The sequence below is a fragment of the Streptomyces sp. PA03-1a genome, assembly GCF_033792805.1.
Lineage (GTDB): Bacteria > Actinomycetota > Actinomycetes > Streptomycetales > Streptomycetaceae > Actinacidiphila.
On record NZ_JARAVO010000001.1, the window covers coordinates 54,696 to 110,080 of the forward strand.

General features: G+C 70.9%; 60 protein-coding genes (1 of these 60 only partly in view). 31 read left to right on the forward strand and 29 right to left on the reverse strand.

Features of this window, described 5'->3' with window-relative positions:
* The first annotated feature begins 5 nt into the window (after positions 1-5).
* The 4 genes from PV341_RS00305 to PV341_RS00320 all read left to right on the forward strand — a co-directional run bounded on the left by PV341_RS00305 (position 6) and on the right by PV341_RS00320 (position 2,686).
* Positions 6-323: a hypothetical protein gene (locus PV341_RS00305; protein ID WP_500329148.1), complete on the forward strand. Its 318-nt coding sequence runs from the start codon at positions 6-8 to the stop codon at positions 321-323.
* Positions 320-553 (forward strand): hypothetical protein, encoded by a 234-nt coding sequence (locus PV341_RS00310; RefSeq protein ID WP_500329149.1) that lies wholly within the window; start codon positions 320-322, stop codon positions 551-553. Before PV341_RS00305 ends, PV341_RS00310 begins: the two co-directional genes overlap by 4 nt.
* A gap of 131 nt (positions 554-684) precedes the next feature.
* The gene (locus tag PV341_RS00315; protein ID WP_500356284.1) at positions 685-1,902 is read left to right on the forward strand and encodes an ABC transporter permease; all 1,218 of its coding nucleotides are present in this window, start codon (positions 685-687) and stop codon (positions 1,900-1,902) included.
* Between the two features lie 76 nt (positions 1,903-1,978).
* Complete coding sequence (locus PV341_RS00320; RefSeq protein ID WP_500329151.1) at positions 1,979-2,686, forward strand: sigma-70 family RNA polymerase sigma factor; 708 nt, start codon at positions 1,979-1,981, stop codon at positions 2,684-2,686.
* A 242-nt stretch (positions 2,687-2,928) separates the two neighbouring features.
* Here the strand turns inward: PV341_RS00320 and PV341_RS00325 are convergent, their stop codons facing one another.
* A complete protein-coding gene (locus PV341_RS00325; protein WP_500329152.1) occupies positions 2,929-3,528 on the reverse strand; it encodes a TetR/AcrR family transcriptional regulator in 600 nt (199 codons plus the stop codon).
* A 188-nt stretch (positions 3,529-3,716) separates the two neighbouring features.
* Here PV341_RS00325 and PV341_RS00330 point away from each other — a divergent pair, with 188 nt between their 5' ends.
* Positions 3,717-4,382: a nitroreductase gene (locus PV341_RS00330; RefSeq protein WP_500329153.1), complete on the forward strand. Its 666-nt coding sequence runs from the start codon at positions 3,717-3,719 to the stop codon at positions 4,380-4,382.
* Between the two features lie 342 nt (positions 4,383-4,724).
* A complete protein-coding gene (locus PV341_RS00335) occupies positions 4,725-5,759 on the forward strand; it encodes a magnesium and cobalt transport protein CorA (RefSeq protein WP_500356286.1) in 1,035 nt (344 codons plus the stop codon).
* Between the two features lie 26 nt (positions 5,760-5,785).
* On the opposite strand, the gene PV341_RS00340 is transcribed toward PV341_RS00335, so the two are convergent.
* Positions 5,786-6,223 (reverse strand): glutaredoxin domain-containing protein, encoded by a 438-nt coding sequence (locus PV341_RS00340; protein ID WP_500329155.1) that lies wholly within the window; start codon positions 6,221-6,223, stop codon positions 5,786-5,788.
* A gap of 198 nt (positions 6,224-6,421) precedes the next feature.
* The gene (locus tag PV341_RS00345; RefSeq protein WP_500329156.1) at positions 6,422-6,631 is read right to left on the reverse strand and encodes a hypothetical protein; all 210 of its coding nucleotides are present in this window, start codon (positions 6,629-6,631) and stop codon (positions 6,422-6,424) included.
* A gap of 451 nt (positions 6,632-7,082) precedes the next feature.
* Here PV341_RS00345 and PV341_RS00350 point away from each other — a divergent pair, with 451 nt between their 5' ends.
* A complete protein-coding gene (locus PV341_RS00350) occupies positions 7,083-10,460 on the forward strand; it encodes a S8 family peptidase (protein ID WP_500356288.1) in 3,378 nt (1,125 codons plus the stop codon).
* A 66-nt stretch (positions 10,461-10,526) separates the two neighbouring features.
* Here PV341_RS00350 and PV341_RS00355 read toward each other — a convergent pair whose 3' ends face one another.
* The 5 genes from PV341_RS00355 to PV341_RS00375 form a co-directional block, all read right to left on the reverse strand.
* Positions 10,527-10,826, reverse strand: a complete 300-nt coding sequence (locus PV341_RS00355) for a Rossmann-fold NAD(P)-binding domain-containing protein (RefSeq protein WP_500329158.1) — start codon at positions 10,824-10,826, stop codon at positions 10,527-10,529.
* A gap of 123 nt (positions 10,827-10,949) precedes the next feature.
* A complete protein-coding gene (locus tag PV341_RS00360) occupies positions 10,950-13,262 on the reverse strand; it encodes an FdhF/YdeP family oxidoreductase (RefSeq protein ID WP_500329159.1) in 2,313 nt (770 codons plus the stop codon).
* A gap of 35 nt (positions 13,263-13,297) precedes the next feature.
* Positions 13,298-13,816 (reverse strand): SRPBCC family protein, encoded by a 519-nt coding sequence (locus PV341_RS00365; RefSeq protein ID WP_500329160.1) that lies wholly within the window; start codon positions 13,814-13,816, stop codon positions 13,298-13,300.
* 213 nt (positions 13,817-14,029) lie between these two features.
* Positions 14,030-15,523 (reverse strand): PepSY-associated TM helix domain-containing protein, encoded by a 1,494-nt coding sequence (locus PV341_RS00370; protein ID WP_500356290.1) that lies wholly within the window; start codon positions 15,521-15,523, stop codon positions 14,030-14,032.
* 193 nt (positions 15,524-15,716) lie between these two features.
* The gene (locus PV341_RS00375; protein ID WP_500329162.1) at positions 15,717-16,334 is read right to left on the reverse strand and encodes a hypothetical protein; all 618 of its coding nucleotides are present in this window, start codon (positions 16,332-16,334) and stop codon (positions 15,717-15,719) included.
* A 674-nt stretch (positions 16,335-17,008) separates the two neighbouring features.
* On the opposite strand from PV341_RS00375, the gene PV341_RS00380 reads away from it, so the two are divergent.
* The gene (locus PV341_RS00380; protein ID WP_500329163.1) at positions 17,009-17,986 is read left to right on the forward strand and encodes a helix-turn-helix domain-containing protein; all 978 of its coding nucleotides are present in this window, start codon (positions 17,009-17,011) and stop codon (positions 17,984-17,986) included.
* A gap of 30 nt (positions 17,987-18,016) precedes the next feature.
* Here the strand turns inward: PV341_RS00380 and PV341_RS00385 are convergent, their stop codons facing one another.
* The gene (locus PV341_RS00385; protein ID WP_500356292.1) at positions 18,017-19,024 is read right to left on the reverse strand and encodes a PP2C family protein-serine/threonine phosphatase; all 1,008 of its coding nucleotides are present in this window, start codon (positions 19,022-19,024) and stop codon (positions 18,017-18,019) included.
* A 106-nt stretch (positions 19,025-19,130) separates the two neighbouring features.
* Here PV341_RS00385 and PV341_RS00390 point away from each other — a divergent pair, with 106 nt between their 5' ends.
* From PV341_RS00390 to PV341_RS00400, 3 genes are read left to right on the forward strand one after another with little or no spacing between them, the layout of a single operon-like run.
* Positions 19,131-19,265, forward strand: coding sequence for a hypothetical protein (locus PV341_RS00390; RefSeq protein ID WP_500329165.1), 135 nt, complete (start codon positions 19,131-19,133; stop codon positions 19,263-19,265).
* A gap of 35 nt (positions 19,266-19,300) precedes the next feature.
* On the forward strand, positions 19,301-19,594 hold the full coding sequence (locus PV341_RS00395) for an SDR family oxidoreductase (RefSeq protein ID WP_500356293.1): 294 nt from the start codon (positions 19,301-19,303) through the stop codon (positions 19,592-19,594).
* A gap of 48 nt (positions 19,595-19,642) precedes the next feature.
* The gene (locus PV341_RS00400; RefSeq protein ID WP_500329167.1) at positions 19,643-20,116 is read left to right on the forward strand and encodes a cupin domain-containing protein; all 474 of its coding nucleotides are present in this window, start codon (positions 19,643-19,645) and stop codon (positions 20,114-20,116) included.
* 291 nt (positions 20,117-20,407) lie between these two features.
* Here the strand turns inward: PV341_RS00400 and PV341_RS00405 are convergent, their stop codons facing one another.
* Entirely contained in the window at positions 20,408-20,929 is a 522-nt protein-coding gene (locus tag PV341_RS00405; protein ID WP_500356295.1) for a cupin domain-containing protein, read from the reverse strand.
* Between the two features lie 271 nt (positions 20,930-21,200).
* Here PV341_RS00405 and PV341_RS00410 point away from each other — a divergent pair, with 271 nt between their 5' ends.
* Complete coding sequence (locus PV341_RS00410) at positions 21,201-21,923, forward strand: TetR/AcrR family transcriptional regulator (protein WP_500329169.1); 723 nt, start codon at positions 21,201-21,203, stop codon at positions 21,921-21,923.
* Positions 21,924-22,104: 181 nt separating this feature from the next.
* On the forward strand, positions 22,105-22,992 hold the full coding sequence (locus tag PV341_RS00415) for a SigB/SigF/SigG family RNA polymerase sigma factor (protein WP_500329170.1): 888 nt from the start codon (positions 22,105-22,107) through the stop codon (positions 22,990-22,992).
* Positions 22,993-23,018: 26 nt separating this feature from the next.
* Here PV341_RS00415 and PV341_RS00420 read toward each other — a convergent pair whose 3' ends face one another.
* A complete protein-coding gene (locus PV341_RS00420; protein ID WP_500356296.1) occupies positions 23,019-24,188 on the reverse strand; it encodes an SRPBCC family protein in 1,170 nt (389 codons plus the stop codon).
* A 4-nt stretch (positions 24,189-24,192) separates the two neighbouring features.
* Complete coding sequence (locus tag PV341_RS00425) at positions 24,193-24,927, reverse strand: histone protein (protein ID WP_500356297.1); 735 nt, start codon at positions 24,925-24,927, stop codon at positions 24,193-24,195.
* 476 nt (positions 24,928-25,403) lie between these two features.
* Between PV341_RS00425 and trhA the strand changes: the two genes are divergently transcribed.
* Both trhA and PV341_RS00435 read left to right on the forward strand, forming a co-directional pair.
* Positions 25,404-26,036: a PAQR family membrane homeostasis protein TrhA gene (gene trhA, locus PV341_RS00430; RefSeq protein WP_500329220.1), complete on the forward strand. Its 633-nt coding sequence runs from the start codon at positions 25,404-25,406 to the stop codon at positions 26,034-26,036.
* Between the two features lie 795 nt (positions 26,037-26,831).
* Positions 26,832-28,103 (forward strand): PP2C family protein-serine/threonine phosphatase, encoded by a 1,272-nt coding sequence (locus PV341_RS00435; RefSeq protein WP_500329173.1) that lies wholly within the window; start codon positions 26,832-26,834, stop codon positions 28,101-28,103.
* 59 nt (positions 28,104-28,162) lie between these two features.
* Here PV341_RS00435 and PV341_RS00440 read toward each other — a convergent pair whose 3' ends face one another.
* The 5 genes from PV341_RS00440 to PV341_RS00460 form a co-directional block, all read right to left on the reverse strand.
* Positions 28,163-28,771 carry an alkaline shock response membrane anchor protein AmaP gene (locus PV341_RS00440; protein ID WP_500329174.1) on the reverse strand — a complete coding sequence of 203 codons (609 nt, stop codon included), beginning with the start codon at positions 28,769-28,771 and terminating at the stop codon, positions 28,163-28,165.
* A gap of 19 nt (positions 28,772-28,790) precedes the next feature.
* Positions 28,791-29,279, reverse strand: coding sequence for a DUF6286 domain-containing protein (locus PV341_RS00445; RefSeq protein ID WP_500329175.1), 489 nt, complete (start codon positions 29,277-29,279; stop codon positions 28,791-28,793).
* 253 nt (positions 29,280-29,532) lie between these two features.
* Positions 29,533-29,946: an Asp23/Gls24 family envelope stress response protein gene (locus PV341_RS00450; RefSeq protein ID WP_500329176.1), complete on the reverse strand. Its 414-nt coding sequence runs from the start codon at positions 29,944-29,946 to the stop codon at positions 29,533-29,535.
* Complete coding sequence (locus tag PV341_RS00455; protein ID WP_500329177.1) at positions 29,943-30,134, reverse strand: hypothetical protein; 192 nt, start codon at positions 30,132-30,134, stop codon at positions 29,943-29,945. Before PV341_RS00455 ends, PV341_RS00450 begins: the two co-directional genes overlap by 4 nt.
* A 92-nt stretch (positions 30,135-30,226) precedes the next feature.
* Positions 30,227-30,721 carry an Asp23/Gls24 family envelope stress response protein gene (locus PV341_RS00460; protein WP_500329178.1) on the reverse strand — a complete coding sequence of 165 codons (495 nt, stop codon included), beginning with the start codon at positions 30,719-30,721 and terminating at the stop codon, positions 30,227-30,229.
* A 152-nt stretch (positions 30,722-30,873) separates the two neighbouring features.
* Here PV341_RS00460 and PV341_RS00465 point away from each other — a divergent pair, with 152 nt between their 5' ends.
* From PV341_RS00465 to PV341_RS00475, 3 genes are all read left to right on the forward strand, one after another.
* Positions 30,874-31,506 (forward strand): RNA polymerase sigma factor, encoded by a 633-nt coding sequence (locus tag PV341_RS00465; protein ID WP_500329179.1) that lies wholly within the window; start codon positions 30,874-30,876, stop codon positions 31,504-31,506.
* Positions 31,497-32,156: an Asp23/Gls24 family envelope stress response protein gene (locus PV341_RS00470; RefSeq protein WP_500329180.1), complete on the forward strand. Its 660-nt coding sequence runs from the start codon at positions 31,497-31,499 to the stop codon at positions 32,154-32,156. The genes PV341_RS00465 and PV341_RS00470 overlap by 10 nt, the downstream gene beginning before the upstream one ends.
* A 170-nt stretch (positions 32,157-32,326) precedes the next feature.
* Positions 32,327-32,527, forward strand: a complete 201-nt coding sequence (locus PV341_RS00475) for a hypothetical protein (RefSeq protein ID WP_500329181.1) — start codon at positions 32,327-32,329, stop codon at positions 32,525-32,527.
* A 56-nt stretch (positions 32,528-32,583) separates the two neighbouring features.
* Here the strand turns inward: PV341_RS00475 and PV341_RS00480 are convergent, their stop codons facing one another.
* Positions 32,584-32,985 (reverse strand): hypothetical protein, encoded by a 402-nt coding sequence (locus tag PV341_RS00480; protein WP_500356298.1) that lies wholly within the window; start codon positions 32,983-32,985, stop codon positions 32,584-32,586.
* A 215-nt stretch (positions 32,986-33,200) separates the two neighbouring features.
* Positions 33,201-33,407 carry a cold-shock protein gene (locus PV341_RS00485; RefSeq protein WP_499509778.1) on the reverse strand — a complete coding sequence of 69 codons (207 nt, stop codon included), beginning with the start codon at positions 33,405-33,407 and terminating at the stop codon, positions 33,201-33,203.
* Between the two features lie 286 nt (positions 33,408-33,693).
* Here PV341_RS00485 and PV341_RS00490 point away from each other — a divergent pair, with 286 nt between their 5' ends.
* The gene (locus PV341_RS00490; RefSeq protein WP_500329183.1) at positions 33,694-33,945 is read left to right on the forward strand and encodes an SCO5918 family protein; all 252 of its coding nucleotides are present in this window, start codon (positions 33,694-33,696) and stop codon (positions 33,943-33,945) included.
* A 13-nt stretch (positions 33,946-33,958) separates the two neighbouring features.
* Here PV341_RS00490 and PV341_RS00495 read toward each other — a convergent pair whose 3' ends face one another.
* On the reverse strand, positions 33,959-34,390 hold the full coding sequence (locus tag PV341_RS00495; RefSeq protein ID WP_500329184.1) for a DUF5994 family protein: 432 nt from the start codon (positions 34,388-34,390) through the stop codon (positions 33,959-33,961).
* A gap of 299 nt (positions 34,391-34,689) precedes the next feature.
* Entirely contained in the window at positions 34,690-35,256 is a 567-nt protein-coding gene (locus PV341_RS00500; RefSeq protein WP_500329185.1) for a hypothetical protein, read from the reverse strand.
* Positions 35,257-35,552: 296 nt separating this feature from the next.
* Between PV341_RS00500 and PV341_RS00505 the strand changes: the two genes are divergently transcribed.
* Both PV341_RS00505 and PV341_RS00510 read left to right on the forward strand, forming a co-directional pair.
* Positions 35,553-36,842 (forward strand): tachylectin-related carbohydrate-binding protein, encoded by a 1,290-nt coding sequence (locus PV341_RS00505; RefSeq protein ID WP_500329186.1) that lies wholly within the window; start codon positions 35,553-35,555, stop codon positions 36,840-36,842.
* Positions 36,843-36,965: 123 nt separating this feature from the next.
* Entirely contained in the window at positions 36,966-37,319 is a 354-nt protein-coding gene (locus tag PV341_RS00510; protein ID WP_500329187.1) for a VOC family protein, read from the forward strand.
* Positions 37,320-37,497: 178 nt separating this feature from the next.
* Here PV341_RS00510 and PV341_RS00515 read toward each other — a convergent pair whose 3' ends face one another.
* On the reverse strand, positions 37,498-37,671 hold the full coding sequence (locus tag PV341_RS00515; RefSeq protein WP_500356299.1) for a hypothetical protein: 174 nt from the start codon (positions 37,669-37,671) through the stop codon (positions 37,498-37,500).
* Positions 37,672-37,842: 171 nt separating this feature from the next.
* Positions 37,843-38,151: a hypothetical protein gene (locus tag PV341_RS00520; RefSeq protein WP_500329189.1), complete on the reverse strand. Its 309-nt coding sequence runs from the start codon at positions 38,149-38,151 to the stop codon at positions 37,843-37,845.
* Between the two features lie 162 nt (positions 38,152-38,313).
* On the opposite strand from PV341_RS00520, the gene PV341_RS00525 reads away from it, so the two are divergent.
* The 6 genes from PV341_RS00525 to PV341_RS00550 all read left to right on the forward strand — a co-directional run bounded on the left by PV341_RS00525 (position 38,314) and on the right by PV341_RS00550 (position 44,776).
* Positions 38,314-39,309 (forward strand): helix-turn-helix domain-containing protein, encoded by a 996-nt coding sequence (locus tag PV341_RS00525; protein ID WP_500356301.1) that lies wholly within the window; start codon positions 38,314-38,316, stop codon positions 39,307-39,309.
* A gap of 1,148 nt (positions 39,310-40,457) precedes the next feature.
* Positions 40,458-41,639, forward strand: coding sequence for an alanine racemase (alr, locus tag PV341_RS00530; RefSeq protein WP_500329191.1), 1,182 nt, complete (start codon positions 40,458-40,460; stop codon positions 41,637-41,639).
* A complete protein-coding gene (locus tag PV341_RS00535) occupies positions 41,636-42,655 on the forward strand; it encodes a D-alanine--D-alanine ligase family protein (protein ID WP_500329192.1) in 1,020 nt (339 codons plus the stop codon). Before alr ends, PV341_RS00535 begins: the two co-directional genes overlap by 4 nt.
* Positions 42,652-42,921 (forward strand): hypothetical protein, encoded by a 270-nt coding sequence (locus tag PV341_RS00540; RefSeq protein WP_500356302.1) that lies wholly within the window; start codon positions 42,652-42,654, stop codon positions 42,919-42,921. The genes PV341_RS00535 and PV341_RS00540 overlap by 4 nt, the downstream gene beginning before the upstream one ends.
* A gap of 65 nt (positions 42,922-42,986) precedes the next feature.
* A complete protein-coding gene (locus PV341_RS00545; RefSeq protein WP_500329194.1) occupies positions 42,987-44,132 on the forward strand; it encodes a sensor histidine kinase in 1,146 nt (381 codons plus the stop codon).
* Positions 44,129-44,776, forward strand: a complete 648-nt coding sequence (locus PV341_RS00550) for a response regulator (RefSeq protein WP_500329195.1) — start codon at positions 44,129-44,131, stop codon at positions 44,774-44,776. The genes PV341_RS00545 and PV341_RS00550 overlap by 4 nt, the downstream gene beginning before the upstream one ends.
* Before the next feature lie 18 nt (positions 44,777-44,794).
* Here the strand turns inward: PV341_RS00550 and PV341_RS00555 are convergent, their stop codons facing one another.
* From PV341_RS00555 to PV341_RS00575, 5 genes are all read right to left on the reverse strand, one after another.
* Positions 44,795-44,929 carry a hypothetical protein gene (locus PV341_RS00555; RefSeq protein ID WP_500329196.1) on the reverse strand — a complete coding sequence of 45 codons (135 nt, stop codon included), beginning with the start codon at positions 44,927-44,929 and terminating at the stop codon, positions 44,795-44,797.
* A gap of 387 nt (positions 44,930-45,316) precedes the next feature.
* Complete coding sequence (locus tag PV341_RS00560) at positions 45,317-46,510, reverse strand: ABC transporter permease (RefSeq protein ID WP_500329197.1); 1,194 nt, start codon at positions 46,508-46,510, stop codon at positions 45,317-45,319.
* On the reverse strand, positions 46,507-47,220 hold the full coding sequence (locus PV341_RS00565; RefSeq protein WP_500329198.1) for an ABC transporter ATP-binding protein: 714 nt from the start codon (positions 47,218-47,220) through the stop codon (positions 46,507-46,509). The genes PV341_RS00560 and PV341_RS00565 overlap by 4 nt, the downstream gene beginning before the upstream one ends.
* Positions 47,217-48,341: an efflux RND transporter periplasmic adaptor subunit gene (locus PV341_RS00570; RefSeq protein WP_500329199.1), complete on the reverse strand. Its 1,125-nt coding sequence runs from the start codon at positions 48,339-48,341 to the stop codon at positions 47,217-47,219. The genes PV341_RS00565 and PV341_RS00570 overlap by 4 nt, the downstream gene beginning before the upstream one ends.
* Positions 48,325-48,921: a hypothetical protein gene (locus tag PV341_RS00575; RefSeq protein WP_500329200.1), complete on the reverse strand. Its 597-nt coding sequence runs from the start codon at positions 48,919-48,921 to the stop codon at positions 48,325-48,327. Before PV341_RS00575 ends, PV341_RS00570 begins: the two co-directional genes overlap by 17 nt.
* A 124-nt stretch (positions 48,922-49,045) precedes the next feature.
* Here PV341_RS00575 and PV341_RS00580 point away from each other — a divergent pair, with 124 nt between their 5' ends.
* Complete coding sequence (locus PV341_RS00580) at positions 49,046-49,762, forward strand: response regulator transcription factor (protein ID WP_500329201.1); 717 nt, start codon at positions 49,046-49,048, stop codon at positions 49,760-49,762.
* Positions 49,759-51,549, forward strand: a complete 1,791-nt coding sequence (locus PV341_RS00585) for a sensor histidine kinase (protein WP_500356305.1) — start codon at positions 49,759-49,761, stop codon at positions 51,547-51,549. The genes PV341_RS00580 and PV341_RS00585 overlap by 4 nt, the downstream gene beginning before the upstream one ends.
* A 52-nt stretch (positions 51,550-51,601) precedes the next feature.
* On the opposite strand, the gene PV341_RS00590 is transcribed toward PV341_RS00585, so the two are convergent.
* On the reverse strand, positions 51,602-51,946 hold the full coding sequence (locus tag PV341_RS00590) for a hypothetical protein (RefSeq protein ID WP_500356307.1): 345 nt from the start codon (positions 51,944-51,946) through the stop codon (positions 51,602-51,604).
* Between PV341_RS00590 and PV341_RS00595 the strand changes: the two genes are divergently transcribed.
* Positions 51,924-52,505, forward strand: a complete 582-nt coding sequence (locus PV341_RS00595; protein WP_500356308.1) for an SDR family NAD(P)-dependent oxidoreductase — start codon at positions 51,924-51,926, stop codon at positions 52,503-52,505. The genes PV341_RS00590 and PV341_RS00595 overlap by 23 nt on opposite strands.
* Before the next feature lie 953 nt (positions 52,506-53,458).
* On the forward strand, positions 53,459-55,385 hold the 5' portion of the coding sequence (locus tag PV341_RS00600; RefSeq protein WP_500329205.1) for an N-acetylmuramoyl-L-alanine amidase. It continues 23 nt past the right edge of the window; only the first 1,927 of its 1,950 coding nucleotides appear in the window; the start codon lies at positions 53,459-53,461; its stop codon lies beyond the right edge, outside the window.

The window sequence follows — 55,385 nt, forward strand, 5'->3', positions numbered from 1 at the left end:
CGGACGTGGGGCGCCACCTCGCCGGGTCCACGGGGGAGCTCCGGCTGGTCCGGAACCACGGCCACGACGGGACCACCGCCCCGCAGGCACTCATAGCCGTACTCACGCTCAACGGCATCACCGACGTCGTCCCCCTCGTACGGTTCGACATCGCGCACACGCTCCCGCACGTCGCCGACGCGGACTCGGGCCGTGCCGCGGCCGTCGGCGTCGACGTGCACTTCTTCGCGGGTCTGTGGGATCTGCCGATCCCGGCCCGCACGAAGTGCCGCGTGCACCTGGAGGGCTCGGCCCGGCTGCTGCCCGACTGGCCGGGGCGATGAGCGAGGAGGACGGGACCGAGGCCGACGACCCGGCGACGGGGCCGGGCGACCGGGCGGGCCACGCCCACCACCTGTGCGGCACGCTCACCGCGCTACCGCGCCTGCGGCGACGTGCCGCGCTGATCGTGGGCGCCATCGCGGTGTTGCTGGGCGCGGACGGGGACCTGGTCCTCACCCTCCACGACGGCGGGATACCCGCCGGAGACACCACGACGGTCCGGAAGACGTAGCCGAGCAGGTCCCGCCCGGTGCGGCACCTTTGCGACAAAAAGAAAACGAATGTTCGGCTTGACGTTTTCCCGCGACAACCCCACACTGGAGCAGTAAATAAAATGATCATTCGTCTTTGTGGAGGCATGGCGTGAAAAAGCCATCGACGGGGCTGCAGTCATGGCACCGGACCGTCATCGCGACCTTGGCGTTGCCCTTGGTGATCTCTCTGGCCGTGATGGCGTTCGCGTGGCCCGCGTCGCGGATCGCGCCCCGCGATCTACCCGTAGGGGTCGTCGGCACCAGCGCGGCCAGCCAGAAGGCGGTCGAGGGACTGACGCACGGCAAGCCGGGCGGATTCGACTTCCACCTCTACGCGGACCAGGCATCGGCGCGCTCAGCGATCAAGCACCGGGAGATCTACGGCGCCTTCGTCGTCACTCCGGGCCACGTCACCGTGCTGGAGGCCACCGCCGCGAGCATGCCCGTCGCCCAGCTGCTGACCACGTCCGGTCAGCATCTGGCGGACGAGGCGGCGAAGGCGGCGGCGAAGGACCCGACGCCACCGGGCGGCGCGTCCGTCCGGTCCACCGCCCCGAAGAAGGCCGCCGCGAAGAAGGCCGCCGCGAAGAAGATCACCAAGGTGAAGGTGAAGACGGTCGACATCGTCCCGATCTCCGCGAGCGACCCGCGCGGCGTCGTCTTCGTTTCGGCCCTTCTCCCGCTCACCGTGTGCAGCATCATGATCGCGGCGCTCGTCGCGCTGACACCCGGTCACGTCTCGGTACGCCGCAGGCTGGTCGACCTGGTCGCCGCGTGCGCCGTGACGGGACTCGCCGCCTACCTCATCGCCCAAGGCCTTCTCGGTGCCCTGCCGCACCAGCACGTGGCCACCTGGGCGGCCCTGTCCCTCACCCTGCTCGCCATCAGCGCGACCAGCTTCGGCCTGGTCACCCTCATCGGTCCCCCCGGGCTCGGACTCAGCGTCGCACTCATGGTCTTCGTGGGGAACCCCTTCTCCGGCAGCACGTCCGCACCGGAACTGCTGCCCAAGGCCGTGGACGAAATCGGCCAGTGGCTCCCGCCGGGTGCCGGCGCGGGCCTTCTGCGCAGCACGGCGTACTTCGACGGGAACGCATCCGCGGGACACATCGTCGTCCTCGCCCTGTGGAGCACCCTGGGCCTGGCCGCAGCCCTCCTCGGGGGCCGACGACGCTCCGCGGTCGCGAACGGCACCTTGGGGGACGACCGGCTCGGCGCCGACGACACGAGTGCGGTCGCCCCGGACACGGCCGGAACCACGACGACCGTGACGCCCGCACCGGTGTTCCGCACGCACTCGCACGCCCGGCACGCCGCCCACGGATGAGGAAGGCGGCTCGTCCTCGCCTCCGCGCGGGAGACGGCGACAGCCGGCCAACGCACCGAACGCAAGGAAAAGAACCATGTCGTCGAAGTCCGCGGAGCGCGCCGAGGACCTGATGGACGCACAAACGGCGTTCCACGACGTCCGCAACATCACGTTCGGGATCGCCTACCGGATGCTCGGCAACATCGGCGACGCCGAAGACGTCCTCCAGGAAGCCTGGATCCGCTGGCAGACCTACGACCGCTCCAAGGTGCAGAACCCCGATGCCTTCCTCACCACGATGGTGACCAGGCTGACGATCAACGTGCTGCAATCCGCGAGGGTCCGCCGGGAGAACTACGTCGGCCACCGGCCGCCGGAGTCGATCGACCCCATGAGCGATCCCGCACTGGGCACCGAGAAGGCGGAAGCGCTGAAGGTCGCGGTGCTGATGCTCATGGAGAGGCTCACGCCCGCGGAACGGGCGGCGTACGTGCTCCGCGAGGCGTTCGAGTACCCCTACGGGCAGATCGCAGAGGTCATCGGGCAGTCCCAGGTCAACGTGCGCCAACTGGTGAGCCGCGCCCGCAAGCGACTGGCCGCGCAGAAACGGGCCAGCGTCTCGGCCGCCGACCACCAACGGTTCCTCGTCACCTTCCTGGTGGCGGCCCGGGCGGGGAACGTCGCCCCACTCGAAAGGCTGTTCGCGGAGGACGTCGCCTGCCCAGGCGGAGGGGTGGTGCGGGCGGAGGGGCAACCACGCCTGCGAATGGGTCTTTTGACGAGGCGTCCCGCATCCGCGTGACCATACGGGGTGGGCAGTCCCCTGGCTCCGATGACCGGCCGGTCATCGGAGCCAGGGGACTGCCCGCTCGCCGCCGGGGCGTGCCGGCACAGCCGGATGCGGGACGGGGGGCGTGGCCCCGTCGGGCCACCGATGCCGGGCAGCAGATGACACGGGGCCATGGGCGAGGGGGATGTGCGGTGGCGCGTCCGGATCGTGATCCGGACGCGGAGCGGCCACGAGGCCTGCGGCGGGCCCGTGCGTCAGGACGTCGCCGGAGCCGGCCAGAGCGCTCGCAGGGCGCCCGGCACTCCGTCCAGCGCGGAGTCGTCCATCGCCAGCTGGAGGATGTAGCCGGGGAGCATGCACATGAACGCGGCGGCCATCGCCTCGGGAGCGACCTCGCGCGGGAGGGTGCCGCTCTGCTGGTGCTCACGGATGACGTCGGCCAGCGCCGTGCGCATCTGGGCCATCAGATCGTCGAGTTGCCTGGCCAGCGAAGGGTTCCGCAGCGCCTCGGACCAGGCCAGCACGGAGAGCCCGGCGATGCTCTGCTCGGCGGTCTTGACCTTCACGACTTCCAGGACGTCGGCCATGAGGTCCCCGAAGGAACCGCCGGGCCGATTCCTCGCGACGCTCTGGACCATGGCGAGGACATCGCGCACGCTCTCCTCGACGATCGCCGTGATCATCTCGTTCTTGCTGGCGAAGTGCCGGTACACGGCGCCGGCCGACAGGCCCGACTCGGCGAACAGGTCTTGCATGGACGTCGAATGGAACCCATCGCGCAGGAAGCAGCGGCGCGCCGCGTCCAGGATCTGCTGGCGGCGGGCTTCCATGTACTCCGGCGTGACCTTGGGCATGGATCCATCCTCCGAACAAAAACGAACCTTCGTATTAACTTATCACACCGGGCTTGACCCGGGCCGGTACCACGGAGGGCAGCCGCAGCGGTCTCGGGCTCCGCGCACGACGAGGCGCCACCCATGTGTCACATTTCGCCTGCTTTAACTGTCAATCATGCAATTAAAGCTCTTGGAGGTGGTTGGTCATGGATGTCTACGAGGCGGTCACGAGCCGACGGGCAGTCCGCGCGTTTACCGACCGGCAGGTCCCAGGCGAGGTGCTGGAGCGCGTGCTGGCTGCCGCCGCCTGGTCCCCCTCCGCGTCGAACCTGCAGCCGTGGCACGTCTACGTGGTGACCGGCGGGCCGCTGGCCGAGCTCAAGAAGCGCGCCGGCGAACGGGTGATCGCGGGCGACGCTTGGGACGATCCGGAGTACGAGCAGTACCCGCCGGCACTGCAGTCCCCGTACCGCGAGCGCCGGGCCGCCTTCGGGGAGCAGCGCTACAGCGCCCTCGGGATCCAGCGCCAGGACCTGGAGGCGCGCCAGAGGGCCGCCGCCGCCAATTGGGACTGCTTCGGCGCACCCGCCGCCCTGTTCTGCTACGTCGACCGCGACATGGGCAGACCCCAGTGGTCCGACGTCGGCATGTACCTGCAATCCGTCATGCTGCTGCTCCGCACCGAAGGACTGCACAGCTGCGCGCAGATGGCATGGGCGAAGTACCACAAGACCGTCGCAGAGGTCCTCGCTCCCCCGGGCGAGCTCATCCTCTTCTGCGGCATGTCCATAGGGTTCGAGGACGTCACCGCACGTCACCCCCGCCCGGCACGGGCGTCACTCACCGAGACGGTGGAGTTCGTCGGCGATTAGACCGCGGCGCACCCCACACGGCCTTCCGCCGGTCATGTCGAACCGCCGGCCGCGGGCGGTCCGTGTCACAAGACGACGCGCTATCCGGTCACTACGTGTGCAGGCCGGCCCGGGGGCAGGGAGTCCGTGGGGCCTTCAGGCCGGCCTGCACCTCGCGTCCGCGGGCACGCGGAAGGACGGGGAAGGCACGCGATCGAGGGTCGGCGCCATCCTGCTCGTGCGCTTCACGAGGTCCGGCCGTGCCGCGACGCCCGGGCGGCCACGAACCGGCCGGCCCTCCGGACGAACCGCACGACGGATCGCCGCCGTGCGGGAACTCGCACAAGGAGTCGGGAACAGCAGATGGCGCAGCAGGACGGGGCGGACGGCACTTGGCTGCCGCCGGCGGTCGAGGACTGCGCTCTGTACGAGGACGGCCGTCGCATACCCGGCCCGGTGGATCTGGACGCGCTCATGGAGCGGCGGGACGGACAAGCCGGGCGGTTCGCGTGGATCGGTCTGTACGAGCCCACCGCCGACCAGATCCGGCAGGTTGCCGACGCCTTCGACCTGCACCCCCTGGCCGTGGAAGATGCCGTCCACGCCCACCAGCGACCCAAGCTGGAACACTACGGCGACACACTGTTCCTGGTCCTGAAGACCATCGTCCACGTCAACCACGACAAGGTCACCGCGACCAGCAAGATCGTCGACACCGGCGAGATCATGGTCTTCGCCGGCCCCGGTTTCGCCATCACCGTCCGCCACGGCAGCGCTCCGCCCCTCGACCACGTGCGCCGCCAACTCCAGGCCGACCCGCAGCAGCTCGGCTACGGTCCGGCTGCCGTCATGCACGCGGTCGCCGACCTGGTCGTCGACCGCTACCTGGAGGTCGCCGACGCCTTCGACGACGACATCGACACCCTGGAGAGCGAGGTCTTCTCCCCCGATCTCCCCGTCGACCCCGCACGCATCTACCAGCTCAAACGGGAACTCCTGGCGTTCAAGCGCGCCGTGATGCCGCTCGCCCCCGCCCTGCAGCACCTCGGCGAGCAACCGATCCCGCACGTACCGGGCCAGGTGCCCGCCTACTTCCGCGACGTCGCCGACCACCACCAACGGGTCACCGAGCAGATCGTCACCTTCGAGGAACTCGTCAGCGGCATACTCGGCGCCAGCATCGCCCAGATCAACGTCCAGCAGAACGCCGACATGCGGCGCATCAGCGCCTGGGCGGCCCTCGTCGCCCTCCCCACCTTGGTCGTCGGCATCTACGGCATGAACTTCGACTACATGCCCGAGCTGAGATCCCCCTACGGCTATCCGGCAGTTCTCGCCGTCATCGCCCTCGTCTGCACCTTCATCTACCGGGCCCTGCGCCGCAACAGATGGCTCTGACCGTGCCGCGCAGCCGTCGCTGCTGATCAAGCGGGCGGGCCGAGCTGTTCGCGCACCCAATCAGGGTCAGGGTTCGTATGCGGCCGGCCGGCCACGACGACGGTCGGCACGGTCTCGTTGCCGTCGTTGGCCGCTCTGACCGCCGCGGCACCAGCCGGGTCGCGCCAGATGTCGACCCAGCGCAGCTCACGGGCCCTCCGCCCCAGGCGGACGCGCAAGCGCAGGCAGTACTTGCAGCCGGGCCGCCAGAAGACGACCGGGCGGCCGTCGAGCGCGCTCCGGCGTTGCGCCTCCGACGCACCGATCCCCTTGGGGAAGACCAGCGGCGAGTTCACGCCCGCGAGCAGTACGAACCCCACGAAGAATGCTCCGGCCTCACCGGGGCTGCCCCCGAGAACCAGCCCCGTCGCGACAACCGAGCCGCAGACCAGGAGCAGCATTGGCAAGAGCCACGCACGCGTCATGTTGACGCAGCCTATCCGTGAGCCGAAAGCGCGCCCGACCGGGCTGCCGCGACTGGCCCTTCGCCGTATCCACGGCAGCTCGCGGCCGCGCTGTCAGCCCGCGCTGCCGGCCTTCCAGGCGCTCCAGTTCATGTGCCGGCCGTTGGTTCGGAGGCCGGTGCCGCAGTGGTGTCGGCCGTCGCACCTCGGGGGACAGCATCATGTACGACTGCGGGACGGCGGCGACGCCAGGTCGCCGACGGCGGCCGCCCCGTCGATGCCGGGCACCGCCCCATCGGCGTTCTCCCGGTCGGCGGTGAAGTAGCGGGGCGCGCAGCCGGCGGAACCCGACTGGGCGGGGACGTAGAAGAGCCCAGCCGGGTCGGTTTCGGCGGGTTCGGGGTCTTCCCCGTACACGTACAGGCACATGGTGTTCCTCCGGGAGCGAGGGAGATGCGCGACTCGGGCACGGGCCCGCGTCCGGCAATGAGGCTATGCCCGCAGGTCAGGCCGCCATCGCGCTCAGCGGCAAACCCTGACGCCGCTCTGACGGTGGGGAGCCGCGCCCGGGCCTCCGGGGGACCCTGCCGAAGGCCAGGCACGGCGGAAGGGTCGGCGGCCTGCGGCAGGGTGCGCGGCAGATCGTGTGCACGGGGGACCGAGGGAGTGTGGAAACCGGTCCGGAGAAATCGGGAACCCGGCGGACGGGGCCGACAGGTAACAGGGGACCGCGACCAGGGCCCGGCCCGTATGGGGAGGAACCGATGAGAGCAGATCACCCCCGGCGGAGCCCGGCCGCATGGGCAGTCTGACTCCCGCGGTCTTCGCCCTTTTCACATGACACCGGCCGCTTCGCCGTGCCCGGTAAGAAAGGCATGCCTTGACACACAAGAGACGAGCACCGGTTACGGCGTTCGCCCCCTTCACCGCCATCACCATCGCCGCGGCCCTGCTGGGCGGAACGGTCGGAGTGGTCCAGGCCGCGCAGGCCGATGGCGCGTCCCGGACCGGATCGCGTCCCGGGGCCGCGTTCGGCACGGGTTCCGACGCCACACGACGGACGGTCACCCTCGTCACCGGCGACAAGGTGACGCTGGACGCCACCGGCAAGGTCGTCGGCGTCACGGCCGCCGAGGGCCGGGAAGGCATGGCGTTCCGCATATCGCGCGCGGCCGGCGGTGACACCTACGCCGTACCGCGCGACGCCGAACGGCTGATCGCGGACGGCACGGCCGACCGGCAACTGTTCGACGTGACGCGGCTGGTGGGTTTCGGGTACGACGACTCCTCACGGCCCGACCTGCCGCTCATCGTCACCTACACCAAGGGCGGTCCCATCGCGGCGCGTACGCTGTCGGACTCCGGCGCCCGCGTCACCCGCGACCTGCCCAGTATCAACGGCAACGCCCTGCGGGCCGGCAAGTCCGAGGCCGCGGCGCTCTGGCGGACCCTCACCGGCAGTGGCGCGAGCGCCCGTTCGTCGGCCACCGCCACCTCGGCCAAGGTCGAGAAGATCTGGCTCGACGGCAAGGTCACGGCGAGCCTGGACCGCAGCACGGCGCAGATCGGCGCCCCCGCTGCCTGGGCGGCCGGTTACGACGGCGCCGGTGTCACCGTCGCCGTGCTGGACACCGGTGTGGACGCGACGCACCCGGACCTGAGGGACCGCGTCGACGCGCAGGTGAACTTCTCCGAGTCCCCGGACACCGTCGACCGCGTGGGCCACGGCACGCATGTGGCCTCGACCGTCGCGGGCTCCGGGGCCCGGTCGGACGGGAAGTACAAGGGCGTCGCGCCCGGCGCCCGCATCATCAGCGGCAAGGTCCTCGGCGACGACGGATCGGGCAGCCCCTCCGGCATCATCGCCGGCATGCAGTGGGCCGTCGCCCAGGGCGCGAAGGTGGTCAACCTCAGCCTCGGCAGCGACGACACCCCGGAGACCGACCCGGTCGAGCAGGCGGTGAACGGGCTGTCGGCGGACTCCGGCACCCTCTTCGTCATCGCCGCGGGCAACGGCGGCCCCGCCGCGGGCACGATCGGTTCCCCGGGCAGCGCCGCCGCCGCGCTCACCGTGGGCGCAGTGGACCGGGCGGACGCCATCGCGGAATTCTCCAGCCGGGGCCCGACCGCCGACGGTTCCCTCAAGCCCGACCTCACCGCCCCCGGCGTGGACATCGTCGCCGCCAAGGCCGCGGAGGGCGTGGAGGGCGACCCGGCAGCCGACGCCTACGTGTCGATGAGCGGTACGTCGATGGCCACCCCGCATGTGGCGGGCGCCGCCGCGATCCTGGCCCAGCAGCACCCGGACTGGACCGGCGGGCGGATCAAGGCCGTCCTCACCGGTTCCGCCGCACCGGCCACTGACCTGGCCGCGTTCGCGCAGGGCACCGGCCGCACCGACATCGCGCGGGCGATACGTCAGCACGTGACCAGCAACCCCACCTCGCTGGACTTCGGCACCGCCCGGTGGCCGCACGCGGACGACGAGCCCGTCACCGAGAAGGTCACCTACCGCAACGACGGTGACCGCCCGGTCACCGTCGACCTGGCGACCGAGGCGTTCGGCGAGGACGGGAAGCCGGCCGCCGAGGGCATGTTCGACGTCTCGCCGAAGCGGCTCACGATCCCGGCGGCCGGCACCGCGACCGCCACGGTGACCGCCGACAGCCGCGCGGGCTCGGCCGACGGCACGTTCGGCGGCTCCGTGACCGCGACGGCCGGGGAGACCGCCGTGCGGACCGCCATCGGCGTGAACCGCGAGCAGGAGTCGTACAACCTGACGGTCAGGCACCTCGATCTGGGGGGCAAGCCCACCGGCGATTCCGAGACGGGCGTGTACGGCCTGGGCAACGACATCTGGCGGGACTGCTCCGACCCCACGGACGGAGAGTTCACGGTGCGGCTGCCCAAGGGCCGCTACGCCCTCGAGGGCCGCGTCTCCACCGGGGCGGACCCCGGCGACGGGAAGCTGGCGCTGCTGCTGCACCCGAAGTTCTCGCTGACCCGGGACACCACCCTGGTCATGGACGCCCGCAAGGCCAGGCCCGTCCGGATCACCGTGCCCGACCGCGCGGCCGAGAACACCGACGCCACACTCAACTTCGGCGTCAACGACAACGGATCCGGCTACACCTCCACCTACGACATGGGCAGCTTCGGCAACCTGCGCGTCGGGCAGCTCGGGGCACCGCTTCCCGCAGGCGAGGCGTTCGCGCAGTACAACGGGACGTGGACCCACGGCACGGTGAACTACCGACCGGCCTCGAACCGCACCGGCGACCTCTCCGGATTCACCGCGAAGCTGCGCCGCCGGGACTTCGCCAAGCTCGTGCTCACCCTCGGCGCGCCCGCCGCGGGCAAGACCGGCAGCCTCGTCGCCGCACCCCTGACGCCCAACGGCAGCTGGTTCGACTTCCACCCGGAGGAGGGCGCCCTGCCGCGCACCGTCACCGACTACGTCCTGCCGGCCGTGAAGTGGCAGTACGCCACCGGCCAGTACGGCGCTCCTGGCGCGGACGGCGAACCCGTGTGGGACGGCGGCCAGACCGTCACCCGGGCCAGGGCCTACGCCGCGGGCAGGACGTACGCGCAGCGCTTCAACATCGGCGTCTTCGGCCCGCACCTGTACAGCGCGGGTGGGGAGGCGTCGGGCGCGGTCCGTCTCGGCGACGACTTCAGCGCCTACGTGCCGCTGTTCTCCGACGGCGCGGGCCATGTCGGCGTCTCCGACTACACCAGGGCCACGAGCGCGCTGTACGCGGACGGCACGCCGGTGTTCACCTCGGACACGCCCCTGGACGGCGACACGCACACCCTGCCCGCCGAGGCGCGGGCCTACCGGCTCACCACGGACGTATCCCGCGCCGCGTCGCTCTCCGCGGTCAGCACCCGGGTGACGGCCGAGTGGACCTTCCGCTCCGCCCACGTCTCGGGCGACACCATGACGTGGCTGCCCCTGTCGGCGGTGCGCTTCACGCCCAAGCTCCAGGCGGCCAGCACGGCCAGGGCGGGCAGGGCCTTCACCGTCCCGTTCACGGTCGAGGGCGCGGCCACCGCCCGCATCGCCCGCAAGCTGGCGTTCTCGGTGTCCTACGACGGCGGCAGGAGCTGGAAGCCGGCCAAGGTCACCGACCGTGAGCGGCTCGAACTGCGCCACCCCGCCCGCCCGGGCACCGTCTCGCTGCGCGTCGTGCTCACCGACGCCGACGGCAACACCCTGAAGCAGACGATCTACCGCGCCTACCGCACCACCGCGTAGGCACTGCGCTCCACACGCGGGCCCCGGGCCGTCGGCCCGGGGCCCGTCCGCTCCCGACGTCCGGGGTCACGCGTCGACCGCGCGCGTCGTGCCGGCCCAGCTGTCCAGGTCGGCCAGGCGTGCGGTGAGGGCGGCGCGCATGGCGTCCGCGCCGAAGACGCCGAGGGCCAGTCGCAGGGGCGGGGCGTCGCTGTCCGCGGCTGCTCGGATGCCCGCTGCGATGCGCGCCGGTGACGCGTACGCGGACGCGGGCTGTGCGCCGATGGCCTTCTGGACCTCACGGACGGTCTGGTCGTAGTCGTCGATGGCGGCCGCGACGTCGAGGTTGTCGAGGAAGGCCGTGGCGGTGGGACCGGGCTGGACCATGGTGACCTTGATGCCGAGCGGGGCGAGCTCGTCGGCGAGGGCGTCCGACAGACCTTCGACGGCGTACTGCGCGCACGGCGGGCGCTCCGGCGTACTGCGCGCACGGCGGGCGCTCCGGCCACATCACAGCGGCGAGGCATCCGGGTGGGTGCCCGAGGGCTCCAGCCGGACGACGATGCCCTTCGAGGTCGGCTGGTTGCTGGTCTCGGCCACGCTCTCCAGCGGCACCAGGACCTGGGTCTCGGGGTAGTACGCGGCGGCGCAGCCCAGCGCGGTCGGGTAGGGGACCACCTCGAAGCCCTCCGCACGGCGCTCCACGTCATCGTTCCACACGCTCACCAGGTCCACCGACTGTCCTTCGCGAAGCCCGAGTTCGGTCAGGTCCGCGGGGTTGACCAGCACGACGCGGCGGCTGCCGTGGATGCCCCGGTAACGGTCGTTGTTGGTGTACGGGATGGTGTTCCACTGGTCGTGGGAGCGCAGGGTCTGCAGCAGCAGGTGCCTGTCCGGGGCCTGCGGCATGGCCCAGGCGTTGCTGGTGAACATGGCCTTGCCGGTGGCGGTGGCGAAGACGCCCTCGTTGACGGGGTTCGGCAGCCTGATGCCGCCCGGCCGGACGACTCGCCGGTTGAAGTCGTGCAGCCCCGGCAGGATGTGCGCGATGCGGTGGCGGATCGTGCCGTAGTCGGTCTCGAACTGCTTCCACGGGATGCCGGTCCTGCCGTCGAGGGTGTGCCGGGCGAGCCGGCACAGGATGGCAATCTCGCTGAGCAGCAGTTTGGAGGCCGGTTCGAGACGTCCGCGGGAGGTGTGCACCTCGCTCATCGAGTTCTCGACGGTGACGAACTGCTCGCCGCAGGGCTGCACGTCCCGTTCGGTGCGGCCCAGGGTCGGCAGGATGAGTGCCGTCCGTCCGCAGACCGCGTGCGACCTGTTGAGCTTGGTGGAGATGTGGGCGGTCAGGCGGCATCGCCGCATGGCCTCCTCGGTGACCGCGCTGTCGGGCGCGGCCCGGACGAAGTTGCCCGCGAGGCCGAGGAAGACCTTGATGCGGCCCTCCCGCATGGCCTTGATCGAGTTCACCGAGTCCAGACCGTGGGCGCGTGGCGGGTCGAAGCCGAACTCCCGCTGCAGCGCGTCCAGGAAGGAGTCCGGCATCTGTTCCCAGATGCCCATCGTGCGGTCGCCCTGGACGTTGCTGTGTCCGCGCACCGGGCAGGCGCCGGCCCCGGCCCTGCCGAGGTTGCCGCGCAGCATCAGGAAGTTGACGATCTCCCGGATGGTGGGGACAGCGTGCTGGTGCTGCGTCACGCCCATGGCCCAGCAGACGATGACGCGCTCGCTGTGCAGGACGTCGTCCCGCACGTCCTCGATCTCCTCGCGGGTCAGTCCCGTCGCGGGCAGGATCTGTTCCCAGCCGATGCCGTGGGCGTGCTGCGCGAACTCCTCGAAACCGCTGGTGCTGGAGCGGATGAAGTCATGGTCGAGCACGGTGCCCGGCCGGGCGTCCTCGGCCTCCAGCAGCAGCCTGTTGAGGCCCTGGAACAGCGCGAGGTCGCCGCCGCTGCGGATGTGCAGGAACCGGTCGGCGATCCGGGTGCCGTGTCCGATGATCCCGCGCGGCTTCTGCGGGTTCTTGAACCGCAGCAACCCGGCTTCCGGGAGCGTGTTCACCGCGATGACGCGGGCGCCGTTGCGCTTGGCCTCCTCCAGGGCGGAGAGCTGCCGCGGATGGTTCGTACCCGGATTCTGGCCCACCAGGAAGATCAGGTCGGCGTGGTGGAGGTCGTCCAGGCTGACGGTTCCCTTGCCGGTGCCGAGGGTCTCGTGCAGGGCGGTGCCGCTGGACTCGTGGCACATGTTGCTGCAGTCGGGCAGGTTGTTGGTGCCGAACGCCCTGGCGAAGAGCTGCAGGACGAAGGCGGCCTCGTTGCTGGCCCGGCCCGAGGTGTAGAAGACCGCCTCGTCGGGTGAGTCGAGCGAGTTCAGCTCCGCGGCGATCAGCTCGAAGGCGTCGCGCCAGCTGATCGGTTCGTAGTGGTCGGAGTCGGGCCGCTTGACCATCGGTTCGGTGAGCCGGCCCTGCTGGTTCAGCCACAGGTCCGACCCCCGTCCCAGCTCGGAGACCGAGTGCCGCCGGAAGAACTCGGCGGGGATGCGCCGCGTCGTGGCCTCGTCGTTGATGTGCTTGGCACCGTTCTCGCAGTACTCGTTGCGGTGCCGGTGGCCGGGAGCGGGATCCGCCCAGGCGCAGCCGGGGCAGTCGATGCCGTCCACCTGGTTCATGGTCAGCAGCGTCACCCCGGTGCGCGCGACCGAGGTCTCCTCGAGGGAGTACTCCAGCGCGTGCCGTACGGCGGGCACTCCCGCGGCCCATTCCTTGGGCGGGGTCACGCCGAGCGCTTCGTCCGGCTCTTCTCGGGGGGCCTTCTTCATGACGTGCGTCCCTCGTTCTCTCGTCCGCGGATCGCTCATCCGACCGGCCACCGCGGGACCCGGCTCCGTGGCGGTTCCGGCTCCAGCGGCCGCACGTGTCCGTTGTGGATGGACGCCCGCCAGGCTCCGCTCTCCTCGCCGATGCCCTCGATGTACTCCTTGAAGTTGCGCAGCTCCGCCCGGACGACGCGGCGCGCGACCCCGAGGGCACTCGTGACGGTGTCCGCGATGCCGCGGCGTGTGGTCTCCATCCGCACGGTCACTTCGGTGCGGTCCGCTGCCACGGAGCGGAAGGAGACCGTGCCCCGGTGGTAGGGGCTGCGTCGCAGGCTCTGCCAGACGAGGTGCGAGTCCGGTTGCTGCTCGACGATCTCCGCCTTGAACTCCCGGTGCAACGGGCCGATCCCGATGACCCAGTGGGTGACCGAGGGGTTGATCTGCTCGACCCTCCTCACCGCGGACATGAACCGCGGAAAGCTCTTGAACTGGGTCCACTGGTTGTACGCGGTACGTACCGGGACCGCGATCTCGACCACTTCTTCGACGGTCGTCATGGCCCACCTTCTTCAGGCGCCGCTCTCTCCAGTGTCACCGCCCGCCAGGGACGTCGCATGTGGGTGAGCGCGGCGAGGGGACGCTGCGCCCGGCTCCCGTCACGTTCGGTGGCGACCGCGTCTGCGGCGCTGCCCCACAAGACGCAGCTGCCTCCGGTCCGGCACGGTGGGCGTGCCGGACCGGAGGCAGTTGGCGTTGTCTCCCCTTCGACGCTAGGCGGTTCGGTTCCGCCGTACGAGCCCGACCGCCGTGTCGACGACGAGGAATCCGAGCAGCGTGATGCCCAGGAGGGGCAGCGCCCAGCCGAGCGCGGCGACGGCCGGGACGCCGATGATCAGCAACGGCAGGGGCAGCTGCCGCCACGTCCCCCGTACGGGGGCCTTGCCGAGTGCCGCCGTGCGGTCGCCACGCGTGGGCCGGCGCTGCCACCACATCCGGTAGCCCCACACGATCACGGCGATCAGGCCGAGCGCGATCAGCGCCAGCAGGATCTGGTTGACGATGCCGAACAGCAGGCCCATGTGGCCCTGGACGCCGAGCTTGCTGAGCTTGGCCAGGACCGGGTAGTCGGCCCACCTGCTCTCCGAGGTGACCTGGCCCCTGGCGGCGTCGACGGCGACCTGGTCGTAGTGGACCGGCCACAGGTCGTCGTCCTGGGCCACCGTCCAGGCGGCCGCGTCGTCCGTGGGCGGCGTCAGCTCCACCCGGCCGCCCAGCCCGGCGTCGCGGGCCACCCCGAGGACCGCGTCGAAGTCGGCGGGGTCCGCCGACGCCGCGCCCTGGTCCGTGCCGTGTCCGGCGTGCCCCGCGTGCTCGCCCTCCGTCGCCCCGGCTCCGCCGGGCAGGGAGGTGACCAGTTCGGGGGCGTTTCCCTTGGCCGCGTCGAGCAGCTGCCCGAACCGGTCACCGGCGTAGTGGGACCAGGTCAGACCGGTGGCGCTGAGAGCGAGCAGGCCGACGGCGATCCAGACGCCCGTGGCCGCGTGCCGGCTGCGGGTACGCCGTACGCCCCGGGCGGAGCGGTCGGGCAGCAGCACACCGCGTGCCGACGTGGCACGCTGCCCGCGGGCACGCCCCAGCCACAGGACGAGGCCCCCTGCCACGATCACCCACAGCCAGCTCGCGGCGACCTCCGAGTACAGACGCCCGGTCTCACCGAGGTGCAGGTTGCGGTGCAGGTCGTCCATCCAGGTGGTCAGCGGCGTCGAGCCGTACCACGTGGTCAGCTCACCCTTGACCTCGGCCGTGTACGGGTCCACGAACACCGTGCGCTGGTTCTCGCCCAGTTCAGGCAGCGACAGCACCACCCGCGTGGTCTCCTCCGGGCCGGACGGAGTGATCACCGAGGACAGCGTGCCCTCCGGGTGGGCCGCCCGGGCGGTGGCGATCTGCTCCGCCAGGGGGCGCGGTTCGTCACCCACCTCCGCCACACCGAGCTGGTCGCCGTAGACGAGCTGGTCGAGCTGGGGCGTGACGGTGTAGGCCAGCCCCGTCAGGGCGGCCACGAGCAGGAAGGGGGCGACGAACACCCCCGCGTAGAAGTGCAGCCGTACGAGCAGCGCCCGAACGCCCTTCCACGAACGGCCGGGTCGTACGGGACCGGTCCCCGAGGTGGCCGGCGGTACGGCGGGGCCGTCGGCCTCCGCGACGGCCACCGCGGCTTCGTCGCGGTCGTCCCTTGGCGTTTGTTCCTGTGTCGAAGTCATGCGTGCATCCCCAATCGGCGCCCGGCGCACTGGGCGCGGGCGCTCATGAAGCCGACGATTCGGTCCGCCTTCACGGCGGTACGGCGTGGCGGGCCTGCCGTTCCGGCACCGGGCGCGCGTGGATGCGCCGGGCGGACGGTGTGCGTGGGCACGCCGGACTGCGCCCGTCACCGCGACGGGGCGTGACGGACGGTCAGGAGCAGATCGCCGGCCGCGGGGGGCCGCGTCGTGTGACGCTGTGCCACAGGGTCGCCTGGTGGTCCAGGCGTGGGGGGACGTGGAAGGACGCGGGCGTCGCAGGGGCGGGTGACGTGACGACGGCTCGGACGCGCGAAGCCCGGCGCAGTGGAGCGAAGACGAAAGCGGCCAGGGAGCGGCCGAGTTGGAAGGCCGCGGCCTCACCGCACCACAGCCACAGCCCGCACAGGACCGCGGCCAGGGCGTGGGCGGAGACCATGCCGGTGGACCAGCCGCCCATGGCGGCGGTGCTCATGGGCATCGCGGCCACGGCGGCCGAAGACCGGTGGCCGGCCGTCATATCGGCGGGGGCGGCGGCGAAAGCCTGGGCGAGGCTGAACCAGCCGTGCAGGGCGAACTGGGCCGCCGCGGTCGCCGCCATGACCGCCGGGGCACCGCGCTCACGGCGACCCGCCAGCCACCACGCTCCGGCGGTGGTGGCGGCGAACCCGTACCCCACCGCCCAACCGGGAACCGCCCGCGACATCAGGGCGTGTCCGAGACCCGTCACCGCCACGCACACGGCCGCGAACACCGCGGCACGCGCGAGGCGGAAGGCGGGCCCGGATGTCATGGGCAGCAATGATGCCATCGACCACCCGAATGAGGGACGGGGCACGCGGAAGCACCGACGGCGCACGATGGCCTGTGCTGGCTACGCGCCGTCAAACCCGTGGGCTCTCCCCGTAGTCCATCGCGGCCCGCCACAGGGCGCGGCCGTAGCCCGACCGCGGCGCCCGGGCAGGACCGACCCCGACGTACCGGGGCGGGCCCGCGACGCGCCCCTCGTGGACGACGACGAGGACCCGTCCCACGGAGCCGTGAGCACCGGCCGCAGCCATTCCCAGCGGAAGGGCACGCGCCGCAGCCCGCTTCGCGGGGACGGGAGGTGAGCCCCGGCGCGACTCGCTCCGGCGCGGCCAGGGGACATGCGGGCGGCCCGCCGGTGTACCGGCGGGCTGCTCCATCCCCACAACCTGGCGGCAGGCGCTTTCCGCCCGATCGCGCCCATGACCTCCCCGCAGGTTGATGCAACAACCCTACATATTGCTTGACGCGGCAAGGAAGTCGCGGGGAGGGATCGCAAGGATGCGCCCTGCGGACAAACCGCAGTCTTTATCTGAATTCGGCCCATACCCGGATGAATCGATTTAGCATGCCCCTGTTGGAGCTGGCGGCGGCCTCGGGCACGCCACAGAGAGGGCCCGGGCCGTCATCAGATTTCGCTTTCGCTGACGCGGTGACATCGTGAACCAGGCATTTCGTACGAACATCCTTCCACCCCACGAGAAGGCGGAGTACTGGACGGACGCAGTCCACCAGGCAGTCACCAGGCTTGAGATCCGGCCTCCAGAGGACGGCACGTTGTGCGGATCCCTCTGGCTGGCCTCGGTCGGTGCCATCCATGTGGGCCACGTCGAGGCAAGCCCTCAACGGATGGCCCGGACCAGAGGGATCATCGCCAACGACGCCGGCAACGCGCTTATCGTGAGCCTGCAGGAAGCAGGCAGCAGCGTCGTGGCGCAGGACGGACGCGAGACGCTCCTCACCCCCGGGGAACTGGTCCTGCTCGACTCCCGGCGACCCTTCTTCAGGGACTTTCCCGGCAGCTTCCGTCAGAACATCGCCTCCATCCCACTCGAGATGCTGGACCTTCCCGATGCGTACCTGGCCCGCGCCATCGGCCGGCCGTATCGCCCAAACCACTACATCGGCGGAATCCTCGCCGCGTACGTGACCAGGCTCGCCGCGGCGGCGGCGTCCGAGACCTGCCTGGCAGGAGCACAGCAGTACCTGGAGCGGGGGATGCTCGACGTGCTGACCGCGCTCGTGGCACACGACGGCAGGCTCGACGCCGACGTCACGCCCACCGCCGAGGAGACGATGCGGCTGCTCGTGCGCGACTACATCAAGGCCCACCTCGGCCGACCGGAACTCTCCCCGGCCGTGATCGCGGCCGCGCACCACATCTCCGTGCGCTATCTGCACAAGTTGTTCCAGGGCGAGGACATGACGCTCAGCCGATGGATCCACCACCAGCGGCTGGAAGCCTGCCGTGAGGATCTCGCACGTCCTGACCTGGCCGGGTTGACCGTGGCGACGATCGCGCAGCGATGGGGTTTCGTCAGTCCCGCGCACTTCAGCCGGACCTTTCATTCCGCCTACGGCATCTCCCCGGCCGCGTGGCGCCGAATGGTCCTCGCCGATCTTCCCGGGCACCCTTGACCGGCGGCTACGGCGAGGTGCCGTTCATGATCAGCGCCAGCGCATGGGCCTGACGCCTTCCGACGGGTCGGGGTCCGCCGGGCAGGGAAGGACCGCCCCACCCCCCTCTCCGTGGCGGGCCAGCGCGATCATCGCGAGATCGTCGGCCGGCAGGGCACCACAGTGGGCGACGATGTCCTCGACGATCTCCGCCAGGACGTGGTGCAGGCGCTCGTGACAGAAACGGTGCCGGTCATGCCAGGTCCACGAGGTGGCGCGTTCCAGGAGCGGGAAGGAGGTCCCGCTGCAGTCGCGGGCCTCGATGAGGCCGTCGGTGTACAGCAACAGCGTGTCGTGGGGGCCGAGTTCGAAGGCGTTCTCATGGGCGCGGATGTCGCACAGCGGGCTGAGCCCGAGCGGCGGGCAGGGCGTGCCGGGCAGCAGGACCAGTTCTCCCGAGCGTGCCCGCACCGGGGGCGGATGGCCGAAGTTGACCATGCGGGCGTCGGGCTCACCGTCCGGCACCTCCAGGATCAGCGCCGTCGCGAAGCGTTCGTCCGCGTCGCAGCGTGCGTCGTCGTCCGCGTCGGCCAGGTACCGCAGGAAGCTCTCCTCACGGAAGGCTCCGAGGATGGCGATGACGTCGAGGAACGAGGGCAGCCCTCTCCCCCGGACGTCGCCGATGATGATGCGGGTCGCCGCGTCGGCCCGGGCGACCGCGTAGAGGTCCCCGCCCACCCGGGCCTGCCCGCCGCAGGCGTGGTAGACGGAAGCGAGGTCGAGGCCGCCGACACGCGAGGGAAGCGGTCGCAGCAGCACATCTTGCACGGCGTCGGAGACGGCGAGGGAACTCGCCACCCGCCGGCGGTACAGCCGGAGCAGCCTGCCGCATGCCACGGCCGCCGCCGGTGCCGCAACCAGCTGCAGGAGACGGCAGGCGCTCTTCACCCGACCGCGCAGGGGAACGGCCGCGCAGATCGTGAGTACCCCCAGCAAGGCCCCCGCGATGGGCACGAGCCGTACCACCCGCATGTCGTCGAATTGCTTGAGATCAGTCATGCCGCACCTCTCCTTTCCCACGCACCCGCCCTGTCGGTGGGAGGCTGCGGCGGCCGCCGGGGCGGACGCTCATCGGGGATCCGGTGGTCGTCGCGCCACGACCGCCGTGAAGACGTTCGAGGAGATGTCGTGGGACGAGTTGGGCACGAAACTGGAGGAGGAGATGCGGGCCGCGTTTCTGGTGACCAAGGCCGTCGTCCCCGGCATGACGGCGCGCGGCTACGGCCGGATCGTCTCATGAGCACCGGGACGAGCCGACAGCCCCGGGAACGGATGGTGGCACTCGGAACCTCGAAGGCGGCCCTGAACCAGTTCGCCCGCTACGTCGCGCAGGAGATGGGGCCTCGCGGGATCACCGTCCACGTGGTGGCCGCGAGCCCGGTGGACGAGACCAGCATCGCCGATGTCCTCGGCGACCTGCACAGGAAGCGCCAGGCGGCGCAGACCGTGCTCGGCCGGATGGCCAAGCCCGACGATGTGGCCCGGGCCGTCGCCTTCTACGCCGGCGAGGACAGCGGGTTCATCACGGGCACGGTCGCGGGGGTCAACGGCGGCGGGGCCTGGGACTGACCTCCTGAGGAACCACCGGCACCACTACACCTGATCGAAGGAGTCATCATGGAGTCCATGGCCACCGCCCTGGTGGTGCAACCCGGTGAGGCAGCCGGGGCGTCACTTACCGACGGCGCATTCGAGCTGCTCGCCGACGGGGGCGCGGTGAGCGCCAGTCGGCTCACCCTCGCAACCGGCGCCGACGGTGCACCCCCGCACCACCACAAGCTCTCCCACGAGCTCTTCTACGTACTGGACGGGACGATGCTCTTCCGTCTCGGCGACACTCTGACCACGGTGGGAAAGGGCGGGCTCGTCGTCATTCCGCCCGGCCTGCCGCACGTGTTCGGGGCGGCAGAGGGTGAGGTGGCCGACGTAGTCGTCGTGCTCAGCCCTGGCATCGAACGGTTCGGCTACTTCGAGCAGTTGGCCGCCATCAGCCGTGGCGAGGCGGAATTCGCGTCACTTCTCCCCGAGCAGCACCGCTACGACGTGCACTTCGAGGACCTCCCCGACTGGCGGTCAGGCCCGTCGGGGTGATTCCAAGCCGACGCACTGCCTGGATCGGCCCCAGGGAGGCCGAGCTCCCGTCACCGGCGGCCCCGCAGAGACAGAGGTGGCCCGGTACGGCCACCTCCGTCTGGCAGCGCGTGGCGTACATTCCATCGGCGTGAGTAGCCGGGGGCGGCATTTCCGGGCTATAGGGACGGTGGCGTTCCGGCGGGCCAATCCACCCGTGCGCCAATGCCCGGCGCACGGGTGGATTGCAGCAATGTACACGACCGGTTGTCTATAGCGCCCAGCGGATGTGCCCGTTTCTGGGCGACCAGGTCAGCTTTCCGGCATCACGGGCGAGTCGATGTCGAGATCGCCGAGCGATTCCCCGTACACGGCGAATCGCTGGGCGTCCCAGACGGGGGCCGGCACGCCCGGTACCGGCTCGTCGCCCCTCATGAAGAGGACCTCGGGACCGCCGGGGGTGAACAGGAAGAGGAGCTTGGCGTGGCGGGTGCTCTTGTTCAGGAAGCGATGCCGGGTGCCCGGCGGAACGTACAGGAAGTCCCCCGATCGCGCGATGATCTTCTCGTCGCCGTTGAGGAACTCGAGTTCACCGTCGAGGAGGTAGAAGGCCTCGCTGTTGCGGTTGTGGACGTGCGCCACCGGCCCGGCGCCGGGCGGTACGTCCGCCTCGACGAAGCCCAGGTGCCCGTCGGTGACGCCGGTGTGGACCTTGACCGAGTAGACGCTGTCGGACACCCACTTGGTGATGCCTTCGCCAGCGGGCACATGGATGGCTCCACGTTTCGTCCAGCGCGGGTCGTCGGCGTCTATCTGCAGCATGGGAAGACTCATCCAGAACTCCTGACAGTGGTAGCAGGCGCGGTCGACCCCGGCGCCTGACAGTCGTCAGACTAGCCGGTTCTGACAGCTGTCAGGCAAGTGGGGTCCGTTCCTCCTGTCGGCGCCCGCACCGGTTTCCCGGCGCCTGGCCGCTGCGCGGGCGGGTGGGCCGCTGCGCGCTCCTGTCGACGCACGACGGTAATCTTTGGACCGGACGCCGCCTCTCGTAGCCGATCCGAGCCCTCGATCCGACCGGGCGGTTGCGGGCCGCGGCTCAGGTGGCGTGGCTTCCGACCGGCGGCAGGGATTCCGTCGCTCGGCCGAGGAAACCAGGAGTACGAGCGAGGTGTCAGTGGCGGAACACGGCGCGATGGACGACAGGCAGGACCACCGCCGTCGGGTGAGAACGCCACAGGTCGACCTCACCGATTCCGAGATCCTCCAACGCGGACTCGAAGCCTTCGCCGAACTGGGCTACCCGGGTGCGTCCGTGCGCGAACTGGCCAAGCGCCTGGGGGTCAACCACAACTTCATCAACGACCGCTTCGGTTCGAAGGAGAAGTTCTGGCGCGCGGCGGTCGACCATGCCCTCAGGGCTCCCATGCGGCAGCTCGTCACCATCCTCGAGGGTGACCTGGACGATGTCGAGAAGTTCAAGTGCGTCGTTCGGACCTATCACTCCCTGGCCGCGAACATGCCCCACGCGAACCGCATAATTTCCGATGAGTCCGTTTTCGAGTCAGACCGTCTGAACTATCTGTACAGCGAGTACACCGGCCGATTCCTGGACAAACTCGAACCGCTTGCGCAGCGGCTCATTGCTTCGGGCCGGATGCCGCCCATGAACATGGACGTACTGTTCAGCGCGCTCACGGGACCCGCAGTCGTCATGGCCCAAAATCAACTCGTGCGCCGCACGAACGAAGCGGGGGATCCGCGGACCGACGAGTGGCGGCAAAAGACGGACTCCTTGGCCGAGGTGGTCATTCGAGGGCTGCTCAGCTAGAGATCCACCTCATGTGGCCCGCCCCAGGGCCTGCGGATCGGGATCGTGGACGAGGCTGCACTACGGCCGACGGCGCCCGGAACCGTTGACGTCTCCCGGCGCATCATGGTGCGGGCCTGCATGAGACCGGCTGTTCGGGGCACACGGTGACTGACACGGCGGACAACTCAAGGGTGATGACGTGACGGTATCCACGCAGCAGTCCACGGACGTCATCGAGTACCCTGCGGGATCGGCGCCCACACGGGCCCTCCAGGACGCGGGTCTGCCGTGGATCGAGGACGCCGGCACCATCGCGCCGAAGGATGCCCGCCAGTTGTCGAAGCTATTCTTCGACCGGCTGCAGAGCATCGAAGAGGGCACAGCCGCGTACAGCTACGCGCGCAACACGCTGATCGAGATGAACGTGTCTCTGGTCCACTTCGCCGCCCGTCGTTTCCGAAGCCGCGGTCCCGAGGAGCAGGAGGACATCCTGCAGGTCGGCACCATTGGCCTGATCAAGGCCATCGACCGGTTCGACCTGAGCCGCGAGGTCGAGTTCACGACCTTCGCCGTTCCCTACATCGTCGGAGAGATGAAGCGGTTCTTCCGCGACACCTCCTGGGCCGTGCACGTGCCGCGACGCCTGCAGGAGTTGCGGGTGGAACTCGCCAAGGCTCGTGACCACCTCACTGCGGTCCTCGACGCCCCGCCCAGTGTGGCGGAACTGGCGGCGTACCTGGAGATCGGCGAGGAGGAGGTCATCGAGGGTATGGTCGCCGCCAACGGCTACAGCGCCGGCTCCCTCGATCTGCCCACTGACGAGGAGGGTGAGGGTGGCAGCCGCTCCTACGCCGACACGATAGGTGCCTGCGACCCGGCGATCGAGAAGGTCGAGGACTTGCGGGCGCTCGCGCCCATGCTGGACCAGTTGGGTGAGCGCGAACGTGTCCTCTTGCAGATGCGGTTCGGCCAGGAGTTGACTCAGTCCCAGATCGGCGTCGAACTCGGGCTCTCCCAGATGCACGTATCCCGGCTGCTCTCGCGGCTGCTCTCCAAGCTCCGTGCGGGGATGCTCACCGACTCCTGAGCCCGCGTCCTCCTGGGGGTGGCTGATCATCGCCGCCTGCGGCCGCCACGTGCCCGCCCGGAGGAGCGATCAGGACTCTGCTCCTCGTCCTCCTCTTCGCCGCCCTCCTCCTCTTCGTCGCCCTCCTCTTCTTCTTCGTCCTCTTCTTCTTCGTCCTCTTCTTCTTCGTCCTCGGGGTACTCGTCCTCCTCTTCCTCTTCGTCCTCCTCTTCGTCGCCCTCCTCTTCCTCTTCGCCCTCGGGGTACTCGTCCTCCTCTTCCTCTTCGTCCTCCGGGTACTCGCCCTCCTCTTCCTCCCCCTCTTCGCCCTCGGGGTACTCGTCCTCGTCTTCGTACTCGTCAGGCTCCTCCGAGCCTTCCTCTTCGGCGGCCTGCTCTTCTTCCTCGATGGCTTCCTCGTGCGTCCGGACCACTTCGCCGTCGCGGATCTCGCCGCGCCAGCCGTCCGCTTCCTCGTCGGTGAGGGTCACGTAACGCTGGAAGTGCTTGAAGTCCAGGCGCAGACGACGCCCTTGGGCGCGCCAGATGTTTCCGGTCTTCTCGAAGAGGCCAGAGGGGTAGTACTCGACCACGAGCACGATGCGGGTGAGGCTGGGTGCCAATTCGTGGAAGCTCACGCAACCGCGCGTGGTGCCCTTGGCGCCCTCCGAGGTCCAGACGATGCGTTCGTCCGGCACCTGCTCCTGCGTCGTGGCCTTCCACCCGCGGGTCGACGGACCCACCTTGACCTTCCAGTCGCTGTCCGCCTCCTTGCCCCGTGACGCACTGCGGACGCCCTTGGTGAAGCTGCTGAACTTCTCGTACTGAGTCCAGTGGTCGTAGGCGAAGCGCAACGGCACACCCACGTCCAGCACCTCAATGATGTTCATGACCTTGGGCGTACCGGACTTGCGGCCCTTGCCCCCTCCGCCGCCGAACACCCCCTTGACCTTGTCGACGACGTTGTCCTTGATGCTCTTCGCCTTCTCACCGATCAGAGCCTTGACCGGTGAGTCCCCTTGGAGCATTCGCAGGCCCGCCTTGGGGAGCACACCGCCCCCGTCAGCTACACCCTGGAGCCCGCTGGTGACGTCGCCGAGTTTGTCCGTGGCCTTGTCCGCCAGATTCTGTACCTGGGCCCCCAGGAAGCTCGTGAACGCGCCGCGCAACTGGTCGAGCCCCGAGCCCTGTTCGCCTTCGCGTGTCGTGCCGGCCATGGGCCTACCTCCGCCGTGTGGATGCCTTCTTCGCCGCCGTCTTCTTCGCCGCCGTCCTCTTGGCCGGAGCGGAGGCCTTCTTCGCAGCTGCCGTCTTCTTCGCGGGAGCGGAGGACTTCTTCGCCGCCGTCGTCTTCTTCGCGGGCGCCGTCTTCTTCCCTGTCGTCTTCCTGGCCGGCGCCTTGTGGGGAGCCGCCTTGGCGGGGCGGCGGGTTCCACCAGGACTGCGCGCACCCTCGTCCCGGCCCGCTTCCTTGCGAGCTGCCCGGCGACGCCTGGGCTCGGGCTTCTCCGGTTCCTCCTCTTCCGTCTCTGCCTCACCCTCGGATGTTCCCTCCTCTTCCTCCTCCTCGGGCTCCTCGGGCTCCTCCTCTTCCTCTTCGTATTCGTCCTCGGGCTCCTCCTCTTCCGGCTCCTCTTCCTTGCGCTTGCCTATGCGCTCAGTGCGTGCCTGCAGGGAGTCGGCCAGCGCCGAGAGCTTGCGGTCGGCAACCGCGCCCATCGCCTGACGGCCGGCTTTCAGAGCCTCACCGCGTAGCTGCTCGCTGAGTTCTTCGAATTGCGGAAGTTCTCGCAGCCTCTTGACCCCTTCCGTCAGCAGCTGTTGGGGTTCGAGGCCGACCCGCCGTCCGGCCAGGTAGGTCGCGATGCCGAAGGCCAGCCGCCCCTTCTTGGTCCGGCCGAGGATGTAACCTCCGGCCACCGCGACGGCAAGAGCGACTTTGGGTACGTCGTTCATCGAGTTTCCCTTCGAGAGGGTTACCGAGCTGGTGTTCCGGGTGGCGCCCGCCGTCGCCGGGAACGGCGGCTCGCTCGTCAGGGCGAAGCGCCCACGTGGGGTGGCGGGCAGTGGCCGCGCTGCTCGCTCCGCTATCTCCAGTCTGGGTTGTGACGTCAGCAGGCGCATGTGGAGAGCGGAACGCCATGGAGAATTGCGGCCACCCGATCCGCGCCTCCGCGGTCCGTGAGTCGCCCTGCCACCTCATGCACCGACGTGGGCGGGCTCCTAGCATGGGGTGTATGTGCGCAGATGACGTCCAGCGGCCTCTGAGGCAGCCGGACTTCACGGCCCACGCCGTGCCCACCAGCGCAGTTCCTGGTCACAGGGCAGACGGGACGCGTCAGCGAGCGGTCGGTCTCGCCGAGGCAACCGGACACGGAGCCGCGGGGGCCGCCCACCAGGTTGGCGAGATGGCGGAGGCGGCCGCCGGGGCCATGGAACCGCTGAAACCGAGACTCCGTGGCTGGTTGCACGCCGGCATGTTTCCCGCCTCACTGATCGCGGGCATCGCACTGATCTGCCTTGCACGCACGACTTTGACGACGCTCGCCTGTGGAATCTACTCCGCCTCCGCGTGGCTGCTGTTCGGCACCAGCGCGCTCTACCACCGCGGCACCTGGCGTCCTCGCGGGGAGACGGTCCTGCGCCGGCTGGACCACGCCAACATCTTCGTGATCATCGCCGGCACGTACACACCCCTGACCATGGTCCTGCTTCCCCAGCACAGACGGGCCGTCCTGCTGGGACTCATGTGGGCCGGCGCACTCGCCGGAGTCGCCTTCCGGGTGCTGTGGGTGGGGGCACCCCGCTGGCTGTCCACCCCTTGCTACCTTGCGCTCGGCTGGTCAGGCGCCTTCCCCCTACCGGACTTCCTGCGCGTCGGCGGGCGCGTGGTCGTGGTCCTGATCGTCACCGGCGGAGTTCTCTACACCGCAGGCGCAGTGGTGTACGCGACGAAGCGACCCGATCCCTCTCCGCGCTGGTTCGGGTTCCACGAGGTGTTCCACACCTTCACCCTGGCTGCTTTCACGACCCACTACGCGGCGATCGCCCTGGCCGCCCTCTGACCGGCATGTGACCTGCGGATCCTGGCGTGCGCAGCGGGGTCCGTGGAGCGTAGCGTGGGAAGTGTCCGTCCGGCCGGCCGTGTGAACACCCCACGAGGCCCGGACCCCACCCGGGCGGGTCCAGGCGGTCCAGCAGCGTCGATCCCTTCCGGCATGCCGCGGCCGGGAGCCCGGCAGCAAGGGGACGTACGCCTTCACGCGGGAGTGGATTCCGGCCTCTGATCGGCAGTGACAAGCCTTTACGGGAGGAGCTCATGGCCGTACAGCACCGTTTGGTGGGCGGGTCCCCAGAGGAGGTGTGGGCCGCCCTCGCCGACGGCTCGCGGTACGGCGAGTGGGTCGTCGGCCCCTCGCATTCCCCAACAGAGCGACGACCGGTGGCCGCACGTCGGGTCCTCCATCGAGTTTGATCCAGCTCCGGCACGGCAGCATGCTCGGCAGGCTGGCCGGCGCCGTGGAGAACGACGTCAGTGAGCAGGAGAAGGCGAGTTGACCCGCGGTTTGCGTGCGCGGGCCGGCGCTGACGGTGCTCCGAGGCGTCCCTGTTCGCAGCGAGGATACGGGTCTCCATGGTGGTGCCATGGACGGCAGCACCGCCGCCCCACGCCGGCAATCGTCTTCCTTGTCCCCGGCACCGGACCGCTGGTGGCTACGGTAGTCGTGTGACAGTCCATTCGATGACGGTGTGCGATCGATCCAACACTTTCTGATGTACCGGAGGCGGTCGTGGGGGCACGGAGACGTTTACACGAGGGCCTCGCGATCCCAGGCGAGACGCGGCCCGACGGCCTGCCCGTGGCACTGTCCGACCGACGGCGGCTGGCCGCGGTGGAGGCGACCGGGTTGCTGGACACCGGCCCCGAGGCGGCATTCGACGACCTGGCCCAGCTCGCGGCCTCGGTGACCGGCTGCGGGCGGGCATTCATCACCCTGGTCGACGAGCGTCGTTCGTTCTGGAAGTCCTGCGTCGGGGTGGACGCCGGGGAGGTGGCCGAGCGGCAGATCCCCCTCCGGGAGAGTTTCTGCCCCTTTGTGGTCGGCCGGCACGGGGAGCCGTTCGTGGTCGCGGACGCCGCCGCCGACCCCCGCACGAACGGCCATCCCGCGGTCACGCGTATGAAGATCGGAGCCTGGGCCGGGTACCCGATCCTCGCCCCGGGCGGAGAGGTGCTGGGCAGCATCAGCGTGGTGGATGAGAATCCGCACGCCTGGCAGCCCCAGGAACTGGCGGAACTGGCCACGATCGCCCGCGCGGCCAGCAACGAGATCAACCTGCGCACCTCGCTGGCCGTTGCCCAGGACGCCCTGGAGACCGCAAGCACGCTGGCCCGCAGCCTCCAGGACAGCCTGTTGCCCCCGGTACTGCAGAAGGTTCCCGGCCTGGAGACGGCCGCATCGTACTTGCCGGCGGCCGGTGGCAGCACCGTGGTGGGCGACTTCTACGACCTATTCCGGGCCAAGGGGCCTTGGTGGTGCACCGTGATGGGCGACGTGTGCGGGAAGGGCACCGAAGCCGCCAAGGTCACCGCCCTGGCCCGCTACACCCTGCGCGCCGAGGCCACCCAGCACAAGTCCCCCGCCTCGGTGCTCGATCACCTCAACTCCGCCCTCATGGAGCAGCGCAAGGGAGAGCGGTTCCTGACCGCCGTCTACGCCACTTTCCGCACCACACCCGCGGGAATCGCGGGGCGGCTGTGCACCGCGGGACACCCCCCGGCCCTGATCCGCCGGGCCAACGGCCGCATCCAGGAGGTCGGACGGTCGGGAAGCCTGCTGGGCATCCTCGCCGACGTCAGGCTGACCGACGTGCCGTTCCGGCTCGCCCCCGGCGACGCGCTGCTGCTCTACACCGACGGCGCCACCGAGGCCCGGGCCCGTCGCACCGCGTCTTCCGGCGCCCGGCCGCAGTTCGGCGAGGAAGCACTGGCCTCCGCCTTCGCCGCCTGCCGAGAAATGGATGCGCAGGGCATCGTCACCCACCTCGGCGACCTCATCGCCGAGCACACGGGTGACTGGGCCAGCGACGACACCGCGCTGCTCGCCCTGCGCGTCCCCCCGCGTCCCTGATGGGGCGTGGGACGGAGCGGGCGGCCTTGCCGGTGCCCACCGCGCCCGATGAGGGCGCCCTATTCGACGCGGCGTGCTTTGTGCCTGCCGACGTCGAAGCGCGCCCGGGTGGGCAGTTCGGTCAACCCGGTGCTCTCGCGCGCGTGCGCGACCGGGCCGTGACACAGCGCCTGCAGGACCGGGGCGGGTACGGCGTGATCCGTCAGCGTGACGGCCACGTCGAGCCGGGGGTGCGCCGGGCGTCCGCTCAAGTGGGCGCCCGCCCGCCCGACGCCGGGCAGAGCGCTTGCTTCGGCGGCCACGGCGTCGCTGAGGGCGCGGCCGCGCAGTTCGACACCGTCGGGCGGAGGCGTTCCGCCCAGGTGCACCGAGCCTGGACGTTGGCGTCGGAACTGGGCGATCAGCCACAGGAGGGCCAGGACGGTCGCCAGCGTGAGGCCGGCGATGACGGCGGGCCACCACCACCAGCCCTGGTCGCTCCAGCGGATCCGGTCCGCGTTGCTGAGCAGGACGTCATTGTGCGTGGTCAGCGGCCAGCCGGCGGGCGCAGCCACGTGAACCCGACGGTAGAGGTCGAGAGCTGCGGTGAGGATCAACAGCCCGCCACCCAGCAGCACCAGGCCGCTGATGGCCAGGAGGAGGCGGTTGAGTGTGGATCGGCCGTTCATGGCGCGCTCCCGGGCGGGGTCAACGGGTGTGGTGTCGTAGGCGGACCGCCAGCCGTGGGGCATGTGCCAGAGCGAGCTGGCGGCACTGGTCCTGCAAGGCCTGGGTGAGGTCGTCGCGGACGGTCGCCGGGTCGCGGAAGCGAACGTCCGCTCGGGCGATGACGCGGCGGCGTCCGACCCGGACCCGGGCTCGGGCTATGCCCGGGACCCGCATCGCGGCGTCGCGCAGCACCAGTTCGGCTCCCCGACGGTCCAGCCAGGCCCGCAGTCCGGTACAGCCCTCGGGGGCCCGCAGCGGCAACTGCCGGCGCAGGCCTGGGGTGAGCGCGAGGACGAGCAGCCACAGGCCGAGGAGGACGGCGACGCAGGCGCCGACCAGCAACCACAGGTCGTCGACCGGGCGGCTGGCCAACTCGTCGGCGAGACCGCTGCGCCACGCCCCGGCGCGCTGCCCGGCACGCACGGCGATCACGTCGTACAGCACCACCCCGAAGGCGCAGACTGCCACCAGAGCCACCACGGTGGCCGGGATGCGGCGTGCCGACCACAGGCGAGGTGACCTCGCCCCACGGCCGTCGCGCGCCGGCGACCTCGCTGCGGGAGCACGGATGCCGGGCCGGCCCGGGTCTGCGGCTCTTTCGGTCTTGGGCCGCGACGCATGGCGACCGGGAGGTGCGATACCGGAGGGGAGAGTCATGGGGGGTTCCTTGGTCTGTGCGTGACGATGGCCGGTTCCGTCCGGCGCCGCCGAGGCGGCGGGGTCACTGAACACGGTCGGGTCCGCCGACGGTGGCCAGGCGCCGGATCGTCAGCGTGACGTCACGGACGTCCAGCCCGGTCAGTTGGGCCACCCGTTCGGCGACCTCGCGCTGCAGTTGCCGGCAGGTGACGGCGATGTCAGCGGGGTAGGGAAGGTCCACCGACAACGCCAGTTGTGCCGTCCCGCCGTACGTGGTCGCACGAGCCCCCGGTGCGGCCAGCTCCGTGCGCGGCTGCCTCGGGCCGACGAGTCGGCGCAGCGCCGTGCCGGCGACCCGGACGGCGATGCGGGCCACGACCCGGTCGGGTATCACCGTCGCGCCACGCGCGGCAGGCGGCACGCGGCCGTGGACGTCGTCCGCAGGCTCGCCGGGGGGACGGCCGGACGAACCGGCGGCACGGGTGGTGGTGTTCACCGTGGCCGCCTGCCGGACACGTCCCGCTGCCGCCGGGTGAACACGTCGGCGTCACCCTGCAGGACGAGACCGACGCCCAACCCCACGGCGCCCAGGACCGCTACCAGGAGGAAGGCCCAGAACCCGCCGAAGAAGCCGGCGAATCCCAGTGCCATTCCGGCTGCCAGACCCACTGTCGCTGTATTCATGATTCACTCACCTGTCCCGCGCCGGCGTGTGCCGCCGCCTCGGGCGCGCTTCGTGCCGCGTGGGTGGACCCACCGACGGCCCACTGACGGGGTCATCGGACGCGGCCCTCGCCCGGCTCGGTTTCGTCTTCCTCTTCGTCGTCGGGCAGCTTCACGTCGTCGACGACGAGGTTCACCTCGACGACCTCGAGGCCGGTCATGCGTTCCACGGCGGAGATGACGCTGACGCGGACCTCTGCTGCCACATCGGGGATGGCGTAGCCGTACTCGACGACGACGTCGAGGTCCAGCGCGGCCTGGCTCTCGCCCACCTCGACCTTCACCCCGCGGCTCACGCTTCCGGTCCCGCCGCCGGGGACGCGTTCGCGCATGGCGCCCATGGCCCGGGCCATGCCCGCGCCGAGGTTGTGGATCCCGGGGACCTCGCGAGCGGCGGTTCCCGCGATCTTGGCCACGACGCCGTCGGCGATGGTGGTCTGGCCCCGCGTTTCGGGGGAGGTGTTCGCGCCGGTCGGCCCCTTGAGCATCGTCCCGGTCCCGGCGGAGCCGTCCTGTCCGGTGAAGGGACGGTCGGTGGTGTCCGTCATGGCAGTCGCCTCGATCAGTTGCTGCGGGCACCGGTACGGCGCCCGTCACAGGTTTGGACACATCCGGGAGGCAATTCGTCATGCATATGCGCGAACCGGCATCACATGCCTGAAGGCGGGCACGCGTAACAGCGCAGGGAGGAGGTGCGGTCATGACGCACAGCGCCGGCACTTCCTCGCGCCGATCGGCCGCACTCGGCACGTCCCCGGGCCCCGTTCCCCCAGGCCTGGCCGACGGCCTGCCGTCCGCGCCGGACGACCTGCTGGCGACCCGGGCCGGCGAAGGCGACGAGGAGGCATTCGCGATCCTGGTGCGGCGTCACAGCCGCCCGCTGCTCGCCCTGGCCTTCCACACGCTGGGCAACCTGCAGGACGCCGAGGACGCCGTCCAGGACGCTTTCATCAGCGCCTGGCGGCGCCTGCCCGATTTCCGTCACGGCGCGGCGTTCAGGACCTGGATGTACCGCATCACCGTCAACCGCTGCCTGAACTCGCTGCGCCACCGGCCGGCCCCGGTACCGTTGAACTCGGTGGCCGAACCCGCCGCCCCCGGAATGCGGAGCTCGCCGGCGCGGGCAGCCGAACAGGACGCCCTCACCGACGCCCTGGCCGGTGCGCTCAGCGCGCTGGAACCGCAGCAGCGCATCTGCTGGATCCTGCGGGAACTGCACGGACTCCCCTACTCCCAGATCGCCCACGTCACGGGCACCACCGAGCAGACGGTCCGCGGGCGACTGTACCGGGCACGACGAACCCTGAAGGAGGCACTGGGCCCATGGCGCTAGACGACCATCCCCCCCGGCCTCCGGCGGACGGCTGCCCCCTCGACGAGGTCCGCCGTCACACCGGCGACGAAGTGCTCACCTGCGGGCGCACTCTCAGTCACGCCTGGGAGCAGGCCAGGGACACCGGTCCGCCCGTGGACCCCCACCTCGCCGAGTGCCCTTACTGCCGCGATGCCGTCGACGGCCTGGCCGCACTGGACATGGCGACGCAGGCGCTGCGGGAGCAGGAACCACCCAGCACACAGAGCCTCGTCTCCCGCGTCATGGACATCGTCCGCAGCGAGGTACTGCTGGGGCCGATGCTGCCGCTGGGCGACCCCACGCGCACTCTGCGGATCGCCGAACACACCGCGGCCGGCGTGCTGCGGAGCGCCGCGGACTCGGTACTCGGCGTCACGACCGCCAGTTGTCGCCTCACCCGAGCCGACGAGCCGACGGGCATACGCGTGAGCATCGCCCTGGCCGCCGCTCTGAACCGCCCTCTGCCCGAGACCGCGGCACTGGTGCGACACGCGGTACGGGACGCCGCGCACAACGCGCTGGGCCTGTTGGCGGCCGCGATAGACGTCACGGTGATCGACGTACGCTACGCCGGATGGTCGCCGAGCATCTCGGAGCCCGCGCACGGCGGGCCGGAAACCGGCCCATGACGGGTTGCGACCCTGCCGACATCCGCCGGAGCGCCGCTGAGGCCGCCCTCGGAGTCGACGGGGTGCTCGGCTTGCAGCCCACTCTCGCCAGCCGTCTCGCCCGAGCCGCTTCACGCCCGGTTCCGGGATCAGCACACGACACGTTCGCCTCGCCGCTGTCAGGCATCCGCGTGGCGCGCGACCCGGACGGCTCGGGCTGGCAGGTGGAGATACGCTGCGTCCTCGCCGAGGGTCACCGGGCCGTGGACGTCGCCCGCACGGTCCACGACCGGACCCGGGCGTCACTCATGCCGCTCGTCACGGCCCACGGGAGCGGGGAGGCCCTCACCGTGACCGTCACCATCACCCGGATCGCACGGAGACGTGCGTGATCCGGCCCCGAATGGGCCCGCGTCCACCGTCGTTGCTGCGAAACGGCGTCGAGAGACTAGGGATTCGTCTCCCGCTTCCCGCGCGGAGGCCCGCCAGACGGCTCCTGCGGGTCCACCCCGGTGGTTTCCGAGGCGTCCTCCGTCCCGCCGGGACGGCCCGAGGGGCCCCGTCGCCCCGTGTCCTGGATGCCCCTCTTGCCGGACTTCCCTGACCGCTCCTCGCCGCTGCGGGAGATGCCTTCCACGGGCGTGCCTTCCAGCGAGTCCTCAATGTCCTGCGGGCTCGGCTCGCGGTTCTTCCCGCCCGGCGCATAGGTGTCCGGGTGGAAGGAGCGATGCGCGCTCGGGTTCTCCTCCTGACGGGTCGCGTCCACATCCTGCGACCATCCGTGCTGGTCATCGCCCTTGAACCGGCTCGGACCCTCGCCCTGCCGGCCCTTACTGTGCTTCTTCACCATGACAGCCTTCCTTCATCAACCCCCAGAGGAATGATTTGCCCTATCTGCAACCATGCCCAATATTCGACACTCAAACGGGCATGCGCGGGGCCACAGGGCGACGTCGCCGTAGCGACCGGCGAAACCTGAGAGCCACCGCCAGTGGGACTGCCGGGGAATACGGAAGGGGCCGGCCCCCCGAAGGGTGCCGGCCCCGACCCTGATGCTTTCCGACGTCAGCCGATCGGAACGATGTTCTCGGCCTGCGGGCCCTTCTGGCCCTGCGTGACGTCGAAGCTCACCTTCTGGCCCTCCTGGAGCTCGCGGAAGCCCTGGGTGGCGATGTTCGAGTAGTGGGCGAAGACGTCAGCGCCGCCGCCGTCCTGCTCGATGAAGCCGAAGCCCTTTTCCGCGTTGAACCACTTAACGGTGCCAGTTGCCATGATGAAGCATCTCCTTCTGGAGCAGTTGCCTGAAGTCCACACTGCGCGGACTCCTGTCGCCGCAATGACCCTCCGGAAGGACCGGAAAAACAAAAATGCACCTGTGGGTCAGGTGCACATAACGTTCATGGGTACCAAAACTGCAACACATCAAAGCTAACACACATGCTCCGCCGGCGGTGGATCACGCTGACCGAATTATTCGTGTCCTTCTCCTGTCGCTCCGGCAGCCTTACTGTGCGACGCTGACCCCCCGAGGCACATCCGACCATCGTGTGGAGACCCAGTGCGCTGCATCATCGCCGGTTACCCCTTCGACCTCACCCCCAGCGAGGTGCAGCAGGCCATGAGCGGCGTCTCCCCCGAACCCCTGGCCGGCGAGTCCGTACGTATCGGGCAGCAGTACTACCCGGTCAAGCAGGTGGGCGCCGTAATCACCCGCCAGGACCGACGCGACTTCACCGCGGCGGAGGTCACACGTGCCATGACGCGCCTCGGATTCACCTGCCACACCGTCACCGCCGCCACCGACGTCTGATCGTCGGCGGCCCTCACCTCGGCGGGCACCCGGCGCGGGGGCCGTCGGAAGCGACGACGGAGTCCATGAGACGGCGCGCCTCATCAGGCGTCGCGCCCGGAGGCACGACCAGGAGGTCGCAGCGGCCGACCCCGTAGGACACCAGACAGATGGTGTTCGGCCGCGGGGTCGCGGCGACCCGGTTGATGTGCATGCTCCGGCCGCCGAACCGCAACTCCTGCGGCCCCATGCGCCACATCGGACCGCTCACCGTGATGCGGCTGATGCCCGGCCAGCGTTCGTCCAGGGCCGCCAGCAGACCGGGCAGGCCCTTGCCGAGATCGTGGGTCCGCGGCCACCACACGCCGTCCAGCCAGTGCGGCCCCAGGTCGCGCCGGACCAGCCTGACCCGGACGGGCCCTTCCTCGGCCCCGGGGCGGGCGGCCTGCATGCTGCCGATGGGCATCCCACCCACCCGTCCGTGAAGCGGCGGCGAGCCGATCGTCGTCGCGGCCATGACGCCGCCTTCCGGCCCGGCTGGCGCGCCGGGCGTCCTGTTCCGACGACGACGCCAACGCTGATGCCAACGCACGAAATGCCTTCGGTGCCCCCACCGTACTCCTGATTACCGACGATCAAGGCCGTTATGGCTCTGACCAGCGAGAACGGAGGCTCCACCTGGCTCGAGGCCGGTGGGCCGCCCCGGCGGCTCCTCAAGCGGCCCGGGGACCGCGGCCCGCACCGCCTTGAGGTGCAGCTGTTCAGCTATTCATTGCCGGCGGCAGGATCCCCGTCACCGAGCCCCACCCACCAGCTTCCGCTGTCCTTCACCAGGAGCAGTTCCTGCCGCTGCCCCGTCTTGTCATAGGTCAGGACGATGTCGTTGAAGTACGGGACCGTTCCTTCGACGACCACGGCCTCGACATGGCCCTCGGCTCCGTCGGAGTACTCACGCACGAACGTCGCGGCGTCCTCCTGGGGGTGCTCGTACGCCGGACCGGACAGCTTCGCCAGCCCCTCGACGTCTCCCGTCTTGAGCCGCTGTACGTACACCTTGATGAGGGTTTCCACCTCGTCGGAAGTCTCCGCCACATCCGGGTAGTCCGATTCCTCGGCCCGGACCGTCACATCGACTCCCGGCGAATCGGCGAGCGCGTAGGGCGTCCGGAAGAACGCCGCCCAGAGACCGAACGCAATGCCGGCGACGGCCACCAGGGACACCGCCCCGGCCACCGGAACGGTGCGGCGCAGTCCGAGCTTGTGTCTGATGCTCAGGTCGGCCGCACCGGCATGCGGAAGTTCCACGCCTCTTGGACGCACGGTTCCCCCCATTGCGATGTTTCTCCGTGTCTTATGGAGACGGTCGTGGTGATCTTCACATGAAATTGGTCTGTCCGCGACAAGAATCGCGCAGTCCACCAGCGCGCCCGGCGCACCGTCAGGACGCAATGGGCCAGGGACGTTTACGTCCATTCATCTTCTCTTCCAAGCCGCGTGACCTGCGGCGAGAGTAGTTCCTGCCACCGGGCGTCGCACCCGAGACATCCTTCACAGCTGCACCTGCAGGGCAGCTGTTTGGGCCGGGGATGTGCCTTCGCCCGCTCGAACTACCCACCGCAGGAGAAATCATGAAGCTGGGCCATGCCGTCCGTCGTACCACCGCCGCCGTGGTCGCCGTCAGCGCGATGTCCCTCGGCTTGGTCGCGACCACCGCCGGAGCCGCGCACGCCGTCGCGTCGTGCACGGGTGACGTGTCGATGTACGGCACGCTGTCCGACGGCCGGCTGACGTACACGCAGATCGAGCCGAACACCGGCGACCGCGTCAAGACGCTCATCGGCCCGAACCTCGGCTTCACCCCCAAGGCGATGGCGTCCCTCAACTTCAACACGGTGCTGGTCACTTCGACCGCCGGCGACCTGTACCGGGTCGACGTGCAGACGAACAACACGTCCCTCACGCTCGCGGGCGTCGTCAAGATCTGGGACGGCGGCTGGACCTTCGACAAGTTGGTCTACGACGGCGCGGGTCACCTCTACGGGACGGTCGACGGCCAGCTCCACCAGTACTTGGTGTCGCAGGCCAAGCCCGCAGGGTCCGCCCACATAGGCCAGCACGTCGTGATCGACACCGGCTTCGTCCTCAAGACGCTCGCCGCCGCGGGCGACGACCGCATCATCGCCTCGACCGCGGACGGCCGACTGCTCAGCTACAAGATCAACGGCGTGAACGACTGGGACAGCTCGGTCCTGAAGCCGAGCGGCTGGTCGGCGGTGGACTCGCTCTCCTCGCCGGGCGGCGGCCTCTACTACGGCCGTACCAACGGCGGCATGTACTGGTACCACGACTCGGACCCGACCGACGGTGACGGCAGCGACATCGCGTACCACTCCGACGACCCGGTGGACGCGTCCGGCTGGACCCAGAGCCTGCTGTCGGCCTACGCGAACAACTGCGCCTACGTGGCGCCGGCCCCGCCCAAGTCCGTGCAGGGCGGCACCATCTACCGCAACGAGGTCATCGCCCGGGCCAAGGACTGGTACAACCGCAACATCCAGTACAGCCAGAGCGCCTACGCCACCGACGTCGACGGCGACCACTCCTACCGCACCGACTGCTCCGGCTTCGTCTCCATGACCTGGCACCTCACCACCTCGCTCACGACCGAGACGCTCCCCAGCGTGAGCACGCAGATCAACAAGGCCGACCTCAGGCCCGGTGACGCGCTGAACGACTACTCCGACCACGCCGTCCTCTTCGCGGGCTGGAAGAACCAGGACGCGGGCACCTTCTACTACTACGCCGAGGGCAGCACGGCCACGGACATGAACTACTCGACCGCGAACGTCTACAGCGGCGACATCGGCGGCCACCCGGCCTCGTCGTACGTCGCCCTGCGCTACAAGAAGATCGCCTGACGCCCCACCCGACGCCTCGAAGGCCCCGCCGGTCCCCGCGGGGCCTTCGAGGCGTCCTCGACCCGGAGCTCCGAGCGCTTCAAGCGCCTGCGTGCGAAGGGGCGGCAGGCCTACACTCGGAAGATGACCTTGGAATGGGAACAGGTAATCGTTCACTCGGTGAATCCGGTGGCCTTGGGGCAGTGGTGGGCCGAGGCTCTCGGCTGGGTCGTGGTCCACTCCTCCGACGACGAGTTCGAGATCCGGCCGGAGCCGGATCGCATGCCAGGGTTGGACTTCGTCCGGATCAACGAGCTCAAGCAGGGCAAGAGCCGCCTGCATCTCGACTTCAGGCCCGATGACCAGGACGCCGAGGTGGCCCGTCTCGAGGCCCATGGCGCCAAGCGCGTCGACATCGGCCAGGGTGACCAGTCGTGGGTCGTCATGGCGGACCCAGAAGGCAACGAGTTCTGCATCCTCGGCAACCGACGTCAGTGAGAACCCCCGCGCCTGAGACCGATCCACTCGGGCGGACCGCGGCGGCCGACGCCCACCAGCGATAAAGGGCGGCGCCCCTTCGCTTCGAAGGGGCGCCGCCCTTTGCATGTCCGGCGGCGTCAGTACGAGGTGTTCGCCCGCAGGAAGGTCAGGCGGTGTCGGGTGGTCGCGGGGCGGCCTACTGCCAGCCTGCGTCCGCCGGGGTGACCTGCCAGCCGGCGTCGGCGACGAGGACGGAAGAGGACGGAACCGCGTCGGCCGTGGACGGACGCGTGACCACCGGGGCGGCGAGAGCCTCAGCGACGACGAGAGAGCAGACCGCGGCGACCTTGGCGATTCGGTTGCGAAGCATGCCTGTTTCCGTTCCTTCCGGAGGAGAGATGCGATGTCCGGCCCGTCCTCGCGTCCCGCGGTGACGCTCGGCCCGGCCGGTGACCAATAGGTTCGTCGCAGCTCAAGCCTGTGGAAAGGCTTCAGGGATGGACGGAAAGGGCCTTGGACTGATGCGTCCACACGGGCCGGTTCAGTCCACCGTCTCGGGCAGGAAGGCCAGCGGCATCAGCGGCACCCCGGCGCCGGTCAGCAGCGCCGTGGCCAACTGCGGTACGTCGCACAGCAGTCGGCGGCAGACCCGAAGGGCCCGCTCCTCCGCCTCATCGAGCCCGCCGGCCAGCAGATACAAGCCGAGTGTGAGTTCGGAGGGAGAGGTCGGGTGCACGGCGACGTGCTCGACGCGGTCACGGGGGACGATCGCCGATCGCACCAACGCCTTGACGTTCTGCGGCAGCTCCTCGTCGGAGGGGAGTGCCAGATGTGCATGGACCAGGTACATGCGCTCCAGAGTCTCAACCGAAATCGTGGTCAAGTCCGTTTGCACATTGGACCGTTGGGGCCCTGGCCGGTTCCGTCCTGCCTCCGTGACGATCCCCCGCCGCTCTGCGAAGATCGCCGTCGAACAGGGGATGCCGTACGCAGGAAAACCAGGGGGAACCAGATGCTGACCGCTCTCGGACTCGATTCCGTCGCGGAGACGGTGTACCGCGCCATGCTCAGAGACCCGAACGCCGGTGTCGCGGCCCTCGCCCACGCCGTGGGGCTCTCCGCGGAAGAGGTGGGCGAAGCCCTCGACACACTGAGCGAGCTGGCCTTGGTACGCCCGGCCGCCGGGGACGCGGGCCGCCTCCGGGCCGTCTCACCGGACGTCGGCATGGAGGTCCTGATGGGCCGCCAGCAGGCCCAACTGGCCGCCCAGCAGCAGCGCCTCGAAGCCTCGCGGGCCGCCGCGGCCCAGCTCATCTCCGAGTACGCCGAGCTCCGTCCCGCCACCAGCCATCCCGGGGTGGAGCATCTGGTGGGCCTCGACCGGATACGCGACCGGCTGACCGTGCTCACCCGCGAGGTACGCGAGGAATTCCTGACCTTCGCCCCTGGCGGTCCGCAGACCGCGGAGAACATGGCCGCTTCACGGCCGCTCAACGAGGACCTGCTCGACCGCGGGGTGCGCATGCGCACGATCTACCTCGACAGCGTCCGCACCCACCGGCCCACCGTCGAGCACGCCACGTGGCTGGCCGGGCTGGGCGGCCTGATCCGCACGACCCCGTCCCTGCCGACCCGGATGATCATCATGGACCGGCTGACCGCCATGATCCCGGTCAGCAGCGACGACACCGCCGCGGGCGCCGTCCTGCTGACCGGCCAGGGCACGCTCACCGCGCTGTGCGCGCTCTTCGAGACCACCTGGGATGCCGCCCAGCCGCTCGGCGAGATCGTGCCGACCGACCCGCACGGGCTCACCGGCCAGCAGGCGACCACCCTCCGGCTCCTGGCCGAGGGCCACACCGACGAGGCGATCGCCAAGCGGCTCGGGGTGTCGCACCGCACGGCCCGGCGGATCGCCTCCGAGCTGATGGACCGCCTCGACGCACGCAGCCGTTTCGAGGCCGGCGTGCGCGCCGTGCAGCGGGGCTGGCTGCCGGCCCGGTTCTGAGGTCCGGGCCGCAGGCACCGGCCTGGTGGGCCTTTGCGGCGCGTCGGCCGCAAGACCACGTCGGACGGCGCGGGGTGTGGCTACGCTTGTCGAGTTGTCCGCGGCCACCACCGCGGGCACGGCCCGAGGGCCCCGATGGCGACACGGGGCCCTTCTCCATGTCCGGGCGGCCCCGGCCAGGGGCATCGTGAATCACAGGCCGGAGCCGCTGCCGAGGGGGCGATCGCGGCTGGCGGAACCGCGCCGGGAGCCCGCCCGGCCTTGTGCACCATCACCACACGCAACCGGGCGGGCGGCTCCGTAGGGTCGCCTAGCCTCCCACGCGCTACCGAAACCTCGGGAGACGAAGCCCTTACGACGCATCGGCTCGATCAGCGCGGACGACGTCGCTCGCCTCAGGGTGCGCACAAGGCCTGGGTTACGTTCCACCCCCGGCGGGCCTGACCCCGGGTGGCGCCGACGCCGGCGGCGGTGTCGGTGTCAGTGTCGGTGTCGGTGTCGGTGCCCGCACGTACGTCCGCTCGACCAGTCCCCCGCTGCGGCGCGGTCATCGGTCAGGTGGATCGACGCGGCGTACAGCCGGTCGAGAAACGGCACGGCGTCGCGATCGAACCCGGCGACGACGTCGGACGGGTGCGCCGCGTCGGTGCCGTCAAGGGCGCGGGGACAGCGGGCAGCCGCGGGAGGCCTGGTGCCGGAGGGGACCTGGCGGGGATGTGTCGCACAGCCGCTGATCACCTTTCTGAAGACCCGCCCCGGCTCAGGTGGCCGGGGTCCGGAACATCCAGGGCACCATCCGCGCCGAAGGCCGGGACCCCCCGGACCACACGGGGACGCGCCTCGGCGGCGGGGTGACGGAACGGTCTTCGTTCTCGTCTTTCGGTGGCAGCCGCGTTCAGCCGAAAGTCGTAGCGGCGCCCCAAGGGGTCCGACTTCCGCCCGAAGCGGACGGCCACCGTCGCTTCATAGCCTTCCTGGCATGAGCTCCGGCTCGTGCACCGCATCCGCGGGCGGCCCCGCCCGGGCTGCAGGGCCGGGCCGAGCGCCCGGACCGGCGGGAGCTCACACCTCACCCACCTGCGGTGATGCCCTGAGCCTTCCCGGTCGCAGGGCACCGGCCTGACTGTGACACCTCCGAAGGGCACCCCATGCACCGCGTTCCACCGATCGGTTCCGCCGTCCGTACCGCCGACCCACTCCGTACGCTGCCCGGTCACCGGGCCGGGCCGGAGCTGCGGGTGGACCTGACGGCGGTCGCCGCGAACACCCGGGTCTTCGCGGCGCGCGCCGCCCGCGTGATGGCCGTGGTCAAGGCCGGCGGCTTTGGACACGGCGCGGCGGAGGCCGCTTCCGCCGCCCTGGGCGCGGGGGCGACCTCGCTCGGCGTGACGTCCGTCGAGGAGGCGCTGCACCTCAGGCGCGCGGGATTGCGGGTGCCGATCCTGAGCTGGCTCAATCCGGTCGACGCCGCTTTCGAGGAGGCACTGCGGGCGGGTGTCTCACTGGCCGTTCCCGGGCACGAGCACCTGGCCGCCGTGGCCCGCGCCGCGTCCCGGACGGGCCGGACCGCCGAGGTCCACCTCCAGTTGGACACCGGGATGGCCCGCGAGGGTGCCGACCCCGGGGAATGGGCCGACCTGTGCCGTCGGGCCCGGAACGCGGAGCGTGCGGGCCTGGTCCGGGTGGTCGGCCTCATGAGTCACCTGGGCTGCGCGGACACCCCGGGCGACCCGTGCACCGACCAGGCCCTCGAGCTGTTCCGGGCGGCGACGGTCACCGCGGCCGAGGCCGGCCTGCGGCCGGCCCTCAGGCACGTGGCCGCCACCTCGGCGACCCTCACCGACCCGCGGACCCGGTTCGACCTGAGCCGTGTCGGCGCCGGGCTCTTCGGCATCGATCCGACGCGGACGACCCCGCTGCGGCCCGCGCTCACGCTGACCGCCCCCGTGGTCTCCGTCCGCACGGTCACCGCCGGGACCCGGGCCGGCTACGGGCACACATGGAGCGCCCGCCGCGGCACCCACCTGGCACTGGTGGCCGTCGGATACGCCGACGGGCTTCCCCGCGCCGCGTCCGGCCGGGCCGAAGTGCTCCTCGCCGGGCGCCGCCGCCCCGTCGTGGGCCGGATCTCCATGGACCAGATCATCGTCGACACCGGCGAGCGCCCGGTCGCCCCCGGCGACGTCGCCACCGTCTTCGGCGCCGGTGACCATGGCGAACCCACCCTCCGGGAGTGGGCCCGCTGGTCCGGCACCATCGAGCACGAGATCGTGACCGGCCTGGGCGCGCGACTGCGCCGCACGGTGCAGCAGCCGGCGGTGGCCGCATGATCCCCATGTCCGAGGCCCGGCGCGTCCGGGTCGCCGTGATCGGCGGCGGGCGGAGCGACGAGCACGAGGTGTCCCTGGCCTCCGCCGCATCCGTCGGCGCGGCACTCGATCCCACCGCCTACGACGTGCTGTCGCTCACCATCGGGCGGGACGGGGTGTGGCGGGACGCCGCCGGGCACCCGCTGGCGGGCACGCCCGCGGCGAGCCTGTCCGCGGCCCTGACCCTGCTCGCCGGCTGCGACGTGGTGTTCCCCGCGATGCACGGCCCGCAGGGCGAGGACGGCACGCTCGCCGCCCTGCTCGACCTCGCGGATCTGCCGTACGTCGGCGCCGGTGTGCGCGGCGGCGCCCTGGCCATGGACAAGTGGGCGACCAAGCTGGTGGCCGAAGCCGTCGGCATCGCCGTCGCCCCGGGCTTCCTGGTCACCGCCGCCAACGCCGACCAGGTGCGCTTCCACGGCCCGGTCGTCGTCAAGCCCGTCGCCGCGGGGTCCAGTCACGGAGTGGCCCTCGTCACCGAGGCGGCAGAGCTCGCGCCGGCCGTCGCCGCGGCGCTCCGGATCGACGACCGGGTCCTGGTCGAGGACCTCGTGAGCGGACGCGAGGTCGACCTCGCCGTGCTGCAGCGCGCGGACGGGCGCCTGACGGTCGGGCCGCCGCTGGAGATCCTGCTGGACGACGGCCGCCTCTTCGACACGGAGCAGAAGTACGACGGCGGAGCCCGGTTCCGCATACCCGCCGCCCTGTCCGCTGCCGAGCTGGACCGGCTCACCGAGGCGTCCCTCGACCTGTTCACCGCGCTGGGGTGCCGCGGAGTGGCCCGCTGCGACTTCTTCCTCACCCCCGACGGTCCCGTGCTGAACGAGGTCAACACGATGCCCGGCATGACCGCCCAGTCCCAGGTCCCCAAGATGTTCACGCACCAGGGCCTGGGCTACCCCGCACTCCTCGACGAACTGGTCCGGGGGGCGCTCGCCGCACCGGACCCGTCCTCCCCGGCGCAGGTGCGGCCGTGACCGGGCAGCACCGCCTCACCACCGACCAGGGTCCCGGCGCCGCCGCGATCCACCACGAGAGCAACGGAGGGCACCACCGCATGCACCACCTGCTGCGCACCGCCAGGGTCTACGCCCAGACCGTCTTCGACGTCGTCGTCCTGGGCACGGGAACGGACGACATCCACACGAAGCCGGAGCGCACAGCGCCTCCGCCCCCGGCGCCGGACGCGGCCACACCGATGGTGCGCGCGGATGGATCCAGGGCTTCCGGGGCGTATCGGTGACACTGGAGGCGACACCCGGAGCGGTTTCCGCTCGGCAGGCGAGCGGAAGTGGAGACGACGAGAACGTGGGCACCACAGCGGACGGCGTCTTCGAACGGGCGGTGCGGGGCATCGGGTGGCTGGCGGCCACCGGGGCCCTGCTGGTCCTCGGCATCCTGGACGTGAGCCTGAACCAGGCCCATCCGTTCACCGTCCTCCTGGCGATCGTGGTCGCCCTGGTGACGCCACGGCTGACCGCCGTCCCCCTGGGCAACGGCGCGCTGTGGCTGGGAGCCCTCGTGCTGCTGGCGACGCTCGCCACTCCGCCGGCCGACTACAGCACCGTGCCGTTCGGGTTCACCGCCGCCGCCGTGACCGTCCTGGTCATCGGGGTGACCGCATGGCGGGCCGAGCCCATGCGCGCCTCCTTCGCGGTCATGCTCCTGCTGGCGGGGCTGGTGCTCGAACCCCTGAAGTCCCACCAGCGCATCGCCCTGGCCCTGGCCCTGGCCCTGGCGCTCGGCGGCGTGATCGCCGCCGCCACGGGCCTGTCCGTACGGATGCTCCAGACCAACCGCCAGCGCCAGGTGACCGCCGCCCAGCTGGCCCAGCGGACGGGCATCGCGTCGGACCTCCACGACTACGTCGCCCATCACGTGACCGGCATGGTCGTGCTCGCCCAGGCCGCCCAGACCGTGGCGGCGAGCAAGCCGCAGGCCGTGCTTCCCGCCCTGGAACGCATCGAGGCGGCCGGCGACGAGGCCATGACCGCCATCCGCCGCATGGTCACCCTGCTGCGCGAGCCCGACGCCCAGGCCCGCCTGTCACCACCGGGCACGATCGCCGACATCGCCTCCCTCGCGGGACACTTCACCTCCGAGACCGGTCCTGACGTGAGGCTGCGCATCGAGGGCGACTTCGACGACATCGCCATCGACGTCCAGTCGGCGGTCCACCGGGTGGTCATGGAGGCCCTCACCAACGTGCGCAAGCACGCGGACGCGGTCCGCACCCTCGACATCCACGTGCGCCGCCAGGACCGGCCCGACGCGGTGACCGTCGAGGTCACCAACGACGGCCGCAGCCGTGGCGGCCACCACCCCGACGGCGGCTACGGCCTGGCCGGCCTGCACGAGCGCGCCGCGGCACTCGGCGGTTCCCTGAACGCCGGCCCCCGGCTCCCGGAGGGCTGGAGCGTGCAGGCCCGGATCCCCGCCGGGGGCGCACGATGACCATCCGTGTCCTGCTGGCGGACGACCAGGCCATGGTCCGCACCGGGTTCTCCCTCATCCTCGGCGCGGAGGACGACATCGAGGTCGTGGGAGAGGCGAAGGACGGCGTCCAGGCCCTGGAGATGTCCCGCACGCTCAACCCCGACGTCGTCCTGATGGACATCCGCATGCCGCGCATGGACGGCCTCCAGGCGCTCCGGGAACTCAACCGCCCCGGAGCCGGCGACGCCCCCAGGATCGTGGTCGTCACCACCTTCGACGACGACGAGTACGTCTACCAGGCACTGGACAACGGAGCCTCCGGATTCCTCCTCAAGGACTCCGGCCCGGCGCTCCTGACCGAGGCGGTGCGCGCGGCGTACTCCGGGGAAGCCCTGGTCAGCCCCGCGATCACGATCCGGCTGCTGCGCGGCATCAAGCCACCCCGACCCGCCGCGCCGGAAGCCTCCGACCTGTCCTCCCGCGAGACGGACGTCGTCCGGCTGGTGGCCGAGGGCAAGACCAACGCGGAGATCGCGGCCGAACTCTTCGTGTCGCTGGGAACGGTCAAGACCCACCTGGGCAACGTCCAGACGAAGCTCTCCGCCCGCAACCGCGTCGAGATCGCCCTGTGGGCCTGGCGCACGGGCCTCGCCGGCGGGTAGGGCCGGACCGGCGGCTCGTCACCCGCTGTGCTGCGCCGAGGACGGCCATTCCCCGCCGGCGAATTGCCGCCCCCAGTAGTAGGGGTTGCCCTCCGACAGGGTCCGCGCCTCCCGGGCGGTCGGATCGTCCTCCTTGGGTACCGCAACCTCCACGCCGGTCCCCAGAGGGCGAGTCGCTCCTGGCAGATGCCGCACGGAGGAAGGATCAGGACCCGGTCCTGCTCCGGGTCCCTGCAGACGCAGACGGACGCGACGACCACCCGGTCCTGCGTGAAGGCCTGTAGGAAGGCACCGGTCTCCTGGCAGGAGGGCCACTGAACCGTGCAGGTCGTCCAGTCCGACGCTGGTCAGGATCCCGCCATCGGCCAGCCGCACGGCGGCCGCGCCACCCGGTTCGCCCGGCGGCCAGCGCCGGTTCATGAGGTCGACGGCAGCGTCCACCAGTGCTTGACCGAGGCGCACGGGCCGGAGTCCGGCACATCCGGCAACCGCATCAGCACAACGGTGCCGGCCCGCACCGCACCCCGGCCCACACCGGCGTCAGACCGCCGACAAGGCCTGTGTCGGGGGCAGGCGCGAGGCGCGCAGGGCGGGGTAGACGCCGGCGGCGGCGCCCACGGCGATCGCGCCGGCCATGCCGGTGGCGAGGGCGAGGGGCGGCAGGACGGGCGGCCAGGACTGGGAGATCGCGTATGCGGCCGTGCCGGCCGCTCCGAGCAGGGTGCCGCTGAGCCCGCCGAGCACGGACAGCATGACGGACTCCGTCAGGAACTGCCCCCGGATCTGGCGGCGGTTCGCCCCGAGGGCGCGGCGCAGACCGATCTCGCGGCGTCGTTCCAGGACGGAGACGAACATGGTGTTGGCCACGCCGATGCCGCCGACCAGGAGGGCGACACCCGCGAGACCCAGGAAGAGGGCGGAGAAGGCGTGCTCGGTGGCGCGTTTGGCGGCCAGGGCGTCCGAGGGCCGGCTGACCTGGACCAGTCCGGGCAGCTCGGGGTTGACGGAGTCGGGCAGGACCGCGCGTACCGCCTCGATCCGTGACTCGCGTGCCTTCACGTAGACCACCGTGGGATGCCCGTCGAAGGCCAGGACGTCGCGCGCCGCGTCCCAGCCGACCAGGACGGAACTCTCCAGGTCGGGGGTGAGCGGCATCGGCTCGAGGATGCCGATCACCGTGAACCGGTGCTCGCCGATCGTCACCAGTGGCTCCCGTCCCGGGAGGACCCGGTCGATCCCGAGCCGCGACGCGGCGCGCGTGCCGAGGACGGCTGTCGGGAAGCGCTCGGTGGCCCGGCCGAGGAAGTGGCCCGCGCGTACGGTGCCGCCGACGGTGGACAGCAGGTTGGTCCTGGCGGCGAGAACGGTGATCCCGATGGAGTCGTTGGGGTCGGACAGGTCGGAACGCCGCACGGTCGCGTGGGTGTTGGCGACGGCGGTGGCGCTGGTCACCGGGCCGATACGGGCCGCCATCGCGTCCGCCGCCTCCGGCAGCCGGGCCTTCTGCTCGGCGTCGGGCTGGGGCTGGGCGCGCAGCATGTTGGTGCCGAGCGCGGACAGTTCCTCCATGAGCGCCCGCTGGCTGGACGCGGGGATGCCGGTGACGACGACGAGCGTGGCGATGCCGATCGCGATGCCCAGGGCGGACAGCGCGGCGCGGGTCCTGCGGGTGCGCAGGCCCAGCAGTCCCAGCCGCAGGACGTCGAGGGGGGACAGCCGGATCGGTCGGTTCATGCCGGGCTCCCGGCGGTCGTGCGGGTGGCGGTGTCCGAGGCGACGCGGCCGTCGCGCATCTCGATGCGGCGCGGCATGCGAGCGGCGATGTCCCGGTCGTGGGTGATGACGGCGATGGTGGTGCCTTCCTGGTTCAGTCGCGTGAGCAGGTCGAGGACGGCCTGGCCGTTGGCGCTGTCCAGGGCTCCGGTCGGTTCGTCCGCGAGGACGAGGGCGGGTTCGTTGACCAGTGCGCGGGCGATGGCGACCCGTTGGCGTTCGCCGCCTGACAGTTGCTGGGGCAGGTGGCGGGTGCGGTGCGCCAGGCCGACCCGGGCCAGCGCCTCCTCGGCGCGGGGGCGACGCAGCCGGGACGGCACGCCGGCGTAGAGCAGGCCGGTGGCGACGTTCTCGGTCGCGTCGAGGCCGTCGGTGAGGTGGAAGTGCTGGAAGACGAAGCCCAGCAGCCCTGCGCGCAGCGCGGACAGCCGCCGGTCGGACAGGCCGGCGGCGGCGTGGCCGGCGATCTCGACCGTGCCGCTCGTCGGCTGGTCGAGGGTGCCCATGATGTGCAGCAGCGTGGACTTCCCGGAGCCGGAGGGGCCCACGATGGCCAGGAGTTCCCCCTCCTCGACGGTGAGGGTGACCCCGTCCAGGGCCGTGACGTCGCCCGGGTAGGTCTTGGTCACCTCGCGCACGACGAGGGCGAGGGCGGGTCGCCCGGAGTTCATGAGGAGGTCACCACTGTCATGCCCTCGCCGACCCCCGTGCCGCGCACCTCGACCAGGCCGTCGGCGAACACGCCTGTCTCCACGGCGACCAGGGAGGAGTCGGGCCGCTGCAGGGCGTAGCCGCCTTCGCTGAGCGCGAGGAGCGCGGTGACGGGGACGGCCAGGACGCCCTTGCGGTCGGTCGCGGTGAAGCGGACCTGGACGGAGGCGGAGTCCAGGTCCTTCACGTCCGTTGCCCGCTGTGGCGTGATGGTGACGGCGACCGTGGGCGGGCCGGTCTGGGCCGTCTGCTCCTCGCCGGAGCCGCCCTGGACGGCACGGGCGACGCTGGTGATCCTGCCGGGGACCTCGCGGCTGTCGGGCAGCGTGATCGTCACGCTCTGCCCGGTCCGGAGTGCGCCGACCTCGGTCGCGTCCACGCTGACCGCCACCGACTTCGCGGTGGTGGTGTACGTCAGCAGTTCCCCGGCGACCGGGTCACCGAGGGCGGCGGTGACGGTGTTGACGCGCGCCCTGCCCGGAAGGACCAGCGCTTGGCCGGGCTTCAGGGTGCCGGTAGCCGTCTGCCCGGTGTCGTGCTGCCAGCGTCGGAGGGCGGCGCTGAGCGCGGGGGTGAACTCGGAGCCGCCGGTCGTGAGACGGGAGGGGCGGCGGTCGGCGGTGTACCCGATGTCGTAGCCGAGGGCCCGAAGGTTGTCCGCCAGCACCGTGACGTCATGGCCGCGCAGACCGGGCTCGTCCAGTGCGCGGAAGAACGGGGTGTCGCCGAAGAAGACGGTGACGGGCCGGTCGTCCACCCAGTACAGGGGCTTGCCGCGCGCGGCTGTCGCGCCCGGAGAGGGCAGTTTGGTGATCACTCCGGTGCCGTTGCCCTTGAGCGTCCGGAGCGGGCCGTAGCCGAGGGTGCCGGGCAGGGTCCGGTCGGTGGAGAGGTCGGTCCTGACGACCTTGACGGTGTGGAGCGGGATCGGGTGTTCCGGCGCGGTCTGCGGGCTGCCGTGCCGCGCGCTCCAGGCCGCGGTGGCCCCTCCCGCGCCACCGGCGGTCAGGAGGACGGCCAGGGCCACGGTGAGCCGGCGCCGTCGCCGTCTGGGGAGGCGGTGGTCAGCGGTCCTTGCCACCGAAGGCCTCCATCGTGCAGCTCTTGTCGACCTTGGTCTGCTCGGTGTCGCTCATCGTGGTCTGGCCGTCGTAGGTCCAGCCGGAGTTGTCGGGCAGCGCGACGACCTTGAGTCCGTGGGAGTTCAGGCACGTGACGTAGGCGCGGTAGTCGTCGTCGTAGTGCGGGTTCCTGTCGCGGTCCAGTTCGGGGGGCTGCAGGGGGAGTTTCCCGGCACAGGTCTTCTGCGCGGCCCGGGCGGTGGGGCTGTTGTCGTGCTGGTCGATGGAGTAGGGGCCACGGGACAGGATCATCTTGTGCCCGTGGTCCTTCAGGCAGGTGGCGTACGCGTTCCAGTAGCGGTCGCGCTCGGCGTCGGAGCTGTCCAGGCGCAGTTGCGGACGGCCTTCCTCGGCGCTTCGTGAGGGCGCGGCACCGGACGCCGTGGCGGACGGCGAGCCCGTCGCCAGGGAGGCGACGTCGCGCTTCCCGGACTCGGCGTCGGTGTGCCCGGCGGACCCGCCGCACCCCGCGAGGAGGGTGGCGCACGCGAGCGCGGCGGCCGCGCCGAGGCAGCGGTGAGGGAGACGTGAGTGGGTCATGCCGCCGGATCGTGGCCGACGGATGTCAGCATCCTGTCAGGAAGTGTTCGTGATCTTGTGGCCCCGGCGCGGACGCCGCCCGGGGCGCCCGAATGCGCCACTTGGCCTACTTATACTCCCGGTCATGAGCGCCCACATATTGGTTGCCGAGGACGACGAGAAACAGGCGGAGCTGCTGCGGCTCTATCTCGAGCACGAAGGGCACTCCGTGACCGTCGTCCACGACGGGCGCGCCGCTCTGGAGGAACTGCGCCGCAATCCCCCGCAGCTCCTCGTGCTGGACGTGATGATGCCGAGGGTCGACGGGCTGGACGTCTGCCGCATCCTGCGCCGCGAGTCCGACCTGCCGGTCCTGATGGTGACCGCCCGCTGCACCGAGGACGACCTGCTGCTCGGCCTCGACCTGGGCGCCGACGACTACATGGCCAAGCCGTACAGTCCGCGGGAGCTCACCGCCCGGGTGCGCACCCTGCTGCGCCGTGCCCGCCCCGCCGCGCCCCGCGTCCCCGGACCGGAACCCGAACCCGAACGCGATCCGGTGCTGACCGTCGCCGGCCTGAGCATCGACCCGTCCCGGCACCAGGTCACCTGCGACGGCGCCCCCGTGGACTGCACGCCCGGGGAGTTCCGGCTGCTGGAGACGCTCGCCGCCCAGCCGGGCCGGGTCTTCACCCGGGAGCAGATCCTCGGGCACCTGCACGGCACCGGGCGCTACTTCACCGTGCGGACGGTCGACACGCACGTCATGAACCTGCGCCGGAAGATCGAATCCGATCCCGCCCGGCCTGTGCGCCTGCTGACCGTCTACGGTGTCGGCTACGTCCTGTCCGACAGCGCGTGAACGCCCGCTTCCACCGCAGCCTGGTCGTGCGGCTGCTCGCGCTGTCGGTGCTGATCTCCGTGTGCTCGATCGCGGCCACCGCCTGGCTCGCGGTCCGCACGACCGCCCGGGCGATCCGGCAGGAGCAGGGCCAGGCCATCTCGGACGACTCGCGGATCTACGAGGCCCTCGTCGCCAGGGCCGCCACGCACGGCGACTGGCAGGGTGTGCAGGCGCTGGTGGACGGCCTCGCCCGGGAGACGGGACACCGTGTCGTCCTCACCACCCAGGACCGCCGGCCGATCGCCGACTCCGACTCCGACTCCGGCCCGAGGGCCCCGTTGCCCGACCGGGCGTCGGCGACCGTGGACGCGCTGTCCGTCGACGCCGGCATCTCGGGCTCCCCTGGCCGCGACCGCATCGACTCCCGCGCCGTCGGCCCGTTCCGCCTGACACCGGCGGAGCGCACGGAACTGACCGCCCTCGCGCAACGCCGCGTCAACTGCCTCGACCAGATCCCGGGCATTCGCGCCACCATCGCCACGGCCCCCAACGGACGACCCCGCGTGGACGCGCCGGGCTACAGCGGAAGCAGGTGCGCCAACGACGCCCTGGACCGCCCCACCCGCACCGAGGCCCGTGCGCTCGCCCAGCTCGACACCCTGGTCGGCACCTGTCTGAGCCGCCGCGGCAGCGGTCCGGTACGGCTCGCGCCGGACCTGACCTGGACGGGCACGGGAAGCCGTACCCCCGTGGACGATCAGCTGGTCCCCTCGTGCCTGGACAGCGCCCGCCGCGAGCAGCTCGCCTCGTACGTCGCCCCGGCCGCCCTCTTGTTCATCGGCTCCCCGGACCAGGCCGCCGCCGTCTCGCCGTTCGACCTGTCCGCACCCAACCGCCTCCGCATGGCCGCGGTCGTCGGCAGCGTGCTCCTGCTCACCGTCGCCGTCACCGTCGGCCTGGGCCTCCGGTTGGTCAGGCCGCTGCGGGCCCTCACGGCGGCCGCCCACCGCATGAAGGCGGGTGACCTCGCCGCTCGCGTCCAGGTGACCGGCAAGGACGAGATCGGCCGGCTCGCCGAGGTGTTCAACGAGATGTCCCGGCACCGCGCCGAGCTGGAACGGCTGCGCACCGAGATGGTCGGTGACATCGCCCATGAGCTCCGCACTCCGCTGAGCAACATCCGCGGCTGGCTCGAAGCCGCCGACGACGGCGTCGTCCCGGCCGACCGCGCCCTCGTCGGCTCGCTCCTCGAGGAGGCGCTGCTGCTCCAGCACGTCGTGGACGACCTCCGGGACCTCGCCGCCGCCGACACCGGAGTGTTGCGGCTCCAGAAGGTGCCGTGCGACGTCGCCGAACTCCTCCAGCAGGTCGTCACCGCCCACCGCGGACGCGCCGACCACGCCGGCGTCGTCCTCTGGGCCGAGGACGGGGGCGGCCTCGGCACCGTCGACGCCGACCCGGTCCGCCTCCGTCAGGCTGTGGCGAACCTCGTCTCCAACGCGGTCCGCCACACCCCGTCGGGCGGCACGGTCACGATCCGGGCGCACCGGGAGGACGACACGGTCGTCATCGCCGTGGCCGACACCGGCGGCGGAATCCGGCCCGAGGACCTGCCCCGGGTCTTCGACCGCTTCTGGCGTGCCGAGAAGTCCCGCAACCGCGGTACGGGCGGCAGCGGTCTCGGTCTTGCCATCGTGCGCAACCTCGCGCACGCGCACGGGGGTTCCGTCACCGCCGAGAGCACCTACGGCGAGGGCTCGCTGTTCACGCTGCGTCTGCCGGCCGGGGGTGGGCGTCGGCGTTAGGCGTCCGTACGGGCCGTTCCCCCTCCGGACCGGGCGGAGCCGAACGGCGCCTTCACGTGCCGTTCGCCGCCAACGCCTCGACACCCGCGCGCAGGAAGGTCATGGCCGCGACGACGTCGTCACGTGTCGGCGTGGGGCCGAGGGACGAGCACAGCGCCGCCGCCGCCGCGGCCGTCATGCGGGCGTCCCTCTCGTCGGGAGGCGTGTCCATGTCCTCGACCAGACGACGTGCCCCGGTCTCGACGATCTCGGCCATGCGTGCCTTGTGGGGGCCCAGGAGCTGCGGGTTGAGCGCGAGCATGCGCTCGGTGAGTGCGCTCAGCTCCTGCGGGCGGTCCAGTTCGCCGTACAGCCAGTGCTCGACGGCGTCGATGATGCTCCAGCCCCGGGGGAACAACGTCTTCTCGTCGCCGGACCTCGGGGCGTGGCTCGGCAGGCCGTTCTGGGAGTTGCCGCTCGCCCCGTGGGATCAAGTGCTGGACATCGGCACACGGTCGCACTACGTGGCGAGCGTCCGTGCGGCACCGCTGTTGTTCACGGCGGGCCGGGGGCTGATCGTCAACATCTCGTCGGCAGGCGCACGCCAGTACTCCCACACCACCGCGTACGGCGTGGGCAAGGCCGCGCTCGACAGGATGACGGCGGACATGGCCGTGGAACTGCGCTCGCGGGAGGTGTCCGTGGTGTCGGTGTGGCCCGGCCTGGTCCGGACCGAGTTGGTCGACGCCGCCGCGCGCGCGACCGGCCACGGCCGCAGCGAGATCGAGCTCCCGGGCGAGGGCAGGTTCGACGTGGGCGCGGCGGAGTCGCCGCGTTTCGTCGGGCGGGGCGTGGTGGCGCTGGCAGGCGATCCCGCGGTACGGGACCGCTCGGGATCCGCGGTGTCGACGAGCGACCTCGCACTCCACTACGGCTTCACCGACGTGGACGGCTCCATGCCGTCCGCCGTGCAGTAATCCGTGCCACTCCGGCCCGGTCGGGTCGTGGCGTCAAGGTTCTATACAGCACCGCGCTTCACCTGATCGGATGGTGGAGCCGTTACGCGGAATGCCCCGTGCACTGTCGTGGCGGCGCTTCGCCGAGTGTGCGCAAGCGGAAAGTCAGTGGGGAAGGTTCGTCGTGTCCGGCATCGTCAAAGAGAACACCGCCGCAGTCGTACCGTTTCGGCACGATCCACGCGAATCTCGACGCTGACGGTTTCGGCGACCGAATTGACCCTTGGCGGCCGGTCACATGCCGGTCGGCCGCCAGGAGTTGCAGGGGTTGACGCCTCTCCGGCCACGGCAGGGTCGGCTCAGCCGACGCCCGCTCATCCCGCCCTCCCCAGGGGACGGAGATCGTCGTGCCACCTGCACGGCAGAGGGCCCGCAACACCACTGCGGCGTTGCGGGCCCCTGATGGCGCACGCGCGACGTGCCGCAGCTGCGGTCGAGGGCGGCCACGGGTGCGAGCCCGCTCCCCCGTGCGCCGCGGCACCTTCGCACAAGCCCCCCGACGTCCGGCGTCCATGTCGTGCCCGCCGGACGTCGGGGACCAAGAAATGTCATCTGCGTGCCTCGTGGCAGGAATTACCGGCGGGGATGGACAAATGACGCCCGCGTGCTCTCGGCGAACTGACGGCATGAAAGGCCCAACCGGTCTGCCCCTCAAAAGGATTCACGCCATGTTCACAACTTCCGGGAATTCCGCCGGCAGCACTGTCTTCTTTGATTCCGTCCGCCGCGCTCTGCTAGCGTCACCAACCGTCCTCAGGTCGATTGCGAGCGAACGCCGGACGCGGTTCGGCGCCGACAGACGGCAGGCACACCTCCGTAGGGAGTCCGGAGTGCCTCGCAGAACGGCTCATGCCGTGTCAGTCAGCTCGCCCACAGGGCGACATGACCGTCTCAGACACACTCGGGAATAATTGATGACGACAGAGAGAACGACTCGCCGGCGGCATGCCGAACGGCGTCGGCCCGTGCTGCTCGCGGCCGCGGCACTGGCGGTGGCCGGTGCGGTGGCGGTGCCGGTGGTGGCACAGGCGACAGGCGAGAACTCCCCCTCCACCTCCACGCGGCAGGCCGACTTCACGGCCGCGGCCGCGGAGTTCGACGTACCGGAGCAGGTGCTGCTCGCGGTGGCGTACCAGGAGTCGGCGTGGGACGCGCATGCCGGGCAGCACAGCACGGATGGCGGCTACGGGCCGATGCATCTCACGGATGTCACGCCGTCGATGCTCTCCGCCGGTGACGCCGGCATGGCCGGCCGGGCGGACGTGGCCGAACTGGCCGCGGACCCGGCGCTGCACACGCTCCAGGCCGCGGCGAAGCTCACCGGCCTGTCCGTGAAGGACCTGCGCGAGAACGCGACGGCCAACATCCGTGGCGGGGCCGCCCTGCTGGCGTCGTACCAGGAGGCGACCGGCGGGAAGGCTTCGACGGATCCGGACGACTGGTACGGCGCGGTGGCCCGCTACAGCCAGTCCACGCAACGGCAGGGCGCCCGGGCGTTCGCCGACCGGGTCTACGCCACGCTGAAGAAGGGCGCAAAGCGCACCACGGCCGACGGTCAGCGGGTGGCACTGGCGGCCGGGCCGGGAGTGACCCCGGCCACCGGCCAGCTGGACCGCCTGCGCCTGACCTCGGCGGCGACGACGGACACCGAGTGCCCCACCACCGTGGACTGCACCTTCGTGCCGGCCGCCCCGTCCAACGGCCAGGTGTCCGACCGCCCGGCCAACGGGATCCGGATCGACTCGATCGTCATCCACGACACCGAGTCCTCGTACGAGTCGGCGATCGCCACGTTCCAGACGGCGGGCGGGAGTTCCGCGCACTACGTGATGCGGTCCGCCGACGGTGCGGTCACGCAGATGGTCCCCACGAAGGACCTGGCGTTCCACGCGGGCAACTACTCCACCAACATGCACTCCATCGGCATCGAGCACGAGGGCTACGCCGCGCACGGGGCGACCTGGTACACCGAGGCCCAGTACGAGGCCACGGCGGAACTGGTGACCTACCTGGCCGAGCGCTTCGACATCCCGCTCGACCGGCAGCACGTCATCGGTCACGACAACGTTGTCGGCCCGACGTCGGCGACCGTGTCGGGCATGCACTGGGACCCGGGACCGTCCTGGGACTGGGAGCACTTCATGGCCCTGGTCGGCGCCCCGCTGACCGGCAGGCACGGTGTCGGCCAGGTCGGCAGCGTCGTCACCATCGCCCCCGGCTTCGCCGGCAACCGGCAGACCGTCCAGATCTGCCCGTCCGACGACCCGACCGGCGCCACGCCTGCCTGCACGGACGTCGAGCAGCCCGCCAACTTCGTCTACCTGCACACCGCGCCGGACGACACCGCGCCGCTCTTCGGCGAGCAGTCCATCCACCCCGGCGCCGCCGGGACGAACCGGATCAACGACTGGGGCAGCACCGCCCAGGCCGGCCAGCAGTTCGTGGTCGCCGGCAAGCAGGGCGCCTGGACCGCGATCTGGTTCAGCGGCAGCAAGGTCTGGTTCCACAACCCGAAGGGCCGGAACACCGTCCCCGCCCACGGCGTGACCGTCGTCAAGAGCGGCAGGACCTCCGACAGCCCGCCGGTGAAGGTCTACGGCTCCAGCTACCCGGACGCCGCGGAGTACCCGGCCGGGTACGGCGCCTCCACCCAGGCCCCGCTGAGCATGTACAGCATCCCGTCCGGCCAGGCGTACGTCGCCACCGCGCCGCCCGCCCTGACCGACGACTACTTCAAGGCCGACGGCAAGGTCGTCTTCGGCGCCAAGAAGATGTTCACCATCCAGTACAACCACCGCACCGCGCTGGTCTACGAGGGCGACGTCACCGCCAAGCGCCCGG

Excerpts from the sequence above, each read along its gene's own strand:
- PV341_RS00310 (WP_500329149.1), top strand. The coding sequence starts at position 320 with ATGAGCGAGGAGGACGGGACCGAGGCCGACGACCCGGCGACGGGGCCG.
- PV341_RS00320 (WP_500329151.1), top strand. The coding sequence starts at position 1,979 with ATGTCGTCGAAGTCCGCGGAGCGCGCCGAGGACCTGATGGACGCACAA.
- PV341_RS00325 (WP_500329152.1), bottom strand. The coding sequence starts at position 3,528 with ATGCCCAAGGTCACGCCGGAGTACATGGAAGCCCGCCGCCAGCAGATC.
- PV341_RS00330 (WP_500329153.1), top strand. The coding sequence starts at position 3,717 with ATGGATGTCTACGAGGCGGTCACGAGCCGACGGGCAGTCCGCGCGTTT.
- PV341_RS00335 (WP_500356286.1), top strand. The coding sequence starts at position 4,725 with ATGGCGCAGCAGGACGGGGCGGACGGCACTTGGCTGCCGCCGGCGGTC.
- PV341_RS00340 (WP_500329155.1), bottom strand. The coding sequence starts at position 6,223 with ATGACGCGTGCGTGGCTCTTGCCAATGCTGCTCCTGGTCTGCGGCTCG.
- PV341_RS00345 (WP_500329156.1), bottom strand. The coding sequence starts at position 6,631 with ATGTGCCTGTACGTGTACGGGGAAGACCCCGAACCCGCCGAAACCGAC.
- PV341_RS00355 (WP_500329158.1), bottom strand. The coding sequence starts at position 10,826 with ATGGTCCAGCCCGGTCCCACCGCCACGGCCTTCCTCGACAACCTCGAC.
- PV341_RS00360 (WP_500329159.1), bottom strand. The coding sequence starts at position 13,262 with ATGAAGAAGGCCCCCCGAGAAGAGCCGGACGAAGCGCTCGGCGTGACC.
- PV341_RS00365 (WP_500329160.1), bottom strand. The coding sequence starts at position 13,816 with ATGACGACCGTCGAAGAAGTGGTCGAGATCGCGGTCCCGGTACGTACC.
- PV341_RS00370 (WP_500356290.1), bottom strand. The coding sequence starts at position 15,523 with ATGACTTCGACACAGGAACAAACGCCAAGGGACGACCGCGACGAAGCC.
- PV341_RS00375 (WP_500329162.1), bottom strand. The coding sequence starts at position 16,334 with ATGACATCCGGGCCCGCCTTCCGCCTCGCGCGTGCCGCGGTGTTCGCG.
- PV341_RS00385 (WP_500356292.1), bottom strand. The coding sequence starts at position 19,024 with ATGACTGATCTCAAGCAATTCGACGACATGCGGGTGGTACGGCTCGTG.
- PV341_RS00400 (WP_500329167.1), top strand. The coding sequence starts at position 19,643 with ATGGAGTCCATGGCCACCGCCCTGGTGGTGCAACCCGGTGAGGCAGCC.
- PV341_RS00405 (WP_500356295.1), bottom strand. The coding sequence starts at position 20,929 with ATGAGTCTTCCCATGCTGCAGATAGACGCCGACGACCCGCGCTGGACG.
- PV341_RS00420 (WP_500356296.1), bottom strand. The coding sequence starts at position 24,188 with ATGGCCGGCACGACACGCGAAGGCGAACAGGGCTCGGGGCTCGACCAG.
- PV341_RS00425 (WP_500356297.1), bottom strand. The coding sequence starts at position 24,927 with ATGAACGACGTACCCAAAGTCGCTCTTGCCGTCGCGGTGGCCGGAGGT.
- trhA (WP_500329220.1), top strand. The coding sequence starts at position 25,404 with ATGGAACCGCTGAAACCGAGACTCCGTGGCTGGTTGCACGCCGGCATG.
- PV341_RS00440 (WP_500329174.1), bottom strand. The coding sequence starts at position 28,771 with ATGAACGGCCGATCCACACTCAACCGCCTCCTCCTGGCCATCAGCGGC.
- PV341_RS00455 (WP_500329177.1), bottom strand. The coding sequence starts at position 30,134 with ATGAATACAGCGACAGTGGGTCTGGCAGCCGGAATGGCACTGGGATTC.
- PV341_RS00460 (WP_500329178.1), bottom strand. The coding sequence starts at position 30,721 with ATGACGGACACCACCGACCGTCCCTTCACCGGACAGGACGGCTCCGCC.
- PV341_RS00465 (WP_500329179.1), top strand. The coding sequence starts at position 30,874 with ATGACGCACAGCGCCGGCACTTCCTCGCGCCGATCGGCCGCACTCGGC.
- PV341_RS00470 (WP_500329180.1), top strand. The coding sequence starts at position 31,497 with ATGGCGCTAGACGACCATCCCCCCCGGCCTCCGGCGGACGGCTGCCCC.
- PV341_RS00480 (WP_500356298.1), bottom strand. The coding sequence starts at position 32,985 with ATGGTGAAGAAGCACAGTAAGGGCCGGCAGGGCGAGGGTCCGAGCCGG.
- PV341_RS00485 (WP_499509778.1), bottom strand. The coding sequence starts at position 33,407 with ATGGCAACTGGCACCGTTAAGTGGTTCAACGCGGAAAAGGGCTTCGGC.
- PV341_RS00495 (WP_500329184.1), bottom strand. The coding sequence starts at position 34,390 with ATGCCCATCGGCAGCATGCAGGCCGCCCGCCCCGGGGCCGAGGAAGGG.
- PV341_RS00500 (WP_500329185.1), bottom strand. The coding sequence starts at position 35,256 with ATGGGGGGAACCGTGCGTCCAAGAGGCGTGGAACTTCCGCATGCCGGT.
- PV341_RS00505 (WP_500329186.1), top strand. The coding sequence starts at position 35,553 with ATGAAGCTGGGCCATGCCGTCCGTCGTACCACCGCCGCCGTGGTCGCC.
- PV341_RS00510 (WP_500329187.1), top strand. The coding sequence starts at position 36,966 with ATGACCTTGGAATGGGAACAGGTAATCGTTCACTCGGTGAATCCGGTG.
- PV341_RS00515 (WP_500356299.1), bottom strand. The coding sequence starts at position 37,671 with ATGCTTCGCAACCGAATCGCCAAGGTCGCCGCGGTCTGCTCTCTCGTC.
- PV341_RS00520 (WP_500329189.1), bottom strand. The coding sequence starts at position 38,151 with ATGTACCTGGTCCATGCACATCTGGCACTCCCCTCCGACGAGGAGCTG.
- PV341_RS00525 (WP_500356301.1), top strand. The coding sequence starts at position 38,314 with ATGCTGACCGCTCTCGGACTCGATTCCGTCGCGGAGACGGTGTACCGC.
- alr (WP_500329191.1), top strand. The coding sequence starts at position 40,458 with ATGCACCGCGTTCCACCGATCGGTTCCGCCGTCCGTACCGCCGACCCA.
- PV341_RS00535 (WP_500329192.1), top strand. The coding sequence starts at position 41,636 with ATGATCCCCATGTCCGAGGCCCGGCGCGTCCGGGTCGCCGTGATCGGC.
- PV341_RS00550 (WP_500329195.1), top strand. The coding sequence starts at position 44,129 with ATGACCATCCGTGTCCTGCTGGCGGACGACCAGGCCATGGTCCGCACC.
- PV341_RS00560 (WP_500329197.1), bottom strand. The coding sequence starts at position 46,510 with ATGAACCGACCGATCCGGCTGTCCCCCCTCGACGTCCTGCGGCTGGGA.
- PV341_RS00565 (WP_500329198.1), bottom strand. The coding sequence starts at position 47,220 with ATGAACTCCGGGCGACCCGCCCTCGCCCTCGTCGTGCGCGAGGTGACC.
- PV341_RS00575 (WP_500329200.1), bottom strand. The coding sequence starts at position 48,921 with ATGACCCACTCACGTCTCCCTCACCGCTGCCTCGGCGCGGCCGCCGCG.
- PV341_RS00580 (WP_500329201.1), top strand. The coding sequence starts at position 49,046 with ATGAGCGCCCACATATTGGTTGCCGAGGACGACGAGAAACAGGCGGAG.
- PV341_RS00595 (WP_500356308.1), top strand. The coding sequence starts at position 51,924 with ATGCTCCAGCCCCGGGGGAACAACGTCTTCTCGTCGCCGGACCTCGGG.